The sequence below is a fragment of the Acinetobacter sp. YH12072 genome (genome assembly GCF_013419565.1).
Taxonomy (GTDB): domain Bacteria; phylum Pseudomonadota; class Gammaproteobacteria; order Pseudomonadales; family Moraxellaceae; genus Acinetobacter.
In genome coordinates this window covers 1-57,671 of record NZ_VOZV01000007.1, presented here as the reverse complement: position 1 = coordinate 57,671, position 57,671 = coordinate 1, and the positions used below count along the sequence as shown (strand labels likewise).

Genomic DNA, 57,671 nt, shown 5'->3' with positions numbered 1-57,671 from the left:
TATTAAAGGCAGCTGCTGTCCAGCAGGCCTTAGCTCCTTATTTTCTGATCAAGCTTGATCTTAGTCAGTATGATGCTACGCATCAGGCTTTACTTAACCGATGGGAAATTCTGGGACCACCGACCTATTTATTTCTTGATAATAAGCAGCAGGAGATTCGCAGCTTACGTTTGACTGGCGCATTTAGTAAAGCAGAATTATTGGCACAGCTACAGCGTTTAGAACAGCTCTAGCATTCACTTTAAGGCTTTTCTGGTACACGCTTTAAAGTGAATAAAGCTGGTGAAAAGATTAGGCTGGTTGAACTTTTAGAAGTTCCAGATAAGATTTCACCTGATTCCGTCCACCGGCTTTGGCCTGATAAAGGGCCTGATCGGCTTGGCTTAAAAGTTGCTGTGGGCGTAATTCTGGTTTTGAAATAGCAATGCCAAAGCTGGCCGTCACCGGGATCAATTGTCCTTCATCACTAAAAATTTGTAGTTGCTGGATCGCACTTCGGCAACGTTCTGCTACCTGCTGAGCTTTTTCCAGGCTAGAATTATTCAAAACCAGAATAAATTCCTCACCGCCGAACCGTCCCACCACATCACTCTCACGCAATTGCTGGTTCAGTACCGCACTAACTTGTACCAGTGTTTCATCGCCCTTGTGATGTCCATAGTAATCATTGATCTTTTTGAAATGATCCAGATCTAGCAGCACCAGGGCATAGTTAAAAGTCGCAGTACTATTTAACTGATCCAGACATTGATTGATACTACGGCGATTAAACAGATTGGTCAGAGGATCAATCTGGCTGAGATGGTTAATCAACTGTTCGCGATAGCGCCATTGACTGAGTAAAATCTCAAATAAAATCATGCAGACAGCAAGAATCGGCAGGATAAAATACAGCATTGATAACAGCCAGAAGCTATTATGGAAAAACTGATCCTGAATATTAAAGAGTGGTGAATAAGGCAGTTGTTGGTTAAAGCTTAGATAGGCACAAGTTACCAGAAACAGTGAGGCCGGAATCAGCATGCTATAGACCAGTCTCCGGTGAAACAGGACTAGACCTACCGTCATCAGGCAAACATAGGCAATTGTGGCTACCGGGCTAATCACGCCTACGATATATGCATCCCGACACAGGGACACCACAAAGATGCCCACTGCCAGATAGGGAAAATATCGTTCTATCAGTGCATTGCCCTGAAATTTATAACAGGGATAAATCAGAAGAACCAGCGCCAGTAAAAATAGGCCATTCATGTGAATCTCTGAACGAACGACATCAATATGGACATGCTGCCAGTATTGCGGATGTGACAGGACAAACAGGTCCCAGCTTAGCCAGCTGATATGTATGCCACAGCCAAGTGCCAGCATCAGGATACACTTTTTCAAAATTCCCCAGTTCATCACCACTTCATCTTCGATCAGATATTTCTTGAGTCGATGATTCTGGAATTTTTGTAATACTGCTGACATTCGCTTCATACAACAGGTCTGACCTTTATTGTTATTGCTAAGTTTTTAAAAGATAGAAAAATATTGCTTTAATTATTTACAGAAATATAACATAAAATTAATTCATTGATAATCAGTAATATTTATCAAAAATTAAAAAAAAGGAGAAAAATTAAGCTGGAAATTTATTGTTCTAAATACGCAATGAAGTGTTTTATTTAAACCCATTATTTCATTATTTAAAGTTTATTAAGCTATGTCCATTCCCGAACAATGAACGGACCAGATTAAGCAATGAAAATTTTACAGATTGATTCCAGTATTTTAGGTGATGCCTCTATTTCCCGTCAGTTGACTCAAGCTATTGTGGGACAGCTTCAACAGAAACATGGTGAGGCAGTTGAGCTTGAATATCTGGACTTAGCTGCACAGCCGATTCCACATTTAACTGCCGAAATTTTGATGGGTCAGAATCTTGAGCAGGCGGCTTTAGGAGAACAGATTTTACAGCAGTACTTACAGGCGGATATCGTGGTGGTAGGGGCTGCTATGTATAACTTCGGCCTACCTTCTACTTTAAAAGCCTGGATTGACCGCATTAGTGTGGCGGGACGTACCTTTAAATATACAGAAAATGGCCCAGTGGGTCTGGCAGGTGAAAAGAAAGTCTATATTGCCAGTAGCCGTGGGGGTATTTATGGAGAACAAAGCCCAGTCGATTTCCAGGAAGCTTTCCTGAAAACTGTATTTAACTTTACTGGCGTAACTGATGTGCACGTGATTCGTGCTGAAGGCGTCAATATGGGCGATGCTGCGAAACAGCAGGCAATTGAAACTGCGATGACGCAAGTAAGCCTGATCTAAAAAGCGATAGATAATCACTAAACAGAAAAGGTCAGCAATCGCTGACCTTTTTTATGGCTTCTTTTAAATTTCTAGTCTTGATCCAGACGATGAGCAAATTCTGAAAGATCCGCTAGCGCTTGTCGGGCCTCTTCAAACCAGGCACTAAACATCTGAAAATTATGCCACATCCCGGTATATAACTTGAATTCAACCTCGACACCAGCCTGTTCCGCTTTTTCCTTGAAGCGTGTGGCATCATCCAGCAGAATTTCTTTAGATCCCACCTGTATATGCATCGGTGGCAAACCACTGAGATCGGCAAAAAATGGGGAAATTTCCGGATCGCCACGATCCATTGCACTCGGTACATAATACTGAATCCCGGTCTTTAGGGTTTCAATCGACAGTAGGGCATCATGTTTCTGATTATAGCGTAGTGATTCACTGGTCAGGGTCAGATCAAGGAAAGGGGAAAGTAGAATCAGTCCACTCACCTGTGGCAGGCCTTCCTGCTGTAATTTGAGTGCCAACGCCAACGCCAGATTAGCGCCACACGAATCTCCGGACAGAACAATGTCCTTAGCCTGAATGCCCTGATCTAATAACAGGTTATAGACATCAAGCACAGCTTCCAAAGGTTCAGGATAAGCAGATTCAGGAGCCAGAGGATAATCAATATGCAGTACCTGCATCTGGGTGCGAGCGGCAATCTGGGTCATAAAGGCACGATGGGTATTTAAGGAACCGAGATAAAAAGCACCACCATGAATATGGAAAATCAGCTGGCTGGATTCCTGCTGTGGTTTGATTTCCTCGGCATGTACACCTGCCAGCCGGAGCGAACGGATTTGTACGGACTTATCTTGCGGAAAAATCTTGCACATCTGCTCCAGTGCGACCCGTAAGGAGCTTGGAGGAAGATTGAACCGACTAGGCGCGCGGATGGTCGCTTTTAAAAGACTTTCTGTAATTAATTGTTTCGTCACGGGGCTCATCTTCATCTTCTTTCCATCTTTTTCTGCTTTTATTGATTATGTAGATTATTTACCAACAATATTTACAAGGTTACACTAAATAGTCACAGGTAAAAATTGCAAAAATGTTGTGACTTTTTAATACTACATCGGTCTATCTCAGACTAGGGAAATGAAGAAAAATGAAAAAAATTACGCTAATGTTAGGACTACTCGGCTTATCTGCGCTGGCCAATGCTGCAGATCCTTTAAATGGTACCGTTTGGAAAACGATTGACGACGAAACCAAACAACCAAAGGCTATAGTAAAATTTACTGAGCAAAAAAATGGGACATTATCTGCAAGCATCCAATCGGTATTAACACCGGGTGAAGAAAATGCTTGTACAAAATGTGAAGGTCCGTATCACAATAAATCGCTGAAAGGTTTAACGATTGTGAAAGGCCTGAAAAATACAGGCGGAACCAGCTATGACAGTGGTTCGATCCTGGATCCAAAATCTGGTAAAACTTATAAGCTGAAAGGCAACCTGACAGATGGTGGCAAGAAGCTTGAGCTGCGCGGTTATATCGGCGTGTCTGCTTTAGGTCGTAACCAAACCTGGATTCGTGCCAAATAATAGATCATGACCGTTCTCTAAAAACTACCATAAAAAAGCCTGACAGAGGTCAGGCTTTTTTTATTCTTCCAGCTCATCTGGGATGATTAGTCTTTTAGCTTTTGATAAGCGGCTTCATCAAAACCAGCGATAAAACCAGTTGCAGTCTGTAATACCGGACGTTTAATTAAGCTGGTATGAGTAGTTAAGGCGGTAATCAGATTATCTTCACTGGCAAGCGCATTTTCCTGTTCTTCTGCAGTGAGTTTACGCCAGGTAGTGCCTTTCTTGTTCAGTACCACATCTTGGCCTAAAGCATCCAGCCAGGTTTTAACCGTATCCGCGTCGATCCCCTGTTTTTTATAATCATGAAATTCGTAAGCCAGTCCCAATTCATTAAGTAAATCAAAAGCTTTTTTCATTGAATTGCAGTTTTTAATGCCATAAATCTTGAGCATGCTCGCTGTATCCCAAACAGTTTATTTATTGATGGCTTAGCTTAGCTGAATTTATGCTGATCGCCTATGTGCTTCCAAGAAGCTTGTTTTTAAGCAATATTTAAAAGACATGTCATTCGATTGACATCGTTTAAGAGCAGAATGGGTATTAAAAAGTAAATGGTAAAGTTTAAGAATAAGAAAAAAATGAAGGTACTGAAATGAGAAAACCCGCATCTAATCATCCTGATTATGCGGGTCTCAATACAACGTCCGTTGTCACATCCATGAAAAACAAGCTAAATCTGATAGTTTGTTTTATTTTCTTCCTACGGCGTCCTGTCCTTATAGTGTCATCCTGACATATCCCTGTGCCGTGTGAGTATCATGCGCTGTTAGGGTCTGAAGATAAACCTGAAAATACGTCATGTAGTGTAGGTAATAAACCTTAATTGAGTGAACGAATGTTCACTCAATCTTTCGGTCAGTTTTAGATTTTATAGTCAATAATCACGGGTGCATGGTCACTAAACCATTCATCTTTATAGACCCAGGCATTTACAGTACGGTCTTTCCAGTCCGGTGAGCAGGCCTGATAGTCAATCCGCCAGCCCACGTTCTTGGCGCGGGCTTGACCACGATTCGACCACCAGGAATATAGCTCGGCTTCTTTACGGACTTCGCGGAACGTATCGACATAACCCAGTTCATCATAGATATGATCCAACCATGCACGTTCATGCGGCAAGCAGCCCGATGCTTTCTGGTTACCGGACCAGTTTTTAATATCGATACGTTTATGCACGATATTGTAATCACCACAGACAATGATGGATTTGTCTTCATCGCGCCATTGTTTCAGGATCTTTTTATACTCTTCCAGAAAGTGATCTTTACGTGCCTGCGCTTCATCGCCCGAAGAACCTGAAGGTAAATACAGCGAACAGATATGTGCTGTTTTTTCTAGACCCAAGTCAAATTCTGCCGAGATAAAGCGACCTTGAGAATCGGCCAGTTCAAAACCCAAACCATCGGTAATCGAAACGAAAGGCAGACGGCTGTAAATCGCTGTACCCGCGTAACCTGGACGCTCGGCAGGGAACAGGTGGGTATACCAGCCTTCAGGCTTAAATTTATCAGTCCACTGCGCATGGGTGATCCGGCTTTCCTGCATGCAGATCACATCGGCATCAGACTGTTCGATCCACTCTAGCAAGCCCTTGCTGACAGAGGAACGTAAACCGTTGACATTAATTGAAACGACACGAAGAATTTTTTGATCACCTGGATAGCTACTCTTTGGTATCATGCGCAAGTCTTACCCTTAATTAATGGATTTAGGAGCACCTCATGTCAACGCCAGCTCAGTTTAACCCGCAAGCTTTTATCGAACTCGCATTATCACGTGGTGTGCTTAAATTTGGTGAGTTTACTTTAAAATCAGGACGTGTGAGTCCTTATTTTTTTAATGCTGGCTTGCTCAATGATGGTGAAGCCTTGTCACTACTGGCTTCTGGCTATGCTGCAAAATTAACTGAATGTGACAATGTTGAAGTGATTTTTGGACCAGCATACAAAGGCATTCCTTTTGTAGCAGCTACAGCAGTGGCACTATCGCAAAATCATGGCGTCAGCGTGCCATGGGGCTTTAACCGTAAAGAAGCCAAAGATCACGGTGAAGGTGGTGTGCTGGTAGGTGCTTCAGTGGAAGGGAAAAAAGTCTGGATTATTGATGATGTGATTACAGCCGGTACTGCCATTCGTGAAGTAGTCACCATCCTGAAAAATGCCGGTGCGCAAATTGCAGGTGTACTGGTTGCTCTTGATCGTCAGGAAAAAGGCCAAGGTGAATTATCTGCTATTCAGGAAGTACAAAAAGAACTGGAAATTCCAGTACATGCACTAATTACCATGAAAGATTTAATGAATTACCTAGATGCAAAAGGCGATAGCGAAGCATTGGCGAAAATGGAAGCTTATCGTGTGAAATACGGAATCTAAAACCTGATTCACCAGATAAAAAGTAAAGCCTTAGTAATCTAAGGCTTTACTTTTTATGGGAAGAAAGATTCTGTTCAGGCGACTGTATTTAAAAGAAATATAAATAATAAGATAGAAATTCTGATCTGGATAAACTTTAAATTTGATAAGTTATATTATCTTCTTCAAAATTAAATTTTATATAAATATTCTTCTCAATATATAAATCTTGATCAAAATTATTTTATCTAAAAAGAAAAATATTTTTAAAAGAAACTCATTAAAGAATGAATTACCCCCCATAAAGTCCCTTTACAAATAAAATGAATAAGGTAGTTATGGTCATTGTTTACAAATTGTAATCCGCCTATATTGAAATAAACATTACGTAATTAATTATAAGAATTTCATAATTTTAATTGATTTAAAATAAGAGTACTAGGAATGGATTACTGGAACAGTGTTTTATTTATATCGATTATAACGGTGGTAGGTTTGGCCATTATTGTCATGCTGGTGGGCTACAAGATGTGGAAAAACCTGGTGGTGACTTTACTGATCTCTACAACGATTGGCTTTCTGATTATATGTACTATTAACTTTATCTTTGGGGAAAATCTGAATTTGCCCTGGATTCCTGATCAGAGCTGGCATCATAAGATCACTTTGGAAATTGCTCTGATGAGCTTACTGATTGGCGGGGTCAGTACCTTTATTATTATGCTGGGAACCATGATTTCGAAAAATAATCGTTAAATCATAAAATTAGATGTATTTAGTTGAAAGATAATGCATTTATAAGCAAGGTATTATTATTTTTATTCAGGTTTTAATCAATTTTCTAAACGAGATAAAATACTCAGGGTGAGTATATATACTGATTTGATTTAGAAGATATTAATCCTCGTGTATTTCACATTTTTTGCAGTCCAATAAGACGCCCAGTTTTTCTTTACGGCCTTGTTCGGTCATGACCCAAGGACGGTTTTGCCAAGGTGGATCATGCCGCACATGCTGACCATGACCACAGGCCAGTTCAGCGACCCAATGATTTTCTTCATCCAGATGAAAGCCGACAATTGCCTGCTGCATGATAAATGCTCTTGTTGATTAAAGTATTTAAGCATTTATACAAAATTAGTCATGCAAAATCACCATAAACAAAAGAAACTGCACAGGCTATACTCCTTGCTAATGTATTTTTAAGAAAGAGCACAGAGACATGCGCGTACTTGTTGTGATGGATCCCATCGAAAATGTAAACCTGAAAAAAGATTCAACCATGGCCATGTTATGGGCAGCTGCACGCCGTGGACATGAACTGGGTTATGCATTACAGCAAGATTTATATATCGACCAAGGTAAGGCCTTTGGTCTGATCTCGCCTTTGCAGGTATTTGAAGACTATAACCATTACTACGAACTGGGTGAAAAGAAAAAAGAATCGATTGCGGCTTATGATGTGGTGCTGATGCGTAAAGATCCGCCATTCGACATGAACTTTGTCTATACCACTTATATTCTGGAACAGGCAGAACGTGAAGGAGCATGGATTATCAACAAACCGCAAAGCCTGCGTGACTGCAATGAAAAGCTGTTTGCTACTCAGTTCCCGCACCTGCAAGTTCCGACTTTGGTAACGTCGCAACAAAGCCTGATCCGTGAATTTTTAAAAGAGCATGTTGATGTGATTGTAAAACCATTGGATGGTATGGGCGGCACCGGAATTTTCCGTCTCTATCAGGATGGTATCAATATTGGCTCAACCATTGAGATTCTGACCAACAATGGTAACCAGCCGATTATGGCACAGCGTTATATTCCTGAAATTGTAGAAGGGGATAAGCGTATCCTGATGATCAATGGCGAACCAGTACCGTATTGTCTGGCCCGTATTCCGCAAAATGGTGAAGTGCGTGGCAATCTGGCAGCAGGTGGTTTAGGTCAAGCACGTCCATTAACTGAGAATGATAGAGCCATTGCAGCGCAAGTGGGACCTTATCTCAGAGAAAAAGGTTTGGTATTTGTCGGTCTGGATGTGATTGGCAATTATGTCACTGAAATTAACGTCACCAGTCCAACCTGTATCCGTGAAATTGATACTCAGTTTGGTACCTCCATTGCAGATGACCTGTTTGATGTACTGGAAGCCAGTCTGGGTCAAGCCTAAGCTTTCAATAATAAAAAAGAGCCTCGTCTGAGGCTCTTTTTTATTGGCCATAATGCTTGAATAAAAGCAGGGTCATTAAGATTCCTAATATAGAGAGGCTGGCGGTAACTGCCGCGATATAAGCCCAATTCTGTGTAGTCGAAACTAGTGCTGCGCTCAAAGGCGGCACAAAAAATTGAGCACAGGCTGAAAGCTGTAAAACCAGACCCACACTGGCTGCTGCGGCATTGGCACGCGGGGCATGCTGCAAAGTAATGGCAAAAACAGTGGTCGGGATAATTCCACCAATCAGTGAAAACAGTACAGCACTTATAAACTGTAAGTCGAACATGAGCCATGAACTGGCTGCAAAAGCCAGAAAGCTGCTGCACAGCATGGCTGTAAATCCGGTACTGAATAGCGTCTTGGGTTTCCAGCCACGTTGTAACAACATACCTGCACCAAAAGTGCCGCCCAGATTGGCAAGTACCACGATTGAAACCAGAACGCCTGCAACTTTTAAATCAATACCATGTTCGACGTACATGCTGGGCAGGAACCCGGTCACGGTAATCCACTGACTGGTATAACAGGCAAAAATAATAGCTAAACACAGAATGGGTGGATGGGTAAGGGTAACTTTGACAATCTGCCAGAATGAAGTATTTGACGGTACTGGTTGAGGAATTGTGTTAGATGCAAATGCCATTGGATCTATTCGCAGGTATCGTTTAATGATGCCTGCAATAATCAAGCATAGACTGCCGAGAATAGCCCAAATATTCTGCCAGTTCAGGTATTCGAGTAAAACAGGAATACTAAAAACAGCAAGACTGACACCGACACCCATATAGGAACTCCAGAGTCCCATTTTAAAATTCAGTGTTTCAGGCCGACTGATCCGTTTTAAAATTGCAGGCGCGCACAAGGAAATAGTTAAAAATCCAATCCCTTCGGTAAAGCGGAAGAAATATAAGGCTGTGGCATGCTGAATCCAGAGGCCAGCGATACTGCTCAGTCCTAAAATGATTAACGCCAAAATCAGGCAGCGCTTTAAACCCACTTTTTCCGAAAAAGCACCAATACAAAGGGCAAACAGCATTCCGGCCCCTTGTACTAAAGACAGAGAAAACCCGGCTTGTGTAAAACTTAAGCCTAAATCCTGTTGCAGAATGGGAATAACAGCAGACAGTTTGCCGACATGCATGGCCGCCAGATAACCGGCTAAAATAATCCATAGATCACGTATTGATATTTTTGACATCTATAATGCTTGAGTCCATTTAAGGAATATGCAGATCAATTTGAAAAAAATTATATAGATATAGGGATAACATAAAATTTTATTCAGATTTATATGATTTAGGCATAAGTTAATAGGATGAATTAAATGGAAAAATAGCCAGTAATTAGTGAAAAATGTATAGATTTAGGAAGTAGGTATAAAAAGATTAAATGAAAAATATTCAAAAATTATGCTTATATTTCACTTAAGTCTAAGGAAAAATGCAGACCTTATAATAAAACTAGTTTAAACTTCAAATTAGTATGAAAAAAACAATGAAACGCTTGTTGAAATAAGGTAAATAAACTTTCAAGGGCAAGCGTTTGTGATTACAATTGATGACTTAAATTAGACCTCCTGTTTCATTTTTTAATTGAAGAATTAGACCGTGACCGACGCTCAGCAAAAACAGCCTAAACATGTCATGATGATGGCCGCAGGTACGGGTGGACATGTGTTTCCAGCGTTAGCCGTTGCAAAAGATCTACAACAACAAGGAATTGAAGTGTCCTGGTTGGCAACACCAGCGGGCATGGAAAACCGATTATTAAAAAACCATAATATTCCAATTTATCAAATCGATATTCAAGGTGTGCGTGGCAATGGTTTTGTGCGTAAAGCCTTGGCACCGTTTAAAATTTTAAAAGCCACTCTTAGTGCCATGAAGCATATGAAACAGCTCAAAGTCGAAGCTGTTGCAGGCTTTGGCGGTTATGTGGCAGGACCGGGTGGTCTGGCAGCACGGATCCTGGGTATTCCTGTGATTATTCACGAGCAAAATGCAGTCGCGGGTTTTACCAATACCCAGTTGTCACGGGTCGCTAAAACGGTATGTCAGGCTTTTCCTGATACTTTCCCGGCACAAGACAAAGTAGTAACCACCGGTAATCCGGTACGTAAAGAAATTACAGAAATTTTAAATCCGTCCTGGCGTTATCAGGAGCGGGAAAAAGCTGGCCAGCCGCTACGAATTCTGATTGTTGGTGGTTCACTTGGGGCACAAGCCTTAAATGAACGTGTGCCGGAAGCCTTGAAACAGTTGAATGTGCCGTTAAATGTCTATCATCAGTGTGGTCAAAATCATGCTGAAGCAACGCGCGCACGTTATGCAGACAAACCCGCCTCCTTGCAGGTTGAAGTTCAGCCGTTTATTGAAGATATGGCCCAAGCTTATAGCGACGCCGATCTGGTCATTTGCCGTGCCGGTGCACTGACAGTTACTGAAATTGCAACTGCTGGTGTAGCTGCGATTTTTGTACCGCTACCAAGTGCGGTTGATGATCACCAAACTGCGAATGCCAAATTCCTGGCCAATCAGCAGGCAGCCAAAATCTGCCCGCAGGCTACTTTGACGCCAGACAGTTTAAAAACCTTATTAGAGCCGATGCTTGACCGTCAGGTATTGATGGAAATGGCGATCAAAGCACGCCGTCAGGCTCAACCCGATGCGACCCAGCATGTGGTCCGTTTAATTCAAGAATTGTAATCCGAGTAAATTATGTCTCCAGTAACCCCAGCAGACCAAGCAAAGAAATTAATTAAAGTCCCGGAAATGCGCCGGATCAAGCATATCCATTTTGTAGGGATTGGTGGTGCAGGGATGTGCGGGATCGCGGAAGTACTGAAAAACCAGGGGTATAAAGTTTCTGGTTCAGACATCAAGGCCTCTAAAACTACGGCTCAATTAGAAGAAAATGGTATCAAGGTCTATATCGGCCATGCAGCCAGCAATATTAAGGGTGCCAATGTCATCGTGGTATCTACCGCGATTGATAAGGAAAATCCGGAAATCAAGGCGGCTCTTGAAACCCGTACACCGGTAGTCCGCCGTGCAGAAATGCTGGGTGAGCTGATGCGTTACCGTCACGGGATCGCGGTTGCAGGCACTCACGGTAAAACCACAACCACCAGCCTGATCACCTGTATGCTGGCAGAAGAAAATCTGGATCCAACTTATGTGATCGGCGGTTTGCTAAACCGTACCGGTGTGAATGCCGCTTTGGGTGCAAGTCGTTATATCGTGGCAGAAGCCGATGAATCAGATGCCTCATTCCTGTATCTAGAACCAATGGCTGCCGTGGTAACCAATATTGATGCTGACCATATGGATACTTATGGCGGTAGCTTCGATGTTTTAAAAGATACCTTTATCCAGTTTCTGCAAAAACTGCCATTCTATGGTTTAGCGGTTGTGTGTGGTGACGATGCCAATATCCGTGAAATCATGCCACGTATTGGTCGTCCATTACTGACTTATGGTTTTAATGAAGATAATGACATTCGTGCCGTCGATGTCGTACAGGAAGGTATGCGCAGCCACTTTACCGTATTACGTAAAGATCGTGAGCCGCTACGCGTGACTGTGAATCAGCCGGGTCTGCATAATGTACTCAATGCCTTGGCTGCGATTGGTATTGCGACGGATGAAGGCGTATCTGATGCAGCCATTTGCCGTGCACTGGAAGGCTTTAGTGGTGTGGGTCGTCGTTTCCAGGTACAAGGTCAATTCGAACTTGAAGGCGGCGATGTGAAGCTGGTCGATGACTATGGCCACCATCCAAAAGAAGTAGAAGCCACTATTAAAGCCGCTCGTGCCAGCCATCCAGATCGCCGTCTGGTGATGATGTTCCAGCCGCACCGTTTCAGCCGTACCCGTGACTGTTTTGATGACTTCGTAGAAGTGCTTTCACAAGTTGATCAGCTGCTCTTACTTGAAGTGTATCCGGCAGGGGAAAAGCCAATTGTAGGTGCAGATAGCCGCGCATTGGCACGTAGTATCCGTTTACGTGGGGAAGTTGAACCAATCCTGATTGATCCGGTTGAGGGGAACCTGAGCCAGGTGATGAAAAAGGTATTGCAAGCAAATGACTTGTTATTAACCCAAGGCGCAGGTAATGTTGGAGCAATCTCAATCGAACTTGCTCAAAATCATTTATATGTAAAGTAAAATAGTCATGTTATGACTGATTGAACAGATTCAAAAAGTTTAAGGATATAAACGTGTCAAATGCTTCAAAATTCGGAAAAGTTGCCGTATTGCTGGGTGGTAAATCTGCAGAGCGTGAGGTTTCGCTAGATAGTGGAACCGCCGTACTTGAGGCATTAGTGCGTTCTGGGGTCAATGCAGAAGCGTTTGATCCACAAGAGCGTAGTGTTACCGAGCTAGTAAATTATGATCGTGCGTTTGTGGTATTGCATGGTCGTGGCGGTGAAGACGGCCAGATTCAGGGTGCGCTGGAATGGTTGAATATTCCATATACCGGTACAGGCGTACAGGGTTCTGCCATTGGTATGGATAAAGTCAAAACCAAACAGGTTTGGCAGGGTTCAGAATTACCTACTGCGCCATACCGTATCGTGACCAAGAACTCGAATGCGCAAGAAATTGTATCTGCTTTAGATTTGCCGCTGATCATTAAGCCTGTACATGAAGGTTCGAGTATTGGCATGAGTAAAGTTGAAAAAGTAGAAGACTTTGCCGATGCGATTGCCAAAGCCACTGAACATGATGCCGTGGTTATGGCAGAGAAATGGATCACAGGCCGTGAATTTACCATTGTGATTCTGAATGGTCAGGCTCTACCCGTCATTCGTCTGCAACCGCCAGAAGATGTGGCTTTCTATGACTATGAAGCTAAATATCAGCGTAATGATGTGGAATATGGCATTCCATGTGGCTTAAGCGAGTCTGAAGAGAAAGAATTGCAAGCCTTGGCTCTACGTGCCTTCCAGGCAGTGGGTGCAAGTGGCTGGGGCCGTATTGATGCAATGCAGGATGAACAGGGTAATTTCTGGTTGCTGGAAGTGAATACAGTTCCGGGGATGACCAGTCACTCTCTGGTACCAAAAGCGGCAGCAGCCGTCGGCTATAGTTTTGATGCGCTCTGTGTAGCGATTCTGGAACAAACATTAAACGGTGCGGCACACTAAGTTATGGCTCAACTCCCAGCAACCATGCGCCGTAAACGTGCTGCGATTACCTCAATTCACGACAAGCCGCCGACACGCAAAGAGAAACTAACCAACCTGGGTGGTTGGGCCTTGTTGTGTGTCGCGCTGGTGGTGCTGGCTTTTGGGATTTTTGGCCTATACAAGGTGATGACGGATGCTCAGGTAGCAGAGCTGAAAGTGGCAGGAACGCGTACAGCAGCTGAAGAGCGTCAGGTCATGCAGTACGTTTCACCGATTGTGACTGAAAACTATTTTACTTCGGACCTGGAATCGATTCGTGACCGCGCACTGGAATTGTCTTGGGTGGATCGTGTCGTAGTGTCTCGTGCCTGGCCAGACAAAATTCATGTGCGGGTAATGCCGCATCATGCCATTGCACGATGGGGTACAGGACGACTGCTGAGTGATAGTGGCATTATTTTCACTGAAGTCAGTCCTAAAGATTATTCAGCTTTACCGTTGCTGCATGGACCATCTACTCATGCAAATACCATGATGCGACGTTATAATGAAATCAACCAGTTATTTTTACCACAAGGTATTCGTTTAAAAGAATTATATTTAACTGAACGAATGACGTGGTTTATGCAGTTTGATTCAGGTTTGCGTGTGATTGTCGATAAAGACCAGACCATGAGCAAGTTGCAACGTTTGAGTCATCTGTCCTATAGCGAACTAAAACCGGTATGGTCAAAAATTTCAGCGATCGACCTGCGTTATCGCAATGGATTGGCGATTCAATGGAAAAATTCAATTCCGCCTAAAATTGTAAATGGTCAATTTATTGTAACCATTAATGACACGGGCGTTGAGAATAATGTAACAGTAAAGCCATAATGACCGGCTTTAAAAACTAGAGGCCTTATAAAGCCATAAATCTAACAAACACGTAATGGTAGTAGTTAATAATGAGTGAAGCTGTTCCCTCGGTTGTGGCGATTGACATTGGGACACACAAAGTTTCAGTTTTGATTGGTAAGGTACACGCGCCAGACAATATCCAAGTGATTGGAATGGCGACCGCTCGTAACCGAGGCATGAATAAAGGAAAAATTGTCAGTCTCGATAAAGTCATTACCGCCATTAAAAACGCCGTACAAGAAGCGGAAGATATGGCTGAATGTCGTGTGCATTCTGCGTGGATTTCGATCCCAAGTGCTGAACTAAAAAGCTTTTATGCCTCGGGTCGTACCACCATTGATAATAGTGAACATTCAATTACGACCAGTGAAGTGGTGCGGGCACTTGAGCTGGCCAAAGCCAGTCATGTCACCTCAGATCATTATCTGGTGAGTGCGGTGCCTTTAGGCTTCGAGCTGGATGATGCACCTGAGTGGGTACTCAACCCGATCCGTATGTCGGCACATAGCATGACGGGACATTATCATTTGATGATGTTACCGATCAGCACCATGCAGAATATTGACCGCGCTTTAAAAGGGGCCAATATCGGTGTGGAGAAAATGGTGGTGTCCTGTCTGGCTACTGCTGAAGCCAGCCTGCTGAAAGATGAAAAAGAATATGGCGTGTGTCTGGTAGATATCGGTGCGGGAACCACCAATATTGCTGTTTATTTGGATGGCCGTTTGGCGTTAACCCATACTATTCAGCGTGGCGGTGAACATGTGACCCGTGATATTGCAGCAGTTTTACAGACCACGACAGAAGAAGCAGAACGTCTGAAATTGCTCTATGGCTGTGTGGATCTAAAAGTGGTTAAACCAGAGCATATGATTCAGTTCCAGGGCATTGATGGACCACAAACCATTAGCAGGATTGAACTGACTGAAATTATCATGGCGCGTTATGAAGAAATCATGGGTCTGGTGCGTGATGAACTGGTGAACCATGGCGCGATGCAGGGACTGTATCATGGTGTGGTGCTGACTGGTGATGCCAGTCAGATTGAAGGTATGGTCAGCTTTGTACGCCGTACCTTGGGTGTATCTGCACATCTGGGCAATCCGCCGGTACAGGTCTATGCGGATGAACAGCACCAGGCGGCTTTACGTCGTTCCCAGTACGCAACAGTGGCTGGTTTGCTGATGTTTAGCCAGAGTGATACCCAGGAAACCCTCGTTGAGACCGAAGACGGGGACAAGTTATCAGTAACACAGCGCATTAAACGGGCATGGTCAGGTTTTAACGAAACGTTAAAAGCGATCTTTTAAGCGATTTTTATTGTGAATATTGTTGGGAAGTTGTAGTTAATCGGGCTTGTACTTGACAAGTGCTTGCTTGAGCAGCATTCTTAAAAACAATTTTTATCAAGATTAAGGCAGTATACGGGCTTAGTGACTGCCAATTATGAATTAGGAATTTTATAGGTCATGGCCTCATTTGAATTTTTCGAAGAAGATCATAGCGATAGCAATGGTCAAGCCCGTTTCACTGTATTTGGTGTAGGTGGTGCGGGTGGTAATGCTGTACAGCATATGTTGCAGTCCGATATCCAGGGCGTAAAGTTCGTCTGTGCCAATACAGACAAACAGGCACTGGATCGCATGGAAGCCGAATTTAAAATTCAGCTGGGTGAGCAAAGTACACGTGGTCTGGGTGCTGGAGCAAATCCACAGGTCGGTCAAGCGGCAGCAGAAGAAAGCCGTGAACTGATCCGCCAGCAGCTTGAAGGTACCGATATGGTATTTGTCACCGCCGGTATGGGTGGTGGTACAGGTACCGGTGCTGCGCCAGTCGTTGCTGAAATTGCTAAAGAAATGGGTATCCTCACTGTTGGTGTCGTAACTACACCATTCAACTTTGAAGGTAAACGCCGTCTGCAATCTGCCGAGAAGGGGATTGAAGCGTTAGAACAGCACGTAGATTCTCTGATCATCATTCCAAACCAGCGTCTATTGAAAGTCTTCCGTGATATTTCAATGAAGGATGCATATAAAAAAGCGGATGATGTACTGTTGAATGCGGTACGTAGTATCTTTGACCTGGTGGTACGTCCTGGTCACATTAACCTTGACTTCGCCGATCTGAAAACTGCAATGAGTACACGTGGTTATGCCATGATGGGGGTAGGCTTGGGTCGTGGTGAAAACCGTGCACGTCAGGCAGCAGAACAGGCGATTCGCAGCCCATTACTGGATAACGTCACCATCATGAATGCCAAAGGTATTCTGATTAACGTGACGGGTGGTGATGACGTAACCTTCGGTGAAATCGAAGAAATTACTGATGTTGTAAACCAGATCGTGGATCTGGACGAAGGTCAGGTCTTCTACGGCACAGTATTTGACCCTGATGCTCGTGATGAAATCAGTGTAACGGTGATTGCGACTGGTTTGACTCGCCATGCTGCAGATTCGGTTGAGCCGACTAAACGCGCGAATGTACAGGCAGTACGTCCATCATCATCACAGGCAGTAGTTGAAGATGATGATGTACCGGCAATTCAGCGTCAGCAAAATGAAGCAGGTGCAGCAGCTAATCCTGCCGCTTCAGTTTCTAGTCCGCGTCCAACGCCAATGAGCATCCAAGATTATCTTAAAAATCAACAGCGCAAATAATATGTAACAGCATGTGTTTACGATGATTGCACAGAAAAGGTGGCTTTAGAGCCACCTTTTGTTTTTTATCAATGGCCAAATATGCTAACGTATAGCGGTTTTATTGGTGAACAGATGATAAAAAGCATGTTGAAACAACGTACCCTGCAACGTATCGTGAAAGCGAGCGGAATCGGTCTTCATAGTGGGCAGAAGGTTATGATTAACTTTGTGCCACACCACGCCGATGGGGGCATTGTGTTTCGTCGTATTGATCTGGATCCACCTGTCGATATTCCTGCAGATGCCTTATTGATCCAGGAAGCCTTCATGTGTTCGAACCTGGTTCAGTCAAATGCCAAAGTGGGTACGATTGAGCATGTGATGAGCGCCATTGCAGGGTTAGGTATTGATAACCTGATTATTGAAGTGTCAGCTTCAGAAGTTCCCATTATGGATGGCAGTGCCGGACCTTTCATTTATCTGCTCATGCAGGGCGGCTTGCAAGAACTAGATGCACCAAAGAAATTTATTAAAATTATTAAACCTGTTGAAGCCCTGATCGATGACAAACGGGCGATTTTCAGCCCACATGACGGCTTTCAGCTAAATTTCACTATTGATTTTGATCATCCTGCCTTTAAAAAAGAACATCAATCTGCCAGCATCGATTTTTCTACAGAAACCTTTGTTTATGAAGTCAGTGAAGCGCGTACATTCGGCTTTATGAAAGACCTTGACTACTTGAAAGCCAATAATCTGGCTTTGGGTGCAAGCTTGGAAAATGCGATCGGTGTAGATGAAACCGGTGTAGTCAATGAAGAAGGTTTGCGTTTCTCGGATGAGTTTGTACGTCACAAAATTCTAGATGCAGTTGGTGATTTATACCTGCTAGGCCACCAGATTATTGCCAAATTTGATGGTTACAAATCAGGGCATGCTTTGAATAATCAACTATTGCGTAACGTGAAAAGTGACCCAAGCAGCTATGAAATTGTAACATTTGATGACGTAACTCAATGTCCAATTAGTTATGTAACTGTGGCATAAGTCCTTGTCTTTGTATCTTTGTGTTATAACTTAGCTGCATCTAATGTGACACCTGTCACATAAAAACAACATTGGAATTTATTACATCTCATTGCAATGTTACTTTTTATTGCTTGCCAAACGTAGTAAAGCTTGGCTAAGCTTAGGGTCGCTTATAAAGTCAGCAGCACCGCGAAGTAATTCCTGTGTTTCTGGACTCAAGGCTCTTTCAGATTTTTCTGGAACCGGTTGAACAGGGGATGGATTCCTTAAGCAAACCTGGATTTTAGTGAGATCTTTTAATTCGTTTATTTGAGAGAGTTGTGAGATGTATTGCTTTTGAAGATAGGCCAATTGAGAAATCATGGCTTGGTTTTCACCAGTAATCGTTAACACACCATTTTGATAGCAGGCAACTTGCCATTGTTCGGGTTGAGGCAATAGCGGTTGTACGAGTTTCGTAAGCTTCTGCCATGCAGAAACTTGTGATGAGAGAAACGAAAAGTTTCCTGTTTTTATCTGTTTTCTTGTTTTTTGAAAGACGTTGACAGGTTCCGACATACATAATTCCTACATGTTTATGTCTTAATCTTATGCGCTTCTTAAAGTGGATATCAAGGAAGAGATCTTCAAGAAACTCGATTAGCAGTTTAGAGAGGTTTTTTATGCATATGCCTATGCGACGTATCCTATTGGCATTTTCTATTTCGGTTTCAGCTGCTTCAGTAGCTTTTGCAGATTTAGTGGATCTGAATCAACAAGATGCTACACCTGACCGTCTTGAGCAGTTAACACGTACTTTATCGCAGGGTTCTTATACCCATCCTGAAGATATTGATATTCCCGCACAAACTAAATTAAATGTTCAGCTACGTGAAAAACCGGTTGAACTGAATAATCAGACCATTGCTCAAAAATATGGCAATTCTTCATCCAGTAAAGTTGCATCTTCAAATAATCCTTATTCGTGGTTAGTGGCTCATCCATTACCCGACATGAAACGTGTCAGCTCAAATTTTGGCGGCCGTACCATGGGTGGTCGTGCTGAAAATCACTCAGGTCTAGATCTGGCTGCTGCAAGCGGTACACCGATCTATGCAACTGGTCCTGGTATCGTAACCAAATCGGGTTGGGGTACAGGTTATGGTCAGTATGTCGAAATTAACCATGGTAATGGATACCTTACTCGTTATGCCCATGCTTCACGCTTGATTGCACGTGTGGGAGATCAGGTGCAAGCCGGTGATCATATTGCGAATGTAGGTTGTACAGGTCGTTGTACTGGTCCTCATCTACACTATGAAGTAGTAAAAGACGGTCAACGTAAAAATCCTTCAACTTATTTAGCAATGTTGCCTTAAGCGTAGCTTTGCTCAAAATAACTGAAATACTTTAATACGTCTGATACTTGATACTCATAAAAAATCAATCAAACCGCTTTTAAGGCAATTAGACTGAACATTTCTTCCAGGGAGTAGAGAAGGAGTTCGGTCTAATTGCTTTTAGATATTATATTATCACCGAGAATTATAACTGTCGTATAAAAAATCGCCATTATTGACTTCTTTTTGTTACTTTGTGTAAGAAAGTGTCAATGGATATTTAGATAATAAATAGTACTCCAGAACCGCATTCAGCCAGAGCCATATCTGCATAAGCCGTAAATATGATACATATAAGTGATCAATTTGGCTTTCAGGAACTGTAGATTATGGCGTTTTATGGAGATACCGACGCTCAAGAAACCCAAGAATGGCAAGACGCTTTTGACTCCGTTTTGCAACACATGGGAACCGAGCGCGCCGCCTTTTTACTTGAAAAACTTTATCAACGCGCAATTGCCAAACATGTTCCTATTCAGCGTTTAAATACTCCCTACTTAAACACTATTTCTGTAGAAGAACAACCTGCGATGCCGGGCGACCAGGACATGGAGCGCCGTATTCGCGCGCTGATCCGCTGGAATGCTTTGGCAATGGTGCTTCGCGCAAATAAAACCGGTGATGACCTGGGTGGTCACTTGGCCAGCTTTGCTTCATCTGCCACTTTATACGATGTGGGTTTTAACCATTTCTTCCGTGCCAATAACGACAGCTTCGGTGGCGACCTGATTTACTATCAAGGTCACTGTGCCCCGGGGATTTATGCCCGCTCATTTCTAGAAGGCCGCTTAACTGAAGAGCATCTGAATAATTTCCGTCGTGAAGTCGGCGGCAAAGGTCTGCCTTCTTATCCTCATCCTTACTTGATGCCAGACTACTGGCAGTTCCCGACGGTATCGATGGGCCTGGGTCCAATCATGTCGATCTATCAGGCGCATATTCAAAAGTATCTGATGAACCGTGGCCTGATTAAGGAAGAAGACCGTAAAGTCTGGGCTTATCTGGGCGATGGCGAAATGGATGAGCCGGAAAGCTTAGGCGCGATTTCACTGGCGGGTCGTGAGAAGCTGGACAACCTGATCTGGGTGGTGAACTGTAACTTGCAGCGTCTGGATGGCCCGGTACGTGGTAATGGCAAGATCATTCAGGAACTTGAATCATTGTTCCGTGGTGCTGGCTGGCGCGTGATTAAAGTTGTCTGGGGTCGTCATTGGGATCCGCTACTGGATAAAGACAAATCTGGTGCACTCAAAGCGATTATGGAAGAAGCAGTAGATGGTGATTATCAGCGCTATCAGGTGAAAGGTGGTGCTTATGCACGCGCACATTTCTTTGGTAAATATCCAGAAGCAGAAGCTTTGGTCAAAGACCTGAGCGATGAAGATATCGATAATCTGAACCGTGGTGGTCATGACCCGTACAAAGTCTTTGCTGCCTATGCAGAAGCGACCAAGGCCAAAGGTCAACCAACGGTCATTCTGGCGAAAACCGTAAAAGGTTATGGTCTGTCTGATGAAATTGAAGCGGTGAACAAGACGCACCAAATCAAGAAAATGCAGCTGGAATCATTGAAATATGTACGTAACCGTTTCAACTTGCCATTTACTGATGAACAACTGGAAGAAATTCCATTCTACCGTCCAAGTGAAAATTCGCCTGAAATTAAATATATGAAGGCACGCCGTGAGGCACTGGGTGGTTATCTGCCAGCACGTCGCAAAGAAAGCGAATCTTTACCGATTCCTGAACTTTCTGTATTTGATGCTGTGCTTAAAGGTTCAAACGGTAAAGAACAGTCCACCACCATGGTCATGGTTCGCCTCATCTCTGCATTATTAAAAGAGAAAGCAATCAAGGACCGTGTGGTACCGATCGTGCCAGATGAAGCGCGTACCTTTGGTCTGGAAGGGATGTTCCGTCAATTGGGGATCTATGCAGCGCATGGTCAACAATATACCCCTGAAGATCAGGAACAGTTGATGCATTACCGTGAAGCCAAAGACGGTCATATGTTACAGGAAGGGATTAACGAAGCCGGTGCGATGAGCGCATGGGCAGCCTTGGCGACCAGTTATTCAACCAATAACCTGCCAATGATTCCGATGTACATGTACTACTCGATGTTCGGCTTCCAGCGTATTGGCGATATTGCCTGGGCCGCAGGTGATGCACAGGCGCAAGGTTTCTTGCTGGGTGCAACCGCTGGCCGTACTACCTTAAATGGTGAGGGCTTGCAGCATCAGGATGGTCATTCGCATATTCTGGCCAACACCATTCCAAACTGTGTCTCTTATGACCCGTGCTTTGGCTATGAGCTTGCTGTGATCGTGCATGATGGTCTGCAACGTATGTATGTGAATCAGGAGCGTGTGTTCTATTATCTGACCCTGATGAATGAAAACTACGAACATCCGCCAATGCCGCAAGGTGCAGAAGAAGGCATCAAGCGTGGTATGTATCTGCTGGAAGAAGACGAAAAAGCGACGGTTCAGTTGATGGGTTCAGGCGTGATTCTGCGTGAAGTGATCAAGGCCGCAAAAATCCTGCGTGAGGAATATCAGATTCATGCCAATGTCTGGAGCGTGACCAGCTTTAACGAACTCGCTCGCGATGGTATGGCATGTGAAGAATATAACCGCCTGCATCCACTGGCTGAAGAAGCGAAAGAACCATGGGTATCTCAGCAGTTACGTGACAAGGACGGTATTGTGGTATCGGCCACTGATCACATGCGTGCCTATAGCGAACAGATCCGTGCCTATCTTCCAGATAGCCGTCCATTCGTAGCCTTGGGTACCGATGGTTATGGCCGTTCAGATACCCGTGGCAACCTGCGTAGCTACTTTGGTGTCGATGCTGCACATATTGTCGTAGCAACCTTGAAGAAGCTGGCAGATGAAGGTGAAGTCGATGCACGTTTAGTGAAAGATGCGATCTCTAGCTTTGAGTTAGATACTGATCGTCCGGTGGCTTGGGCGCCACAGGCGACCCCGGAACTGCATGCTGTTGCTGACTACAAAGAGGAGAACTAATCATGCAAATTACGACTCCAGATATTGGTGTAGATAAGGCAACTGTGGCAGAAATCCTGGTGAAGGTGGGCGATACCATTGCTGTAGATGAGAGTATTGTGCTGCTGGAATCGGATAAAGCCTCTGTTGAAGTGCCAAGCACTTCAGCAGGTGTGGTCAAAAATATTCTGATTAATCAGGGTGATGAAGTATCTGAAGGTACTGTCCTGATTGAACTGCAGGCTGAAGATGATGCCAGTACGGTAGAAAGTCAGGAAGCTGATGCTGCTGACAAAACTTCGGAAAATACTCCAACTGAATTGCCTGATGAGGAAATCCTGCAGGAAGTGGCGGCACATCAGCCTAAAGCCTCTAGCCAAAGTGAACAGGCCTCTCAATCGGCTTCTACATCTACTGTAGAAGTGAAATTGCCGGATATTGGCGTAGAAAAGGCCCTGGTGGGTGAAATTCTGGTTCAGGTTGGCGATGAAGTTGAGGTGGATCAAAGCCTGGTCGTGGTTGAATCGGATAAAGCAACAGTTGAAGTACCAAGTACAGTTGCAGGTACTGTAGAAGCGATTCATATTCAGGAAGGTGATTCAGTCAAAGAGGGGGTGCTGATTCTGACAGTGAAAACTGCAGATTCAGCACCAGCTGCTGAGCAAGCAGCGCCTCAAGCAGAAGAAAAGCCAAAAGCTCAAGCAACACCTGAAGCCAAAACTGAAACAGCACCACAACAGGCGGCATCCCCTGCAGGCGATATTGAAGTAAAAGTACCTGACTTGGGTGTCGACAAGGCTGCTGTAGCAGAAATTCTGGTACAGGTCGGTGATACGGTGGAGAAAGACCAGAGCATCATCGTGGTCGAATCGGATAAAGCGACAGTAGAAGTGCCAAGCACGACTGCCGGAGTGATTAAGGCGATTCATGTTGAGCTGGGCCAGAGTGTTTCTGAAGGTGTGGCACTGATTACGATTAAAGCTGAAGGACAAGCATCACCTGCTGCAGCTCCAGCGGAAAAATCAGAAGCACCTGCAGTCAAAGCTACGCCTGCACCAGCCACAGCTCCAAAAGCTGAACCTGCTGCGACACCTGAAACGCATAGTGCAGACAAGCTCACCAAAGAGCAGAACGCTGCCAATGCCAAAGTTTATGCTGGTCCTGCTGTGCGTAAACTGGCTCGTGAACTGGGTGTGGTATTGGCAGAAGTGAAAGCTTCTGGTCCGCATGAGCGTCTAATGAAAGAAGACCTGTTTGCGTATGTGAAAGATCGTCTGACTGCACCGCAAACAACAACCGCACCTGCGGCAGCTACAGCTCCTGCTGGCTTACCAAAACTGCCTGATTTCAGTGCTTTTGGTGGGGTAGAAGAGAAAGCCTTGACGCGTCTGCAACAGGTTTCGATTCCGCAGTTATCTTTAAATAACTACATCCCACAAGTGACCCAGTTTGATGCAGCCGATATCACTGAGCTGGAAGCTTGGCGTAATGAGCTGAAAGGCAACTTCAAAAAAGAAAGTATTGGCCTGACCATCATGGCTTTCATTATCAAGGCTGTAGCTTATCTGCTCAAAGAAGAGCGTGAGTTTGCCGGTCACCTGTCTGATGACGGTAAATCGGTATTGCTACGGAATGAGATCCATATGGGCATTGCGGTTGCGACGCCAGATGGTCTGACTGTTCCTGTATTACGTAACCCGGACCAGAAGTCGATCAAGAAGATCGCTATTGAGCTCGGTGAGTTAAGCCAGAAAGCGCGTGATAAGAAATTATCACCTAAAGATCTGCAAGGTGCGAACTTCACCATCACCAGCTTGGGCTCAATTGGCGGTACAGCATTTACGCCGTTGGTGAACTGGCCGCAAGTGGCGATCTTGGGTATTTCTCCTGCGACCATGCAACCGGTATGGAATGGGGAGGGCTTTGATCCACGTTTGATGCTGCCACTGTCACTGTCTTATGACCATCGCGTAATTAATGGTGCCGATGCTGCACGCTTTACCAATAAGCTGACCAAGCTGTTAAAGGATATTCGTACACTCTTGATCTGATTCATGAATGTATGAAAATAAAAACCCTGCTCCGGCAGGGTTTTTTTATATGACAATTTGTAAATATAAACACGGTTGGCTATAATGGGCGCACTTCATTGGGGAGTAGCCGCCTTTTGCGCAAAGCAGAAGGGTGATGGTCAACATATTTGCTCAACAGGGCATGGTCATCATAGCAAAGAACCAAATAAGCTTCTCGAAGCTTTCTTTTGTTGGCAAGACCTTTGATTTACCATTCTGCAGATTTTGGCTGGCGGGAAGGGTGAATCATCGGTAGAAAATGCCAGCCAGAGAAAGACCGCATGTACGAATTCCTGCTTTCCACGGCCATCGTTGCACTTGCCGAAATGGGTGATAAAACCCAGTTACTGGCTTTGCTTCTTGCAGCACGTTTCCGCAAACCGACACCGATTTTAATTGCAATTTTACTGGCAACCCTGATTAACCATGGTCTTTCAGCAGCCCTGGGGCAATGGGTCACTACCGTTATTGGGCCAGAAATTTTGCTGTGGATCGTGTCAGTCGGTTTTATTGGGATGGCAATCTGGATGCTGATTCCGGATGAATTAGGGGATGAGAACGACAGTATCAATAAATGGCAAAAGTACGGCGTGTTTGGTGCGACTTTTGTGCTGTTCTTCCTGGCTGAAATTGGCGATAAAACCCAGATTGCGACAGTGGCACTGGCAGCACGTTTTGACAGTGTGCTTTGGGTGATGATGGGTACTACCGTCGGAATGATGATTGCCAACGCACCTGCGGTATTTATCGGTGATAAACTGGCGAATAAACTTCCAATCGGCCTGATTCATAAAATTGGCGCCAGTATTTTCTTGATCATCGGTGTCGGCACCTTGGCACAACATTATTTATTTTAAAAATAAAAATCAATTTCGTATAAATCCTGAGCTAAAAACTCGGGATTTTTTATTGTGAAATTGTGCTCAATTTGCTGATAAATAAAGTTATATATCCAGTTTTATTGATTGTAAGTTCATTTAATTCCCTATATGTTATATGCCTATAGAAAAACCATCCTAAACGAAAAAAATTGGGGATTACTGATGGCCTTCGAGCGCACCACATCGCAAGTCTTGTTTGATAATGGGACACATAAATGTATTAGTTTTACCAGTCTCGTTAAAGGTGAAGGTGTCCAGGCAAACCAATTTCTGATTTTAGACAATGAGCGTGCTGCAGTACTTGATCCGGGCGGTGATTTAACTTATGTACCGTTGACCATGGAACTGAACCGCTATACCCGGTTAAGCAATCTGGATTATGTGATGGCATCGCATCAGGATCCGGACATTATTACGTCCATGCCGCGCTGGCTGGTCTATACCGAAGCCAAAGTCGTAGCTTCCAAGCTCTGGGCGCGTTTCTTGCCGCATCTGAATTCAGCCTTTATGAGTGACCGTATGAAAGGTAACTGGCTGGATCGTCTGGTTGAATTGCCGGATCATGGTCAGATCATTCCACTCGGTCAATCCAGCATTATTGCTATTCCAGCGCACTTTTTACATTCAGTCGGTAATTTCCAGTTTTATGACCCGATTGCCAAGATCCTGTTTTCTGGTGATATGGGGGCGTCAATGGTCGAGGATGCTTCAAAGCCACTGGAAAATTTTGCAGCGCACATTCCGAAAATGAAAGGATTTCACCAGCGCTATATGTGCAATAACAAGGTGATTCGTTTATGGGTACAGATGGTACGTACCATGGATGTAGACATGATTGTGCCACAACATGGAACACCATTTGTGGGTAAAGAACAGATTAACCAGTTTCTGGACTGGATTGAAACACTGGAATGTGGCACTGATTTAATGGATGAAACTGTTTTTACTTGTCCTGAATAGTTCAAGAAAATTTTAAATTTTTTCTTGAGTAGAAAAACAACATTTTTTATATTTTCCGCCGGCAAAAAAACTGTTTTTGATGACGAGAATTTATAAGAAATGTTGTCTCAAGTTCCTACACAAGATGCATGTTTAAGTTGTGGCGCATGTTGCGCCTATTTCAGGGTTTCATTTTATTGGGCAGAGGGGATTCCCATGCCTGAGCACTATACTGAGCCTGTCACCTCGGTCTATTCATGCATGGCGGGAACCAATCAGAAAAATCCGCGCTGTGTTGCGCTAGAAGGCAAGATTGGCGAGCAGGTGAGTTGCGGCATGTACGAGCTACGTAGCTCATCCTGTAAAGAAGTGCAGATCGCTGATGCCCAGTGCAATAAAGCACGGATGGCACACAATATGATTCCATTCATCCAGATTGAGCCGGATGAAGCCGAAAATGATGATAATTTCGAACGGGTGAGCTAAATTCAAACTCAAGATTTAAAAAGCAGGGTATGGACTCTGCTTTTTTTATGGGAGAAAAAATTAGTAAGGGATTTTGTAAAGCAAATAAATATGATGACTACTCTGGCATATTTAAATTGTTGATTGAATAGTCAAATTTACAGGTTTAGATATTCGGATTAAATCTAAGTCCAGATTTAGACAAAATAAATTTTGCAATTGCAATGAAATTTAGAGCTAAATTTGTTTATAATAGCGCACGGAAATTACCAGTGAGACTGTTATGTTGACCATCGTTCAAGACGCGTTAACCTTCGATGATGTCCTATTACTCCCTGCCTACTCTACTGTTCTCCCAAAAGATGTCTCTCTAAAGACACGCCTGACTCGCGGCATTAACCTGAATATCCCACTTGTTTCAGCAGCTATGGATACTGTGACTGAGTCACGTATGGCAATTGCGATGGCACAAAATGGCGGTATCGGTATTCTGCACAAGAACATGGATATTGCTGCCCAGGCCGCAGAAGTACGCCGTGTGAAAAAATTTGAAGCCGGTATGGTGAAAGATCCGATCACAGTTACCCCAGAAACTACAGTACGTGAACTGATCGCTGTAACTCAAGCGAATAACATCAGTGGCGTACCCGTGGTTAAAGACGGTAAAGTGGTTGGTATCGTGACAGGTCGTGATACACGTTTTGAAACCAATCTGGAACAGCCGGTTAGCAATATCATGACTGGCCAAGACCGTCTGGTGACTGTGCGTGAAGGCGAATCGAAAGAAAACATTCAGGCCTTATTGCAAAAAAACCGTATTGAAAAAGTGATCGTTGTTGGCGAAAACAATGAATTAAAAGGCTTGATCACGGTAACTGATTTCCGTAAAGCGGAACTTTATCCAAATAGCTGTAAAGATGATCTAGGTCGTCTACGTGTAGGTGCAGCAGTCGGTACGGGTGCTGAAACACCAAGCCGTGTAGAAGCACTGGTTGATGCTGGTGTAGATGTGATCGTTGTGGACACTGCACATGGTCACTCTGCGGGTGTGATCGAGCGTGTACGCTGGGTCAAACAGAACTACCCGCAAGTTCAAGTGATTGGCGGTAACATCGCCACTGGTGATGCTGCGCTTGCCTTGCTTGATGCGGGTGCGGACGCCGTAAAAGTGGGGATCGGTCCTGGCTCAATCTGTACAACTCGTATTGTGGCTGGTATTGGTATGCCACAAATCTCTGCAATTGATTCTGTTGCACGTGCATTGAAAGAACAGATTCCATTGATTGCTGATGGTGGTATCCGTTTCTCTGGAGATATGGCAAAAGCGATTGGCGCTGGTGCAAGTACCATCATGGTGGGTTCACTGATGGCCGGTACTGAAGAAGCACCGGGCGAAGTTGAATTCTTCCAGGGCCGTTACTACAAGGCTTACCGTGGTATGGGTTCTTTGGGTGCGATGGCCGGTGCAACTGGTTCTGCTGACCGTTACTTCCAGGATTCTAAAGCCGGTGCTGAAAAACTGGTTCCTGAAGGTATTGAAGGTCGCGTACCGTACAAAGGCCCAATGGGCAATATCGTGCATCAGATGATGGGCGGTCTGCGTTCTTCTATGGGCTATACCGGTTCTGCAACGATTGATGATCTTCGTCAAAATGCCAAGTTTGTGAAAATCACATCTGCCGGTATGTCTGAGTCTCACGTGCATGATGTAACCATCACCAAAGAAGCGCCAAACTACCGTATGGGCTAACTTTCGCTGATTGTTTACTCTAAAAAAGCCGTCATCCTCATGACGGCTTTTTTGTTTTGGTGTACAGTGTTGCACAATGAAAAAGGATGATGTAAATCACCCGCTAAGAAGTGAGACAAAGCATGAGTTATTTTGGTACCGATGGTATTCGTGGAAAATTTGGTGAGTTACCAATTACACCTGAATTTGCCCTGAAATTAGGTTTTGCGGCAGGAAAAGTATTAAAACGAAATAGCAAAAAAAACAAACCATTGGTAGTACTGGGTAAAGATACCCGTTTATCGGGTTATATTCTGGAATCTGCGCTACAGGCAGGACTCAATGCGGCAGGTGTTTATGTGCATCTGCTTGGACCGTTGCCAACGCCGGCTATTGCCCATTTAACCCGTGCTTTGCATGCCAGTCTCGGTATTGTCATTTCTGCATCACACAATCCGTATTTCGATAACGGGATTAAATTTTTTTCGAGTGAAGGCAAAAAACTGCCTGATGCTTTGCAGGATGAGATCAACCAGGAACTGGAAAAAGAACTGGTGATCGAAGATAACGCGAACTTGGGTAAAAGTTTCCGTGTGAAAGATGCCAATGGCCGTTATATTGAATTCTGTAAGTCGACTTTCCCATACCATTTAGACCTGAATGATTTAACCATTGTCGTTGACTGTGCCAATGGTGCAGCCTATAGCGTAGGTCCTGCGGTTTTCCGTGAGCTGGGTGCTAAAGTCATTTCCATCTATGATGAACCGACCGGTCTGAATATCAATGAGAACTGTGGTTCGACTCATCCGGAAAATCTGCAAAAAGCAGTGGTTGAGCATGGTGCTGATTTAGGCATAGCCTTTGATGGTGATGCTGACCGCGTGATTATGGTCGATAAAAACGGTGAGCAAATTACTGGTGATCATATTCTGTATATCCTCGCGACTCAGGCAAAAAATAAGCCAGCTGGGATTGTTGGTACCTTGATGAGCAATATGGCACTAGAACTGGCCCTCGAAAAAGCCGGAGTAGAATTGTTGCGCGCTAAAGTCGGTGATCGTTATGTACTGCAAGGTCTGGAAGAAAAAGGCTGGTCGATTGGTGGCGAGCCATCAGGTCATATCCTGACTTTAGACAAGAGCACTACAGGCGATGCGATTATTGCTGCGCTGCAAGTCTTAACCGTGATGGTCGAGCAGAAGAAAGCACTGCACGAGTTAGTGGCTGACTTTAAATTATTGCCGAATGTGTTGGTGAATGTACGTCTGAATACCATGTTTGACCCGTACTCAGTGCCTGCTTTGACTGCAGAATTTAACAAAGCTGAAGAGCAGCTCAAAGGTCGTGGCCGTTTACTGATCCGTAAATCAGGGACTGAACCGGTGATCCGTGTCATGGTGGAAGGCGAGGATCTTGCTGAAGTGACCACACTGGCAAATTCATTGGCTGATGCGGTACGTGCCAACGCCGCTTAAATGGGGGAAGAGTGAATGAGCGATCTGATTAAGGATCTGAGTGAACTGCGTCTGAACTACCAAAAAGGCGAGCTACATGAAGATCAGGTCAATCCCAATCCGCATATGCAGTTTTTGCAGTGGTTTAACCATGCACTTGCTGCACAGCTGCATGAACCTTATGCCATGTCATTGGCAACCGCAAATGCACAAGGTCGTCCGCATGTGCGCACAGTGTTGCTGCGTGGTGCGACTGAAGCAGGGTATGATTTCTATACCAATTATGATAGTCAAAAAGGTCTGGATCTGGCCGAAAACCCGTATGCTGAACTGCTGTTTTACTGGCAGGAACAGGAACGTCAGATCCGGATTAGCGGTAAGGTAGTTAAAATTTCGGAAGAAGAATCGACTGATTATTATCATAAACGTCCACGTGAAAGTCAGATCGCTGCTCATATCAGTACTCCGCAAAGTGGTGTGGTTGCGAGTCGTGAAGAACTACAGCAACGTTTCTGGGATCTGCATCAGCAGGTCGCTAATCAGGAAGAGCTGGATAAGCCGGGATTCTGGGGCGGCTATCGTTTGCAGCCAGATTATTATGAATTCTGGCAGGGCCGTCCAAACCGTTTACATGACCGCCTGAGTTATGAAAAAATCGATGGGGCGTGGAAACTACAACGATTGATGCCATAACAATGCCTAAACTTGAAATCAAGCAAAGACCTTTACTGACACGCCCTGAATCTTTTCAGGGCGTGCCTTCATTTGTAGCTAACATTCTGGCACGCCGTGGCGTGGAATCTGAACAGGAGCTGGAGCTGAAACTCAAGCATCTGCTGGCTCCGACCATGAAAGGTTTAACGGAAGCGGTCCAGCTGATTGATCAGGCTATAGATGCCGGCCAGAAAATCGTAATTGTCGGTGACTATGATGCTGATGGGGCGACCAGTACCACACTGATGGTACTTGCTCTGCGTGATATGGGTGCTCATGTCGACTATCTGGTTCCTGACCGGTTTAAGTATGGTTATGGCCTGACACCTGCGATTGCGGATCTGGCTTTTGCCAATTTTACGCCGGATCTCTTAATCACGGTGGATAACGGGATTTCCAGTCATGAAGGCGTGAAACAGGCGCAAGATCATGGTATGCAGGTGATTATTACCGATCACCACTTAACTACCAAGCCTACACCTGCAGCAGAGGCTGTGGTCAATCCCAATCAGCTGGGTTGTGATTTTCCAAGTAAGGCTTTGGCAGGTGTAGGGGTAGCTTTTTATGTTCTGGCAAATCTATCGACTCATCGTAAAAAGTTGGGTAAATCTTCAACGGTTATTACCAATTATCTGGATCTGGTCGCTTTAGGTACTTATGCAGATGTCGCAAGTCTGGACTATAACAACCGTATTCTGGTGGATGCCGGCTTAAAACGGATTCAACATCATCTTTGCCGACCTGGCATCAGTGCCTTGCTAGAGATTGCTGGTCGTGATGCAGCTACGCTCAAAGCGCAGGATCTGGGTTTTGTGCTTGGCCCACGCATTAATGCAGCGGGTCGTATGGAAACCATGGATATCGGGATCGAGTGTTTGCTTGCTCCGGATCTGGCAACCGCTTATCCACTCGCAGAACAGCTGAATAAACTCAATGTCGAACGTCGTCAGGTAGAAGGCAAAATCAAGCAAGAAGCTTTGACTGAACTGGAAAAAATCCAGCTGGATGAGAATACTTTGCCAGCCGCGCTGATCATGTTTGAACAGCACTGGCATCAGGGTGTGATCGGGATTGTGGCGGGGCGTTTAAAAGAACAGTTCCATCGTCCAAGTATTGTGTTCGCAGCAGATGAAGATGGGATTCATATCAAAGGTTCAGCACGTTCCATTGAAGGGATTCATATCCGGGATAGTATTGAACGGATAGCAGAGCAGTATCCGCATCTGGTCAGCCATTTTGGTGGGCACGCGGCCGCAGCGGGACTAACCATTAAAAAGCAGCATTTTGTTGAATTTAAACAGGTCTTTGAACAGCTGATTGCACAGATGGATGAAAGCCTATTTACCGCTACGCTGTGGACTGATGGGGAACTACCGGCATCAGCTTTCCAAATTGAAACGGTCGATTTACTGCAAAACTTAAGTCCATGGGGACAAAAGTTTCCTCAACCGATTTTTGAAGGCATCTTTAAGATTCTGGATTACCGCTGGCTCAAGGATGTACATCTGAAATTACGTGTTGCCTTAGAGAATGGACAGGTTGTTGATGCGATTGCCTTTAGTGCCATCGATAAATACAAGTTTGATCCGATGAAGCAGCATGTACGTCTGGTCTATGAACTGGATAAAAATGTCTTTAATGGCAATGTCAGCCTGCAAATGCGAATTGCTCATCTGGAACAATAAATTATTCAAATAAAAAAACCGCCCAATTGAGCGGTTTTTTTGACTTCTAATCGGAGAGATTAGAAGCGGAAAGTACCATTGATACCAAACGAGTCAATACCGTCAGTTGTGTGGTAATTTACACCTGCTGCAATAGTTGGCGTAAAGAATTTTTGAGCTTTAATACCGAACAGTGTATCTGAACCATCTGCAGTAGAATCAGCAATAGATAGACCTACACTGAGAGTTGGATCGATATAAAGATCAGCAGCTAAGCGATAGGTTGTTTCATCACCAATATAAGTTAAACCTTCAAAATTGGTGAAATGATTGCCAATTTGAGTCACGTATTTGGCACGTAAAGATAATGCAGTGTCATCACCTACAGTAAGTGCATTTGAAAGATTTGCGGTGAAACCATAGTTTGCCACTTGAACTGGGTCTACGCTTTCATTTGCGGCACCTACTGCTAGCAACAAGCCAGTAACTGGTAGGTAACCTACTTCAAGCGCATAACCGGTATTATCGTCACCTGCAAAATCAACTTGGTTAATAGTACCGCTTACATAAAATTGAGTATTTGGAATATAAAACTCACCACTTACACCAAACACATCAATATCTTCATCGCCATCACCGCTTGCATTTGCATAACCTAAGCCAATATTGCTTGCTTTATTTAGGAAAGCCGCTTCTGCAAGTGGAGAGTTCTTAACTTGAACATCATTTAAATAATATTTTCCATTGATGAAAAATGTATCTAGATCCCCAAGGTTATCGATATCAGTGTTTTCATACCCTACATTAAGTTCAGCTTGGTAAGCATGTGCAGTTCCTAGGCTAGCAAGAAGTGCTGTAGCAAGAGCAAGTTTCTTAAACATTTAGATTTTCTCTCTTTGTTATAAAATATGGCTGTTTTATTAACAGTTGTAACAAATTGTACAGATAATAATCGCCCCGTCAATGTGCAAAAACTACCTAAATGCTTGTTTAAAGTGCAATAAAAAACCCATCCGAAGATGGGTTTTTTATAATGAAATTTCTTAGTTTGGATTAGAAGCGGTATTTCGCAGCTAGACCAAATTTGTTGTAGTCTTGGTTACCAATTTCACCAAAACCTACACGGCCTTCCAAGCTCACTTGTTCATTAAAGAATTTACGTGCACTTACACCAAATTCATTTGAGTCATATGGGCCATTATCTTTGCTTTGATAATCAGCACCAACACTTAAAGTTTTGTCGATGAAGTAGTCAGCTTTTAAGTTGTACTCATCCAGGTCGCCAAAGGCAGCGCCAGCTTCAAGGTTAATATCTTTACCATTGCTTAAGGTAGTCACATATTTAGCACGTAAAGTTGGATCTACACCGTCATCATAGTCATTGTCATAACCTTTCACACCTGCTGCAATTAACAGACCTGGTGCAGGTAAATAACCGACTTCAGCACTATAAACGGTTTCGTCAAAATCAGGTGCATAGTCGTATTTAGAATCATCACGACCTACGCTACCACTCAAATAAAAATCTGAGTTTGGTACGAAGTATTCAGCACCTACACCATAACGGTGACGTTCTGAAGAGTCGTAATCATCATATTGATATTGAGCTTTCACATTACTTGCACGATCAAGGAAAGCTGCTTCGGCCAATGGCGCATTACGTGTTTGAACTGGATTAAAGTAGTATGTGCCATCAACACCAAAAGAGCCGCTTGAGCTACCATTATCCGGGTCTGTTAGGCCTGCAGATGCACCCACTTCTACTTGATAAGCATGAGCTGCTGTACCTGTAAGAGCTACGGCTGAAAGTAATGCTGAAGCGATTGCTAGTTTTTTCATGCGGATACTCCCCTCTGAAAAATATGGCTAAAATTAATACACTTTTTGTTACAACTTTAAGTCTAGACCAATTCCAATAATCGTCAATCAAAGGAAAGTTACTACATTGTGAGTAAGGTAATATTATGTAATTTTCATTTAATAACTAATTGAATTCAAAAACTAAAAATGAAATGTTTTGTTTTATTAAAAGTGTGTAGATATTGTGGAATGTATTGAAAATGCTATTTTTTATCTTATTTTGTAGGGTTTTTAGGGTTTTAAAATGAATCAAAAACTGAGTATAAAAATACAGCGAAATATATTTAAGAATAGAATGAGAAAGTATTAAAAATAATATTTAGCTATTTTATCGGGCTGACAAATTTTGTAATTAAAAAATGTGCTAGTGACATTTTCTTGCTTAGCTTTAAAGATGGATTTATCGCTATAAATTGGCGAAATAGACTGTGATATAATATTGACCTAAGAATTTATACCTAATTTTGATTGAGAGTAATTCACGTGGAAATTAATCCGTATCTAAACCAATTAAAAGACTTAAACGAACGTGGTCAAACACTACGGGGGTATCTTTGACTACGATCTGAAAAAAGAGCGTTTAGAAGAAGTCCTGCGTGAATTAGAAGACCCGGCGATCTGGAATGACCAGAGTCGTGCTCAGGCCATGGCCAAAGAAAAAGGTGAGCTTGAAAATGTACTTAATGTACTGGACGGCTTAACGACCCAGCTTGAAGATGCCCAAGCAATGCTTGACCTTGCGGTTGAAGCAGATGAAGAGACCATGCTGGAAGATGTGCAGGCTGAGCTGAATGCGGCTGAAGAAGGACTGGCGAAGCTTGAGTTCCGTCGTATGTTCAGCAATCCGATGGATCCAAACCCTTGCTATGTGGAAATTCAGGCAGGTTCCGGCGGTACCGAAGCACAGGACTGGGCATCTATGCTGCTACGTATGTACATGCGCTGGATCGAACGTCATGGTTTTAAAGCTGAACTGATGGAAGAATCTGATGGGGATGTTGCCGGGATTAAATCTGCGACGATTCGTGTCGAAGGTGAGTATGCTTATGGCTGGTTGCGTACCGAATCTGGTGTACACCGTTTAGTGCGTAAATCACCATTTGACTCGGGCAACCGTCGTCATACGTCATTTTCTGCCGTGTTTGTCTCACCTGAAGTAGATGACAATATCGAAATTGAAATCAATCCTTCAGATGTCCGTACCGATACCTACCGTGCGTCAGGCGCGGGTGGTCAGCACATTAACAAAACTGACTCTGCCGTGCGTTTAACCCACATTCCAACTGGTATCGTGGTGGCGTGTCAGAACCAGCGTTCACAACATGCCAACCGTGACCATGCTTGGAAGCAGTTGCGTGCCAAGCTGTATGAGCTGGAAATGAATAAACGTAATGAAGCTGCACAGGCATTGGAAGATTCTAAGTCCGATATTGGCTGGGGTAGCCAGATCCGTTCTTATGTTCTCGATGATTCACGTATTAAGGATTTGCGTACAGGAGTGGAAAATTCCAATACTGGCGCAGTTCTGGACGGTGATCTGGACAAATTTATCGAAGCAAGCCTGAAACAGGGCCTGTAAGAAATCGTTTAAAAGCTGGCGTAACAAAGCTTTAACAGACTGTGACTCTTATATCTAAATTATTCGATATATAAATCGAAAAAATACGATATAATGATCACAGACGCTGAATGAAGTTTCGTTGCGCCACTGATTGTGATGTGCCTATGGACCTTGATCTAATTTTTAAAGCCTTAGCCAATCCGACCCGTCGACAAATTCTGGAGTGGTTAAAATCTCCGGAGCAATATCTGTCTGCGGAAGAGTGTGGTGGCTTTCAACGTGGGGTCTGTGCAGGTCAAATTGAACGTTTGGGCCAGGTTTCACAGTCCACCATGTCCAATCACCTGTCGGTATTACAGCAGGCTGGCCTGATTACTGCGACCAAGCATGGACAGTGGTCATATTTCTCCCGCAATGAAACTTTGATTCAGCAATTTATCGAACACCTACAACAACACCTTTAACAGGTGGGAGTAACGATGGCTGAATTAAATTCTCCTTTAACGCTCGGTGCGTTAGAGCTTAAAAACCGTGTCATCATGGCGCCGCTGACCCGTAGCCGCGCAACTGCTGATCGTGTTCCAACCCCCATGATGGTTGAGTACTATGCGCAACGTGCAAGTGCTGGTCTGATCATTTCTGAAGCTACAGTGATTTCCGAAGAAGCCAACGGTTATTTAAATACTCCAGGACTGTTTACCGATGCTCAGGTCGAAGGCTGGAAAAAGGTCACTCAAGCGGTTCATGAGAAGGGCGGTTTAATCGTTGCCCAGCTTTGGCATGTTGGTCGTGTATCACATCCGGATCTGTTAAATGGTGAAACACCAGTGTCTGCAAGTGCAGTACAACAGGCGGGTCATGTCAGCTTATTACGTCCAAAACGTCCATACGTTACGCCACGTCCCTTGGAAGTTTCTGAAATTCACGCGATTACCGAGCAATACAAACAAGCCGCGATTCGTGCTAAAGAAGCCGGTTTTGATGGTGTTGAATTACATGCTGCCAATGGTTATTTGATTGACCAGTTCTTGCAAAGCAAAACCAATCAGCGTGAAGATGAATACGGCGGTTCAGTCGAAAACCGTACACGGTTCCTGCTAGAAGCAACTGATGCACTGATTGAAGTATGGGGTGCGGATCGTGTAGGGGTGCATTTTGCTCCGCGTGGTGATGACCATGACATGGGTGATAATGATCCACGTGAAACATTTGGCTATGCCATGGAGCAGCTGGGCAAGCGCAAGATTGCCTTCTTCTTTACCCGTGAATATCTGGCTGAAGACAGTATTTCCGAATATATGAAAGAGCGTTCAGGTGGAGTACCTTATATTGCCAATATGCAACTGAGTCGTGAAGATGCGATTGAGCTGTTGGCAGCTGAAAAGGCAGATGCAGTCGCATTTGGTAAAGCCTACATTGCAAATCCTGATCTATACGAACGTCTGCTTGATAATGCACCGCTTAATGAGCTGAAAATGGAAAATATGATCGGCAGTCAGGTGGCTGAAGGTTATATTGATTATCCAACTTTGGCAGAAGTTAGAGTATTAAGCACCATAGAATAATTCGAAATAAGAGCCACATCGATTAACATGTCGATGTGGCTCTGTTATATTTTGCCGATTGAATCTGTTTTGGGGCGCAATGTGGCTACTCCATTCTGGTATAACGCAGCCTTGGCGCTAGCGAAACCGCTTTATCAATCCCGTATACGTAAACGTGCGACCAGTCCGGAACAATTAGAACAAGAACTGTTGGAACGTTTTGGTCCTTTCCAGTCCCCTAAAAATCTGCAGGCGATCTGGTTTCATGTGGTATCCGTAGGGGAAACCAATGCCGCTCAACCTTTAATTGAACATTACTTAAAACTTGGGCATCCGGTTCTAGTGACTAATACCACCAAGACTGGGCAGGCACGTGCTAAATCACTTTTCTTGAAAGAACCTTATTTAGACTTATTCCAGGCTGTATATTTGCCAGCTGACCAGAAAACCCTGATTCGTGATTTTTATCAAAAATATCAGCCTAAATTGCTGTTATTGATGGAGACTGAGCTCTGGCCAAATCTGATTGACCAGGCACCGAATTTTAATGTGCCATGTCTGTTACTGAATGCCCGTCTTTCTGAAAAATCCGCCAAAGGCTATGGCAAAGTCAAAGGCCTAACCCGTGGCATGCTTAAGAATTTAACAGGTCTTTTGGCTCAGGATACAGCAACCCAGCAGCGTTATATTGATCTAGGTATAGTTTTAGAAAAAACTCAGGTCTTGGGCAATATCAAGTTTGATATCACGGCACCGCAGCAATTTATTAATCATGCTGCCCAATTGAAACAGGAATGGTCTCTGCAAGGCCGGAAGATCATTACTCTCGCCAGTACGCATGCGCCTGAAGAACAGCAATTAATGGCTGAACTTAAATCTGCGCTGGATGCAGATTCGACATTAGTTTGTATCGTGGTGCCACGCCATCCGGAACGTTTCGATGAGGTGTTCCAAGCTGCACAGTCCTTAGGTTTAAGGACCCAGCGCCGTAGCTTGGGACAGCGCATTGAAGCTGATACTCAGATTTATCTTGCAGATTCCATGGGCGAGATGTGGCTCTGGTATGCCTTGAGCCAAGCCTGTTATGTTGGTGGTTCTCTAAATGAACCAGGTGGTGGGCATAATATTCTGGAGCCGATTGCGCTAAATGTTCCAACGATTCTGGGTAAAAACTATTTTAACTTTCAGACGATTGTCGATGAGTTTGTCCAGGCGCATGCCGTAGAAGTGATGCAGGATGCTAAGCAGGCTGCTGAGACTTTGCTAGAAATTCTGAATAATTCAGCTAAAGCTGAAAGCTTGAATACTGCTGCACAAAAGATTATGCAGCAAAATCAGGGTTCACTTGAAAGGCATATTCAGGTGATTGATCAATATCTTTGATTATATTCTGATTTGTGAAGAAGCTGATTTTCATGGATTGATTGTATAAGGTTAAAACTAAGCCTTATCTTTATAGATTTAATGCTAGCGCTCTTCTTTCTTTTACTTTTGTTTCGGCAAAAGTAACAAAACCATTTGTCATCCACAAAACTCGTCATATACCATCTTTTTGCAAAGATATCGCAGAACCTATATCAGGCAAAAAGAGTCCTGCCTCGGACAGTTGTGGATGACGTTTCCGCGTATCCAGTGATGGATTTGTTGAGTTAATTTTTTATGAATATCGTCCTGCTTAATCCCCACCAAACCGAATCTGAACTGTGGTCAATTACGTCAAAGCGGCAGCTGGAACATTTACAACAGCACCTGGAGGTTCAGGTGGGCGATACGTTGAAAGTCGGGATTCGGGAAGGGAAACGGTATTTAACTGAAGTTGTCGAAATTTCTGAAAAAGCGATTTTATTGAAACCCATTCAAGAAGAATCAGTTCCTGCAAAGCTGCCTGTTACTCTAATTGTAGCTTTACCACGTCCTAAAGTTTTGCGTCGTCTGATCATGGATGCTGTGACCATGGGGGTAGAAAAGATCATTTTACTGCATAGCTACCGGGTGGATAAAAGCTATTGGCAGACCCCATTTTTGCAGCAACTGAATCATTATATCGATCTCGGGCTAGAACAGGCAGGAGATACGGTTGCTCCGAAAATTGAGCTGTATAAACGCTTTAAACCTTTTGTCGAAGATATCTTGCCGGGACTCATTACAGCAGACCGTCCAGCCTTTATTGCACATCCTTATGCCGAACAGCCGATGCCATATGCACTTCAGCATCCTTGCACGATTGTCATTGGCCCCGAAGGTGGCTTTATTCCGTATGAAGTTGATTTGCTCATAAAAAACGGCTGCCAGGCAGTGAGCCTTGGCAACCGTATTCTCCGTACTGAAACGGCGATTTCATATGTTTTAGGTCGACTGTTTAGCGCGAGCTGAGGCATCTTCATGGCCATCGCCACGATAGACTTTCACTTCCTGCACCGGATATGGAATCGAAATATTATGTTCAGCAAAGGCTTGTATCACCCGTTCCTGAACTGCACTGATTGAGGTGCCTATGCCTGTTTCAGTGGTATTGACCCACCATAAGGCTTTGAGAGTAATCGAGAAGTCTGCCAGTGCAATCACATTGACGCTAAATGCAGGTTGACTCAGGATGGTCGGATCTTTATCCAGAATTGCAGTAATAATATCCTTGGCTTTCTGGATATCATCTTCATAACCGATCCCGACCGAAAATTCACAGCGGCGACGGGTATAAGCAGTATTCACCGTGACTGCACTGGTATAGACCGTAGCATTTGGAATTACGATACGACGACCATCTGGCGAGCGTAAAAAAGTTGCACGAATCTGGATATCTTCCACGGTACCCTCCAGACCATTCACGATAATGTCATCGCCAATCTTGAAAGGTTCACCCAGCAAAATCAGTACACCTGAGAGCAGATTCTGGAAAATATCCTTAAATGCGAAACCGATCGCCACCGAACCAATCCCAAGCGCACTCATCAGCTGACCTGGGGTGAAACCTGGAATCGCAATCACCAGCCCGATTAATACGCCAAAGAAAACAATCACGGTACTACCGACACGGTTCAGCACCAGTACCAGATTCTGTCGGGTATAAGTACGGTTTTCTAAAGTCTTACGGACAAAAAACTTAAACAGTTTTGACAGTAACCAGAAAATGACAATGACTGTCAGTGCGATGCAGAAATAAGGCACACGCTCCCAGAAACCCTCCATGATCTTGTCAATGGTGCTATAGGCATCATTGTACTTGGAGGTATGTTCGATCACGGTTTGGGCAGTTTTTTCAGTCGCCTGATGCAGGAGCTCAGTCGTCCCTTCAGTTACCTGGCTTAAAGTATTCTCTTGCTCAGCCACAAAAACTCCACAATTTAAATTTCGCTTATTTTGCCTCAACTACAGCAAAAAATTAACAACAGCGAAATTTATACACAATATATTTATGCAAAACAGACACAACTGTCTTAAAAGAACTCAGTCGTTTTTTGTTTCACTTCACTTGGGATTCTTGAAGGTTCACCTTCACTCATATAAGAGAATAACGCAGTCGTCGCCAACAGGCTGAGTACGGTAAAAATGATTACCAGCCAGGCCACAATTTTTTCCCAGACGGGGCTTGTACGTATCGGGCCATACTGATTGCTGCCTCTTGTTCCTGGAAAAAGCAGGATATAAATCCAGACAAACAGATTGATCAAAGGCACGAAGAATAGCAGCATCCACCAGCCACTGCGGTCCAGATCGTGTAAGCGTCGTACCGTAATCACAATACCGAAATACAGATAGACCAGCATGATCGCTAAGGCAAACAGGCTGGACAGGCCGTGCAGGGAGATTTGCCAGTTTGAATCTACTGATAGGCTGGCAATGTTCACAATATCAATACTTAAACCTAGCGCAATACTGCTGCATAAGAAAATAAACTGTAAAAATGCAGACCAGGCAATAAAACTCAAACGTCCAAATCGGCCCCTGATCGATAAGGGATGATCTGCTGCAGGAAAAGGAGGAGGGAAATAGGAAGGTTCAGTTGAATTCATGGGCAAGATCCTAAGCCTGTATAAAATACAGCGAGAGTGGGCGACTCATTTTATTTGACGATAGCAATATCTAGCTGACTTTGGCCATAGCTGAGCATTATCCGAAGTTATTCTGATTGAATTTGAATAAATAATCTACGACGAAAGCATGATTGTCGGATTTGAAATATGCAGTACATACTGCCATTATGCATAAAAAACAATCAACAAAATGCCATCAAGCTCTTGTGATGAGATAGAACAAGATCAAGGAAGCGAACAATGAAAGAAATCTATCCAGTACCAGCAGAATTTAAGAAAACCGCACGTACCACTGATACAGAGTATTTTGAGCGTTATCAGCAATCCATTGAACAACCGGATCAGTTCTGGGCTGAACAGGCACAGCGCCTGGACTGGATCAAACCTTTTACCCAGGTTAAAAGTACCAGTTTTGATAAAGACAATTTTAAAATTGAATGGTTTGCAGATGGCCAGCTCAATGTCAGTGCCAACTGTCTGGATCGCCATCTTAAGGAACATCCTTATAAACCGGCGATTATCTGGGAAGGGGATCATCCATCCCGTCACAAGATTATTTCTTTTCATGAGCTTTATGATGAAACCTGCCGTTTCGCCAATGTCCTGAAAAAGAACGGAATTAAAAAGGGCGACCGGGTGGTGCTGTATATGCCAATGGTCTCGGAAGCCGCAATTGCCATGCTGGCCTGTGCCCGAATTGGTGCAGTGCATTGTGTGGTGTTTGGTGGTTTCTCACCTGATTCTCTGGCCAGCCGGATTGAAGACAGTCAGGCCAAAATGGTGATTACCGCAGATTCGGGCATGCGTGGGGGCAAAGCCATTCCACTGAAAGCCAATGTGGATGAAGCCCTGAAAATTGCCGGTACCGAATCGATTGAACATGTCATCGTTGTACATCGCACCGGCAATCCGGTAGAAATGCAACAGGGACGTGATCTCTGGTATCACATGGAAATCATGACCGTCAATGAGATCTGTCCCCCTGAACCGATGAATGCGGAAGATCCGCTGTTTATCCTGTATACCTCGGGTTCAACCGGAAAACCTAAGGGCGTACTGCATACCACAGGCGGCTATCTGACTTATGTGAACTGTACTTTCCGAGAAGTTTTTGACATCAAACAGGATGATGTGTTCTGGTGTACTGCCGATGTCGGCTGGATTACCGGGCATTCCTATGTACTGTATGGTCCGCTCTCTAATGGTACGACTACGGTCATGTTCGAGGGAGTGCCGCAATATCCGAGCTGGGCACGTACCGGACATATCGTCGACAAGCACAATGTGACCATTCTCTATACTGCACCGACAGCCATTCGTGCCATGATGCGTGAGGGGGATGCCTATGTACGGGAAAGTGATCGTAGCAGCCTGAGAATTTTAGGTTCGGTCGGTGAGCCGATTAACCCGGAAGCCTGGAACTGGTATTACTCGGTAGTCGGTGAAAGCCGCTGTCCGGTGATTGATACCTGGTGGCAAACCGAAACTGGTGGCTTCATGATTACGCCTTTACCAGGTGCGACCGACCTGAAACCGGGTTCTGCAACCCGGCCATTCTTTGGTGTGCAACCCGCCATTGTCGATGCAGAAGGCAAGGAAATTGAAGGGGTGGCAGAAGGGAATCTAGTAATTAAGGATTCCTGGCCAGGTCAGATGCGCACCATCTGGGGTGACCCAGACCGCTTTATTGACGCCTATTTCTCGACCTATCCGGGTACCTATTTTACTGGTGACGGCGCACGTCGTGATGAAGATGGCTATTACTGGATTACCGGTCGTGTCGATGACGTACTCAATGTTTCAGGCCATCGTCTGGGTACGGCAGAAATTGAAAGTGCATTGGTTGCACATGAGGCAGTTGCCGAAGCTGCCGTAGTGGGTATGCCGCATGACATCAAAGGTCAGGGGATTTGTGCCTTTGTCACCTTGCAGGCAGGGACTGAAAGTACTGAACAGCTGCGCGGTGAACTGGTAGCTTGGGTACGTAAAATTTTAGGGCCAGTGGCAACGCCAGATGCCTTGCACTGGGCACCCGCTTTACCTAAAACCCGTTCAGGAAAAATTATGCGCCGGATTTTAAGAAAGATTGCTGCCAATGAACTGGACAGTCTGGGCGATACCTCGACTCTGGCTGAGCCACAAGTCGTGGATCAGTTAATTGCTGAAGTGCAGCGTAATCAGGCATAAGTTTAGGACGTTCAAATACCGGCATTATTTGCCGGTATTTTTGTCTCAGGAATAAGCTCTGCATGCTTTCGAATATAGTGCCAAGCTGCAATCTGCTAAGCTAAAACTATGCTGAACTTAGGTCAAAAGAATGAATGTACGACAACAATATCTAGATCAATCTCCCCTGCAAATTGCCCAGCAACTGACAGAAACTTTTGCCCAAACAGCCGCAGCTCGTGACAAGCAGGGCGGTAATCCTAAAGCCGAGCGTGATCTGATTCGTCAGAGCGGTTTACTGGGCCTGTCTATTCCAAAACAGTACGGCGGTCAGGAAGCAGACTGGCAGACAATTTTTAAAACCATTCAAATTATTGCCCGAGTTGATAGTTCATTAGCACATGTTTATGGGTTTCATCATTTGCTGATTGCAACGGTTCAATTATTTTCCCAACCAGAACAATATGGCCCATGGTTTGAACAGACCGCTCGGGAAAACCTGTTCTGGGGCAATACCTTAAATCCACTGGACCGTCGTACTACCGCAACAAAAGTTGCTGAAAAAGAATATATTTTTGATGGAAATAAAAGTTTCTGTTCTGGCTCCATTGATTCCGATATTTTACTGTGCTCAGGCTATAACGACGCTGGAAAATTACTGATCGGGGTAATTCCAACAGCACGTAAGGGCGTAAGTTTTCTCGGTGACTGGAATAATATGGGTCAACGCCAGACCGATAGCGGCACCAGCCATTTTGAGCAGGTCAAAATTCATGAAGATGAATTACTGTTAAATCCGGGTCCACTCAGTACACCATATTCAAGCTTACGTCCTTTGATTGCCCAGCTGATCTTTGTACACATGTTCCTCGGGGTAGCAGAAGGTGCGTTTGAAGTGGCCAAACAAACCGTACAGACTCAAAAAGCCTGGTCAAAATCATTGGTAGAAGATGCAGTGAATGACCCCTTTACCCAGAAGCATTTTGCCGAGTTCTACGTGCAACTGGAAAGTGTACGTCTGCTAGCTGATAAAGCGATTCAAACCTTACAGGCTGCTTGGGATCTGGGAAGTGATCTCACTGCTGAGCAGCGTGGTGAAGTTTCAGTGGCGATTGCCACAGCCAAAATCGCGGCCACCAACACATCTCTTTATATCACCCAGAATATTTTTCAGGTGATGGGCGCGCGTGCGACCACGGCCAAACTGAATCTGGACCGTTTCTGGCGTAATGTTCGCACCCAGACCTTACATGATCCGGTAGATTATAAATATCAGGAAGTTGGGGAATGGGTATTGACCGGGAAAGTGCCTGATCCAAGTTTTTATTCTTAATATGAAAAGCCTCCAATATTGGAGGCTTTTCATATTAGATGAAGTGATAGTTTCTTCTAAATCTGCTTAAAGGCTTCTATGGCTCGTACACGAGAGGCTTTTAAATCGACAATCGGTTTTGGATAATCCAGTTCCAGATCAGGATTTTTGGCATAAGGTTCATGAATGGATTTGGCATCCAGATGCGCCAGTTCAGGCACCCACTCGCGGATATAGTCTCCATTGGGATCAAACTTCAGGGACTGGCTGACCGGATTAAAAATCCGGAAGTAGGGCACAGCATCCATGCCGGTTGATGCGCACCATTGCCAGCCGCCATTATTCGCAGCCAGATCGCCGTCAATCAGGTGCTGCATAAACCAGCTTTCACCCAGTCGCCAGTCGATCAGCAAGTTCTTACACAGGAACATCGCAGTAATCATCCTGACCCGGTTATGCATCCAGCCAGTTGCCAGCATTTGCCGCATGCCAGCATCGACAATTGGAATTCCGGTCTGGCCTTGCTGCCAGGCAGCTAGATCTTCGGGGGCATTGCGCCACTGGATCTTATTGGTATTTTGCTTAAATGGTTGGTGTTTGGAGACACGTGGAAAATCAAACAGGGTCTGTAGATAGAATTCCCGCCACAAGAGTTCATCTAACCAGGTCTGCTGACCCACATCCTCAATCTGGAAATAGCCATCCTGAAAAAGAGCTTGCATACATTGGCGAACTGAAATAACACCGATATTCAGATAAGGGGAGAGGCGGCTGGTACCATCAACTGCTGGCAGATCACGGTCGGTTTTATAATGAGCCATTTTGTCCTCGATAAAATCATCGAGCAGATCCAAGGCAGTTCGATCCTCCGCAGGCCAAAGTTGGGCAGCATGCTCTACCACATAATCCGCTGAGAATTTTTCAAGATCAACATTGGGGAGCTTAGTTGATAATTGGATTGGATCTTGAGTTTCAATCTCAGGATAGCAGGTGGGTACATCCAGAATTAGCCGTTCATAGCACTTTTTCTTAAAGGCACTATAGACCTGATAGGGTTGATTGGACTGGTTCCGGATACTGCTGAGGGGAAACAGGGTGCGGTCATGATAGAGCTCGATCCTGATTTGCTGCTGTTCTAGTAATTGCTGCACCTGAGCATCACGTTCCAGTTCATTGACGCCAACTTCGATATTGGCATGCAAGCTTTCAATTTTCAGGGTTTGACACAGATTCAATATTTCTGGCGCTAAATTTTCCCACAAAGGAATATTCAATATGATCAGCGGGATATTCAGTTGCTGTAGCTGCTGTTTTAAATATTTGAGCCGACGCAGATAAAAATCAGTTTTGATCCGGGCATCCTGATGCAGTTGCCATTGTTCGGGAGAGAGGACTGCTAGCGCAATGCAAGGTCCTTGCTGAGTAGCATGCCAGAGTGCGGCATGGTCATGTATACGGAGGTCTTGGCGGAACCAGATCAACTGCATGGGAATAACGTTCTGAATCGGAATCAGATTATTTTATTCATTCCACCTGAAAATTCTGTATAGAAACGTAGATATGGGCAGAATGATCAGTTAAAAAACCGCCTATGGTATAAGCGGCTCTTTCATTTAACGCTGGTGAATATTTTCTAAGGTATCCACCAAGGTACGCGTGGTCTGGTCAATTTCATAATTGACTTCATCACCTACTTTGGCATTTTTCCAGGTGGTCAGACGCAAAGTTTCGGGAATCAGATCAATCGAAATTTCACTATTGGCGCGATCGACGCGATTGATGGTCAGGCTGCAGCCGTTCAGACCAATAAACCCTTTCAGGAAAAAGTATTTGATATTGCCATCCGGGATCTGAATATCGATATGGTAGGTTTCACCCCGATGTTCCAGATTTTTAATGATTGCTGTGCCTTCGATGTGCCCATACAGATTATGCCCGCCATTTTCTGCACCGACTTTGGCAGAGCGTTCGACATTCACTTCATCACCCACTTGAAGAGATTTTAAGGTGGTGAGGGCAAGGGTTACATCGGAGATATCGAAGTGAATCTGGTTTAGCTTCTGATCAATAGTCGTTACGGTGAGGCAGACGCCGTTGATCGCAACACTGGCGCCAATAAAGACATCCTGAAAAAACTGATTTTCGTTGCTCACGATAATGGTAATGAAGCCATTGCCCTGGCGAATATCCACGACTTTTTCCAAGCCTTGTACGATACCGGTATACATAATTTAAATTTCTATCTCATCGAGTTTGGCTTCATTCTAGTCAAGAATGAAGCAGGCGGCTATCTCTATGCCGAGAACACTGTGTTGCACAAAAAAAATCCCTCAAGCCGAGCCTTGAGGGAATGAATCGTTATGCTGAGCATTATTATAGTTTAAACGAGCTCAGCTTCTTGTTCTTCTTGTTGCTGTTCAGCTTGCTGCGTTTCGAGTTCACGCACGAGTGGCAAGACTTTTTCACCGAAGTATTCCACTTCTTCAATAAAGTGCAGGAAGCCTGAAAGAACCAGATCAACACCGACTTTTTTCAGTTCGATGATACGTTCCGCAATCTGCTGAGGTGTACCGATCAGGTTGGTACGGAAGCCATCGTTATATTGCACCAGATCTTCAAACGTAGATTTGGCCCAGTTACCTTCACCTTCTTTACTGGCTGCGCCCGCTTCACGCGTTGCCTCACCGAAAGATTTTACCGCCTGAACATTGGCCTTGGCCACGATTTCTCGCAGTACTGCTTGCGCTTCCTCTTCAGTATCACGTGCAATCACAAATGCATTTACGCCAATTTTCACAGAGTGGTTGTTCGCTTTGGCTTTTTCACGAATATCATCGATCTGTTTTTTCAGCTCTTTAGGTGTATTGCCATTGGTGAAGTACCAGTCAGACACGCGAGATGCCATATCGCGTGCTGCTCGGGAACTTCCCCCCTGGAAGATTTCAATATACGGTTTTTGTACCGGTTTTGGACTCAAGGTATAGTCTTGGAACTGGTAGTATTTACCATCAAAACTAAAATTGTTTTGGGTCCAGACCCCTTTCAGGCTGCGAATAAATTCTTCTGAACGTGCATAACGTTCGTCATGTTCCGGCCATTCTTCACCAATTGCATCAAACTCGCCACGGAACCAGCCACTTACGACATTAATCGCAATCCGGCCATTGGTGAGATGGTCAATGGTGGCCAGCTGCTTCGCTGCCAGCGCAGGCTTCCATGGGCCCGGCAAGATCGCGGCAATCACTTTTAAACGTTCAGTTTTTGCCAGGATGCCATGACTGAAACTCACTGATTCATGCTGGTTTTCAGCGTTATAGCCCGCAGTAAAACGGATCTGGGTCAGGGCATAATCAAAACCTGCTTTCTCAGCAGTTTGCGCCAGACGGACATTATAGTCATAGCTCCAGTCAGTACGCTGTTCAATGTCGCTGACCACCAGACCGCCACTGACATTTGGAACCCAGTAAGCAAATACAATATTTTTATCTTGAGACATTATTCTTACCCTCTGAATGAAGCGGCTATTAAGCCACTTGAGTCTTTGGCACTTTCTTGCTGTGCAAACGGGATTCTGCGGCATCCAGGCTTGGCACTGCAGCTGAAGGTAAAACTTCTTCCTGTTCGATTTGCTTGTTGATGCCTAGGCTCTGGTTGGCTTGCTGAGATTTTTCTTTAATGACCTCAGCACGCTGCCCCTTTGCTGGCGCCCATTCAAGGATCGGTAGGGCACGAGCCACTGCCAGGGTAATACGGGCACGGAGTAATTCGCTGTGAATGGTGTATTCAGGCGTAAAGTCACGATCTGTGGCATATACCCCGATTGGTAAGGTTTGTGCCTGGAAGAAGCTGAATAATGGGCGTAATTGGTGCTCAAGAACCAGCGCATGACGGTCACTACCACCAGAAGCTGCTAAAAGAACCGGTACATCTACCAGCGCCGTTTGTTCTACGAAGTCAAAGAAATGCTTGAACAGGCCCGTAAATGAAGCGCGGTAAACAGGCGTACCAACAATCAGGGCATCTGCTGCTTCAACGGCTGCTAGATCATCCTGCACGCGTTGCGGTAACTGGTTACGGTAAATTGCACCACCTAAAAGCTGGCCGATTTCGCTAAATTTAATGAAATGTACATTGATTGGCGTCGCTTCACCCAGTTCATCCAGAATGGCTTGAACCAATGCTTCGGTTTTAGAGGGGTGATTCAGGCCGCCAGAAACAGCCACGATATTTAAAGGTTTTTGCTCGGAAAAATGGGACATGTGAAGTACCTAAAAATGGTTAAGCTCGGAATGACCCTATTAATCCCGATTGCCGCAGTAGGTGTAAAATAACGAAATGCTGAAAAGTTATCTGATTTTTCTATATAAGCGGAAAATGTGCTTCTGAAACGGATAGAGCTGGATAAATGGCTGATAACTATATTTATATTGAATAAAGATAAGCTATGCAGAATAGGAATAAATCATATATAAAAAAGTGATGAGAATTAAAGAATTATTGAAATAAGCCAAAATTTAAAAAAATTAAAGAAAAACTCCACATTATTTAAAAAATTGGCGATCTTGCATATCCATAAACTGGCTTGTGTGGTTAGAATAGGAGCTACTGTGCACAAGATCTCTCTCACGTCCTATGAATATTTTAATCGTTGATGATCATCCACTGTTTCGTCATGCTCTGATCCAAGCTGTTCGTTATAGTCTGCCACAAGCGCAGATTCATGAAACTGCAGCAGTCAATGAATTTTATGAACGTCTAGAAAATGGTCCTGAGCCTGATCTTGTCCTTCTGGATTTAAACCTGCCAGGTGCATCGGGCTTTTCTGCTCTGGTCCACGTTCGCGCCCAATATCCTTCGATTCCAATTATTGTCGTTTCTGCTCACGAAGAAGCCAGCATTATCCAGCGTGCGATTGCACATGGTGCAATGGGCTATATTCCAAAATCTGCACATCCAAGCCATATTGGTGAAGCGATTCGTGAAGTCCTCGAAGGTGAAATCTGGTTACCACCCAATCTGCCAGCCAACATGAACTTCGATCCGCGTGCTGCAGACGAAACTGCATTGGCAGAACGGATTCAGTCACTGACACCGCAACAATTCCGTGTCTTGATGATGGTAGCCGAAGGCTTACTGAATAAACAGATTGCCTATGAACTGGATGTTTCAGAAGCTACGATTAAAGCGCACGTAACAGCGATCTTCCGTAAGCTGGGTGTACAAAACCGTACCCAGGCGGTGCTTGCCATCAATGCCTTGAATATTGAAGAAAAGAAAATGTAAGTGATGCTGCTTACAAAATAAAAAAGACCTCAGATGAGGTCTTTTTTATTGCGAGAATGTTGCCAGATTAAGCAATATAATCCTGTTTTTGGGTAACATCGGTACAGAACATGGGATTCAGTGCGGATTGCAGTTCATCAATCTGTTCTTGGGTGACATAGCCTTTAGAGATGAGGTATTCTGCTACGCGATCATCCCGTAGACTCAGGAAAGTCGCATCATACACACCTAAGTCTACAAACAGGGCAGCAGTTTCCAGACTGTTAAAACGGTCCAGATAAACTTCATCTTCATACATCAGGAATACATGCTCGTCTGTGCTATTCGGATCGACCTGTAGGTGCTCTGCCAGTTCATGCGGGCAGGTTTTGATAAAGAGCAAGTCAGAGAGTTCATCAAACTGGGTGGTATCCAGGCAATCTTCTTCATTTTTCACTTTGCCGAGCCACGCTTTAAAGACCAGTACGGCACCACCACGCAGCAGCATACTCCAGATCTGATGACGGGTTTTTGCTGGTAAATCTTCGGCTTCCGCTTCCAGAGATTCAATCAACTTGTTTTCCTGTTCAGCCAGACGTTCAAATAAACCTAAACCTTGCGGTTTATAGGCATAGGGTTCAAAGACATCAAAATGCAGTTCATCGAAAACTTGCAGGGCTAAAGGAACTGCATGCTGATACAGGGTTTCAAGTGCCTGAATCTGGGTATCGTCGAGTTTGCTGTATTTAAACATTTGCGTCCAGTCGATGCTGGGTAATAAGGCATTAGCACCATATTGGCGATGGAATTGCTGAGTCTGTGCGGGAAGCTGAGCAATTGATTCATCGAGTTTCATTTTTATAACTCCTATCTAGCAGTGCAAATAGACCAGCTGCCAAAAGGATTTAGGCATTGTCAGATGGAAACTGATCGTTTCTTATATTGTCTATTTTTAGAGCTAAGCCTGTTGTATTAAAAATACGACCAAAGTTCTATCTGCCATAAAATAGGATTAAAAATTAATTTAAAACAACAACTTAAATAATTGTAACTAGGTGTACACATGTATATTAATAGAATTGGTGGCTTTTGCCATAGAGAATGCTGAAATGATAATTTTGAGCAATTTATCAGCAGGAATTATGTGAAATTTGGTGCTTTTAGCACATTGGCCTGATTTTTTTGCCAGTCAGGTAAAGAAAGGTATTTATTCAGTATAAAAAATGCCCATTTTTAAATCATTAAAATGGGCATTGAGATGGAAATAAAAAGTTCTAGTTACCGGAGATTTTCAGACCGGATAACCAGGAACGGAGTGAAGCAGGCTTTAACGGTTTTTTCAGCAGGACAATATTTAAATCCTTCAGGCGCTGTGGCAGTTCCGGATCAGAATCTGCGGTAATCAATGCCACCGGAATATCACTACTACGATGTTCCAGAATAAAGTCCAGACCGATTTTATCCTGATTTAAATGCTGATCGACCAGCCAGACCTGAATATTTTCCTGCTGGATCATTTCGGCTGCCTGTTCTGGTTCAGTGGCTTTAAAGACCTGATAGCCCCATTTGGTCAATAAGGTCGACATGCCTTCCAGAATGGTTTCATCATTGTCCAAACATAGAATCTTAAAGGCCTTGGACTTCAATGGCACAGCCTGAACAGGGGCGGCAATGACTTTCGGCGCTGCGGTCAACGGTACTTCAATCATGAAGCAGGAACCTTTGCCCAGCTCGGAAGAAACATGAACTGGATAATCCAGTAGTCCGGTCATACGCTGCACGATGGCGAGACCAAGCCCCAGACCCTGTTCACCCCAAGGCGAAGTATGGCCACATCGCTCGAATTCCTGGAACAGCTTGATCCGCTGTTCTTCAGCAATACCGGGACCGGTATCCCAAACCCCGATCCGGATATGATTTGGCCGGTTGCTAGAACGCAGTACACCGACCACGACCTTACCTTTGGCGGTATAACGTAGGGCATTGCTGACAAAGTTCTGGATAATCCGGCGAATCCATTGTGGATCGGTGTCAATCCAGAACTGGGCATCATGCACTCGCAGTTTGATGCCACGTTGTGCCGCAATGGATTTGAATTGCAGTTCCAGATCACTTAATAAATCATGCAGTGGATAAGCCTGGCGTTTCGGCTGAATCGTACCGCCCTCCAGTCGGGCAATATCCAGCAGAGCTGAGAGCATGCTTTCTGCCCCATGCAGGGCACGATCCAGTTGCTGCAGGGTCTTGCGATCTTCTTCGCTTTGTACACTTTGCTCCAGCGCCGTACTGAACAGACGTGCAGCATGCATGGGCTGTAACAGGTCATGACTGGCGGCAGCAATAAAGCGGCTCTTGGACATATTGGCTTTGTCGGCTTGTTCACGCGCCAGTTGCTGTTCAGACAGGGCATCAGCGAGCTGCTGGGTACGATCCTGAACCCGGGCTTCCAGTAATGCTTCATTTTCACGGAAGGCAGTAATATCGGCAAAGGTCGTCACGAAACCACCGCCTTCAATTGGGTTACCCCGCATCTGAATCACGCGGCCATCTTTACGGATCCGTTCAAATTCATGCGCACTGCCGACCTGCATCCAGTGAATCCGTTTACGCACATGTTCTTCGACCGAGCCCGGACCACATTCACCGCGTTCAGCGTTATAACGGATTAGGTCAGCGATTGGACAGCCGACATAAACAATATCTTTTGGATAGTCGAACAGTTTCAGGTATTGGTTGTTCCAGGCGACCAGACACATATTTTCATCAACCACACTCACCCCTTGGGTCATATGGTCGATCATGGTCATGATCAGGTTCTGGTTAAAACGCTGCCATTGTGAGGCCTGATCCAGAATATTCGCCACCTGACCGAGGGCCAGGCCATTATTCACCATCGCGGTAGTCAGCAGGGTACGTGCCGAGGCTGCACCAATGGTACCGGCCAGATACTGCTCAGTAAAACGCCACCACATGCCATTGGCACTGCTATTTTCATTCAGTTCCACACTATTTTGAGCACAGAACTGCTGGAAGGCCTGCATGGTTGGACCTTCACCGGTAATGCGCTTGGCCAGCGTAATCAGGTCACCAACTTTTAAACGGGCCACATCCTGATGCGAGTAGCTGACATCAGTAGATGGACTTTGAGAAGGAAGCGGCTTGGTTTCATAGTAGAAGAAACTTTCCGCCTGAATCTGTTCAGCCACACTTGGACGGAACATCCGGGAAACCCAGATATATAGGAATGTGTTCAGACCTAGTGCCCAGACCACACCATGCGTTAAAGGATCAAAAGATTCGAAACCGATCAGGGCTTCAGGACGTAACCAGTTCCAGCCCAAAGGACCCTGTTCCAGAAAACTCTGGCTGAACTGCTGATAGGCTTCTGGCAGGCTGCGCAAAATCGTTGGTAATAGCAGGGTATACGACCATAAAGCGAAACCGGTCAGCAGGCCAGCATATACACCTTGCTTACTCCCACCACGCCAATACAGACCACCAATCAGGGCAGGGGCGAATTGTGCCACGGCACTAAAGGCCAGCAGACCAAAGACTGAGAGCTGGTCAATATCATTAAAAAAGTTGAAGAACAGAAAGCCCATCAACATCACGGCCAGAATACAGATCCGGCGGGTAAATTTCAGTACCAGTGGTAAACGCTTGTCATGCCGTGAAATCAGGTTTAAGCGCCAGAGCGCTGGCATGATCAGGTCATTACTCAGCATGATCGACAGGGCGACTGAAGACACCAGTAACATACCAGTCGAAGCCGAGAAACCGCCTAAGAAGGCCAATAAGGTCAGCCAGTCCTGATTATAGCTAAGCGGTAAAGACAGTACCGCGACATCTGGAATCGCTAAATATTGGGGAGCCGCATGCAGTGCCCAGCTGGCAATCGGGATAATTGCCAGTGTGGTCAGAATCAGATAAATGGCAAACCAGCGACGTGCACCACGGATATGTTTTTCATCCCGTAATTCAACCACTGCTACGTGGAATTGACGTGGCAAGCAGATAATCGCCAGTGCAGCCAACAGGGTCTGTACCCAGAAACTTTCCGGTACGCCAAACAGCTGTACATCATGGAAGGTTGACTGAATATCGCTACTGATCTGAGGCAGATTTTCTGGTGCTTCAAAAATAAAGAAACAGGCTACGGCCAGCAAGGCAAATAACTTAACAAAAGACTCAAAGGCGACAGCCAGCATCAGACCGCCATGCTGTTCGGTGTTGGCAATCTGCCGGGTACCGAAAATCATCGCCAGAATCGCCAGGACGCCAGTCAGGAACAGTACGCTATTGGTGGTACTGGCAATCCCGGCTGAAGGTTCCAGAATGACCGCCGCACTCAAGGCAATTGCACGTAACTGCAAAGCCAGATAGGGAATGATGGCAATCACCGCCAGAATGGTGACCAGCGAAGCCAGAGGCCCACTCTTACCATAACGTGCAGCGACGAAGTCGGCGATAGAGGAAATCGCATGATGCTGGCGTACCCGTCCCAGACGGCGCCAGATATCGTAACCAATCGCGACAAAGAGCAGGGGACCAAGATAGATCGGCAGGAAAATAATTCCTTCACGAACCGCAGCACCGGTCGCGCCATAAAATGTCCAGGAAGAACAGTAGACGCCTAAAGTTAAACTAAACAATAGCATGCGGCCACGGGTACTCAGCCGGCTGGCATGTTTTTCCCCATAGAAAGCGCAAGTAAAGAGTAAAGTGATATAGAGGGCGAGCACCCCTATGATGAGCCAACTGTTCATATAGCCTGATGTGTACTGTGCATGACGCTATGATACCGCATCATGCACTCAGCAGTTTAAATTGATCATTTTTTAACGACCAAAGTCTAAATTACAAGTCATTCTAAATGTTGTTATTTTGCAACAGTGATAATTCGAATTAAAAAATAGTAAGCCCATGGTGGGGCTACAGGAGTGTAACTATGGATGAGGCCCAAGTAGAAAGAATTCTACAGAATCCCAAATTCAAAGAAATGGTACGTAGAAAAAGTACGCTGAGCTGGACCTTAACCGGCATCATGCTATTTGTCTATGTCGGTTTCATGTTGCTTGTTGGCTACAACAAAGAATTTCTATTGTCTTCAATTTCTGGCGGTGTAACGACCTGGGGTGTACCTCTAGGTATCGGTATCATTATTTTGTCTTTTATATTGTGCTGGGTGTATTCCTACATTGCCAATAACAAACTTGATCAGCTGAACAGAGAAGCAATTCAGGAAGTGGAAGCGATTACAAAAGAAAAGGGGCAACACTAAGATGAAAGGGATTTCATATCAAGCGCTTGCTGCTGCAGCGCTGACCTTGCTCAGCTCGGCAATGGCATTTGCTGGACCAGATCTGGGTGCTGCGGAGCAGCAAGCGACCAACTGGCACGCGATTATCATGTTTGTGATTTTCGTTGGAGCAACCTTATTTATTACCAAATGGGCTGCCAAACAAACCACAAATACTAATGATTTCTATACTGCCGGCGGCGGGATTTCTGGCTTCCAGAACGGTCTGGCCATTGCTGGTGACTTCATGTCTGCAGCATCTTTCCTCGGTATTTCCGCGATGGTATTCCTGTCCGGTTTTGACGGATTGCTGTACTCACTAGGCTTTATGGTGGGTTGGCCAATCGTTTTATTCCTGGTGGCAGAACGTTTGCGTAACCTGGGTAAATTTAACCTGTCTGATGTAGTGTCGTTCCGTCTGGAAGAAAAACCAGTGCGTACTCTAGCTGCATTAAGTTCACTGGTTGTGGTTGCGTTTTACCTGATCGCACAGATGGTAGGTGCAGGTCAGTTGATCAAGTTACTCTTCGGTCTGAACTACAATATTGCTGTGGTGATTGTTGGCCTGTTGATGATGGCTTACGTAATCTTCGGTGGCATGCTAGCGACCACTTGGGTACAGATCATTAAAGCAGTAATGCTGTTGTCTGGTGCGACATTTATGGCTTTCATGGTAATGAAGGGCGTAGGTTTCAGCTTTACCAATATGTTTGAACAATCGATTCAGGTTTACTCTAAAGTACATGACTTGAGCCTTGCAGATGCAACCAAGATTATGGGTCCGGGTAATCTCGCTTCGAATCCGGTCGATGCGATTTCTCTTGGTCTGGCGCTGATGTTTGGTACAGCAGGTCTGCCACATATCCTGATGCGTTTCTTTACAGTAAAAGATGCCAAAGAAGCACGTAAATCAGTGGTGGTTGCAACAGGCTTTATCGGTTACTTCTACCTGTTAACCTTCATTATCGGTTTCGGTGCGATTCTATACGTAGCGAACAACCCGCAGTTCCTGGACATTGCAAAAATGGCAATCACAGGCAAGCTAGAGCTGGTGGGCGGTAACAACATGGCCGCGGTTCACCTGGCAGATGCTGTGGGTGGTGACCTGTTCATGGGCTTCATTTCTGCAGTGGCATTCGCAACCATTCTTGCGGTAGTTGCAGGTTTGACCTTGTCAGGTGCTTCAGCAATTTCACATGACTTGTATGCAAACGTATTCAAGAAAGGCCGTACTACACCTGAATCTGAACTGCGCATGTCTAAAATTGCAACTCTTGGTCTTGCTATCTTTGCGATGATCTTGGGAATTCTGTTCGAGAAGCAAAACGTTGCCTTCATGGTAGGTCTGGCATTCTCGGTAGCAGCATGTGCCAACTTCCCGGTACTAGTACTGTCTATGTTCTGGAAAGGCCTGACCACACGTGGTGCTGTCATTGGTGGCGTGGTTGGTCTGGTGACTGCGGTAGTGCTGATTGTACTGTCTAAAGCCGTTTGGGTAGATACTTTCGCGATTTCAGATACACCAGTCGTTCCATTTAATGGTCCTGCATTATTTGCAATGCCATTGTCTTTCTTCTGCTGCTGGTTCTTCTCCATCACAGACCGCTCAGTGAAAGCACAGGCAGAACGCAAAGCTTTCGATGCACAGTTTGTTCGCTCACAAACAGGTATTGGAATCTCAGGTGCATCTGATCATTAAGATCTGATGTCCTAAAAAAGCCTCCTGATGGGTAATGCCAGTCAGTTAAGCAGACATTAGAAAAATGTAGTAAAAATGAGTGTATGCCAATACGCTCATTTTTTTATGACTTTATCTGAAAATTTAGATTGTACTCTTCAACATTCTCTACCTTCACTTAGCCATTTCAGTGAATTCATTGATTTAAATTGGATTGAAGAGAGCCTGCGTCAAACAGGTAAGGCTTCTATCAGGAGAAGAAAATTACCTGCCGAACATGTGGTATGGCTGGTGATTGGGCTTGCCCTGTTTCGAGATCAACCGATCGGGTATGTGGTAGAGCAACTAAAACTTGTGTTTGGTACCACAGAATATTGCGTTCCCAGTGCAGCAGTACAAGCACGACAACGCTTAGGGCGAGAGCCCTTGAATGCCTTGTTTTCTCTAC

At 44.6% G+C, this 57,671-nt stretch carries 51 protein-coding genes and 1 riboswitch (1 of these 52 running past the window's edge); of the genes, 34 read left to right on the top strand and 17 right to left on the bottom strand.

Annotation, left to right across the window (positions count from 1 at the left end; genetic code table 11):
* On the top strand, window positions 1-233 hold the 3' end of the coding sequence (gene dsbD, locus FTU19_RS04250; protein ID WP_180130177.1) for a protein-disulfide reductase DsbD. It extends 1,612 nt beyond the left edge of the window; 233 of the gene's 1,845 nt are visible here — the last part of the coding sequence; its start codon lies beyond the left edge, outside the window; the stop codon is at window positions 231-233.
* Between the two features lie 58 nt (window positions 234-291).
* On the opposite strand, the gene FTU19_RS04245 is transcribed toward dsbD, so the two are convergent.
* Complete coding sequence (locus FTU19_RS04245; protein WP_180130175.1) at window positions 292-1,482, bottom strand: GGDEF domain-containing protein; 1,191 nt, start codon at window positions 1,480-1,482, stop codon at window positions 292-294.
* 264 nt (window positions 1,483-1,746) lie between these two features.
* On the opposite strand from FTU19_RS04245, the gene FTU19_RS04240 reads away from it, so the two are divergent.
* On the top strand, window positions 1,747-2,316 hold the full coding sequence (locus tag FTU19_RS04240; protein ID WP_180052509.1) for an FMN-dependent NADH-azoreductase: 570 nt from the start codon (window positions 1,747-1,749) through the stop codon (window positions 2,314-2,316).
* 71 nt (window positions 2,317-2,387) lie between these two features.
* Here the strand turns inward: FTU19_RS04240 and FTU19_RS04235 are convergent, their stop codons facing one another.
* A complete protein-coding gene (locus tag FTU19_RS04235) occupies window positions 2,388-3,299 on the bottom strand; it encodes an alpha/beta hydrolase (protein ID WP_180130172.1) in 912 nt (303 codons plus the stop codon).
* Window positions 3,300-3,454: 155 nt separating this feature from the next.
* Between FTU19_RS04235 and FTU19_RS04230 the strand changes: the two genes are divergently transcribed.
* Complete coding sequence (locus FTU19_RS04230) at window positions 3,455-3,892, top strand: DUF2147 domain-containing protein (protein WP_004781465.1); 438 nt, start codon at window positions 3,455-3,457, stop codon at window positions 3,890-3,892.
* A gap of 86 nt (window positions 3,893-3,978) precedes the next feature.
* Here the strand turns inward: FTU19_RS04230 and FTU19_RS04225 are convergent, their stop codons facing one another.
* The gene (locus FTU19_RS04225) at window positions 3,979-4,329 is read right to left on the bottom strand and encodes a Spx/MgsR family RNA polymerase-binding regulatory protein (protein WP_159124193.1); all 351 of its coding nucleotides are present in this window, start codon (window positions 4,327-4,329) and stop codon (window positions 3,979-3,981) included.
* Between the two features lie 469 nt (window positions 4,330-4,798).
* Window positions 4,799-5,617, bottom strand: a complete 819-nt coding sequence (locus FTU19_RS04220; protein ID WP_159124217.1) for an exodeoxyribonuclease III — start codon at window positions 5,615-5,617, stop codon at window positions 4,799-4,801.
* A gap of 41 nt (window positions 5,618-5,658) precedes the next feature.
* Here FTU19_RS04220 and pyrE point away from each other — a divergent pair, with 41 nt between their 5' ends.
* Both pyrE and FTU19_RS04210 read left to right on the top strand, forming a co-directional pair.
* Window positions 5,659-6,309 (top strand): orotate phosphoribosyltransferase, encoded by a 651-nt coding sequence (gene pyrE, locus FTU19_RS04215; RefSeq protein ID WP_125279724.1) that lies wholly within the window; start codon window positions 5,659-5,661, stop codon window positions 6,307-6,309.
* Between the two features lie 423 nt (window positions 6,310-6,732).
* Window positions 6,733-7,044 (top strand): hypothetical protein, encoded by a 312-nt coding sequence (locus FTU19_RS04210; RefSeq protein ID WP_159124191.1) that lies wholly within the window; start codon window positions 6,733-6,735, stop codon window positions 7,042-7,044.
* A 141-nt stretch (window positions 7,045-7,185) separates the two neighbouring features.
* Here FTU19_RS04210 and FTU19_RS04205 read toward each other — a convergent pair whose 3' ends face one another.
* The gene (locus FTU19_RS04205; protein ID WP_004781474.1) at window positions 7,186-7,380 is read right to left on the bottom strand and encodes a DUF3565 domain-containing protein; all 195 of its coding nucleotides are present in this window, start codon (window positions 7,378-7,380) and stop codon (window positions 7,186-7,188) included.
* 130 nt (window positions 7,381-7,510) lie between these two features.
* Between FTU19_RS04205 and gshB the strand changes: the two genes are divergently transcribed.
* On the top strand, window positions 7,511-8,458 hold the full coding sequence (gene gshB / locus FTU19_RS04200; RefSeq protein WP_180025278.1) for a glutathione synthase: 948 nt from the start codon (window positions 7,511-7,513) through the stop codon (window positions 8,456-8,458).
* Between the two features lie 40 nt (window positions 8,459-8,498).
* Here the strand turns inward: gshB and FTU19_RS04195 are convergent, their stop codons facing one another.
* Entirely contained in the window at window positions 8,499-9,701 is a 1,203-nt protein-coding gene (locus FTU19_RS04195) for a CynX/NimT family MFS transporter (protein WP_180130169.1), read from the bottom strand.
* 409 nt (window positions 9,702-10,110) lie between these two features.
* On the opposite strand from FTU19_RS04195, the gene murG reads away from it, so the two are divergent.
* From murG to lpxC, 7 genes are all read left to right on the top strand, one after another.
* Window positions 10,111-11,208, top strand: coding sequence for an undecaprenyldiphospho-muramoylpentapeptide beta-N-acetylglucosaminyltransferase (murG, locus tag FTU19_RS04190; RefSeq protein ID WP_180130167.1), 1,098 nt, complete (start codon window positions 10,111-10,113; stop codon window positions 11,206-11,208).
* A 12-nt stretch (window positions 11,209-11,220) separates the two neighbouring features.
* Window positions 11,221-12,669, top strand: a complete 1,449-nt coding sequence (murC, locus tag FTU19_RS04185) for a UDP-N-acetylmuramate--L-alanine ligase (protein ID WP_005232692.1) — start codon at window positions 11,221-11,223, stop codon at window positions 12,667-12,669.
* Window positions 12,670-12,722: 53 nt separating this feature from the next.
* Window positions 12,723-13,652, top strand: coding sequence for a D-alanine--D-alanine ligase (locus FTU19_RS04180; protein WP_179991918.1), 930 nt, complete (start codon window positions 12,723-12,725; stop codon window positions 13,650-13,652).
* A 3-nt stretch (window positions 13,653-13,655) separates the two neighbouring features.
* Entirely contained in the window at window positions 13,656-14,510 is an 855-nt protein-coding gene (locus FTU19_RS04175; RefSeq protein ID WP_159123789.1) for a cell division protein FtsQ/DivIB, read from the top strand.
* A 71-nt stretch (window positions 14,511-14,581) separates the two neighbouring features.
* Window positions 14,582-15,844 carry a cell division protein FtsA gene (gene ftsA / locus FTU19_RS04170; protein WP_159123790.1) on the top strand — a complete coding sequence of 421 codons (1,263 nt, stop codon included), beginning with the start codon at window positions 14,582-14,584 and terminating at the stop codon, window positions 15,842-15,844.
* Window positions 15,845-16,003: 159 nt separating this feature from the next.
* On the top strand, window positions 16,004-17,191 hold the full coding sequence (gene ftsZ / locus FTU19_RS04165) for a cell division protein FtsZ (RefSeq protein ID WP_179991920.1): 1,188 nt from the start codon (window positions 16,004-16,006) through the stop codon (window positions 17,189-17,191).
* A 126-nt stretch (window positions 17,192-17,317) separates the two neighbouring features.
* On the top strand, window positions 17,318-18,220 hold the full coding sequence (gene lpxC / locus FTU19_RS04160) for a UDP-3-O-acyl-N-acetylglucosamine deacetylase (RefSeq protein ID WP_180052514.1): 903 nt from the start codon (window positions 17,318-17,320) through the stop codon (window positions 18,218-18,220).
* A gap of 99 nt (window positions 18,221-18,319) precedes the next feature.
* On the opposite strand, the gene FTU19_RS04155 is transcribed toward lpxC, so the two are convergent.
* The gene (locus FTU19_RS04155; protein WP_004781492.1) at window positions 18,320-18,760 is read right to left on the bottom strand and encodes a DciA family protein; all 441 of its coding nucleotides are present in this window, start codon (window positions 18,758-18,760) and stop codon (window positions 18,320-18,322) included.
* 110 nt (window positions 18,761-18,870) lie between these two features.
* On the opposite strand from FTU19_RS04155, the gene FTU19_RS04150 reads away from it, so the two are divergent.
* From FTU19_RS04150 to recJ, 10 genes are all read left to right on the top strand, one after another.
* A complete protein-coding gene (locus tag FTU19_RS04150; RefSeq protein WP_034170247.1) occupies window positions 18,871-19,560 on the top strand; it encodes a M23 family metallopeptidase in 690 nt (229 codons plus the stop codon).
* Between the two features lie 350 nt (window positions 19,561-19,910).
* Window positions 19,911-22,613 carry a pyruvate dehydrogenase (acetyl-transferring), homodimeric type gene (gene aceE / locus FTU19_RS04145; RefSeq protein WP_180011097.1) on the top strand — a complete coding sequence of 901 codons (2,703 nt, stop codon included), beginning with the start codon at window positions 19,911-19,913 and terminating at the stop codon, window positions 22,611-22,613.
* Window positions 22,614-22,615: 2 nt separating this feature from the next.
* Window positions 22,616-24,643, top strand: a complete 2,028-nt coding sequence (locus FTU19_RS04140) for a 2-oxo acid dehydrogenase subunit E2 (protein WP_180052515.1) — start codon at window positions 22,616-22,618, stop codon at window positions 24,641-24,643.
* A gap of 88 nt (window positions 24,644-24,731) precedes the next feature.
* Window positions 24,732-24,872, top strand: a riboswitch (yybP-ykoY riboswitch).
* A gap of 73 nt (window positions 24,873-24,945) precedes the next feature.
* On the top strand, window positions 24,946-25,521 hold the full coding sequence (locus tag FTU19_RS04135; RefSeq protein ID WP_159123792.1) for a TMEM165/GDT1 family protein: 576 nt from the start codon (window positions 24,946-24,948) through the stop codon (window positions 25,519-25,521).
* 186 nt (window positions 25,522-25,707) lie between these two features.
* Entirely contained in the window at window positions 25,708-26,505 is a 798-nt protein-coding gene (locus FTU19_RS04130) for an MBL fold metallo-hydrolase (protein WP_159123793.1), read from the top strand.
* A gap of 99 nt (window positions 26,506-26,604) precedes the next feature.
* Entirely contained in the window at window positions 26,605-26,970 is a 366-nt protein-coding gene (locus FTU19_RS04125) for a YkgJ family cysteine cluster protein (RefSeq protein WP_166137458.1), read from the top strand.
* Between the two features lie 262 nt (window positions 26,971-27,232).
* Window positions 27,233-28,699, top strand: a complete 1,467-nt coding sequence (gene guaB / locus FTU19_RS04120) for an IMP dehydrogenase (protein ID WP_034170242.1) — start codon at window positions 27,233-27,235, stop codon at window positions 28,697-28,699.
* Window positions 28,700-28,821: 122 nt separating this feature from the next.
* Window positions 28,822-30,153 carry a phosphoglucosamine mutase gene (gene glmM, locus FTU19_RS04115; RefSeq protein ID WP_004781506.1) on the top strand — a complete coding sequence of 444 codons (1,332 nt, stop codon included), beginning with the start codon at window positions 28,822-28,824 and terminating at the stop codon, window positions 30,151-30,153.
* A 15-nt stretch (window positions 30,154-30,168) separates the two neighbouring features.
* Window positions 30,169-30,825, top strand: coding sequence for a pyridoxamine 5'-phosphate oxidase (gene pdxH, locus FTU19_RS04110; RefSeq protein ID WP_180025271.1), 657 nt, complete (start codon window positions 30,169-30,171; stop codon window positions 30,823-30,825).
* A gap of 2 nt (window positions 30,826-30,827) precedes the next feature.
* Window positions 30,828-32,531 carry a single-stranded-DNA-specific exonuclease RecJ gene (gene recJ / locus FTU19_RS04105; RefSeq protein WP_180052516.1) on the top strand — a complete coding sequence of 568 codons (1,704 nt, stop codon included), beginning with the start codon at window positions 30,828-30,830 and terminating at the stop codon, window positions 32,529-32,531.
* Between the two features lie 59 nt (window positions 32,532-32,590).
* Here recJ and FTU19_RS04100 read toward each other — a convergent pair whose 3' ends face one another.
* Both FTU19_RS04100 and FTU19_RS04095 read right to left on the bottom strand, forming a co-directional pair.
* Window positions 32,591-33,391, bottom strand: coding sequence for a putative porin (locus FTU19_RS04100; RefSeq protein ID WP_179991927.1), 801 nt, complete (start codon window positions 33,389-33,391; stop codon window positions 32,591-32,593).
* A gap of 172 nt (window positions 33,392-33,563) precedes the next feature.
* A complete protein-coding gene (locus tag FTU19_RS04095; RefSeq protein WP_180052517.1) occupies window positions 33,564-34,349 on the bottom strand; it encodes a putative porin in 786 nt (261 codons plus the stop codon).
* Between the two features lie 504 nt (window positions 34,350-34,853).
* Here FTU19_RS04095 and prfB point away from each other — a divergent pair.
* The 5 genes from prfB to FTU19_RS04070 all read left to right on the top strand — a co-directional run bounded on the left by prfB (window position 34,854) and on the right by FTU19_RS04070 (window position 39,848).
* Window positions 34,854-35,949 (top strand): peptide chain release factor 2 gene (gene prfB, locus FTU19_RS04090; RefSeq protein ID WP_166139482.1). Its coding sequence is split into 2 segments (ribosomal slippage): window positions 34,854-34,925 and window positions 34,927-35,949, totalling 1,095 coding nucleotides; the frame shifts between segments, so codons are not numbered across the junction.
* A 146-nt stretch (window positions 35,950-36,095) separates the two neighbouring features.
* Entirely contained in the window at window positions 36,096-36,395 is a 300-nt protein-coding gene (locus tag FTU19_RS04085; protein WP_121979733.1) for a helix-turn-helix transcriptional regulator, read from the top strand.
* 15 nt (window positions 36,396-36,410) lie between these two features.
* Window positions 36,411-37,496, top strand: a complete 1,086-nt coding sequence (locus FTU19_RS04080) for an alkene reductase (protein WP_166139484.1) — start codon at window positions 36,411-36,413, stop codon at window positions 37,494-37,496.
* 81 nt (window positions 37,497-37,577) lie between these two features.
* Window positions 37,578-38,858 carry a 3-deoxy-D-manno-octulosonic acid transferase gene (locus FTU19_RS04075; protein ID WP_180052526.1) on the top strand — a complete coding sequence of 427 codons (1,281 nt, stop codon included), beginning with the start codon at window positions 37,578-37,580 and terminating at the stop codon, window positions 38,856-38,858.
* 276 nt (window positions 38,859-39,134) lie between these two features.
* Window positions 39,135-39,848 carry a 16S rRNA (uracil(1498)-N(3))-methyltransferase gene (locus FTU19_RS04070; protein ID WP_180052518.1) on the top strand — a complete coding sequence of 238 codons (714 nt, stop codon included), beginning with the start codon at window positions 39,135-39,137 and terminating at the stop codon, window positions 39,846-39,848.
* Here the strand turns inward: FTU19_RS04070 and FTU19_RS04065 are convergent.
* Window positions 39,822-40,802: a mechanosensitive ion channel family protein gene (locus FTU19_RS04065; RefSeq protein ID WP_159123798.1), complete on the bottom strand. Its 981-nt coding sequence runs from the start codon at window positions 40,800-40,802 to the stop codon at window positions 39,822-39,824. The genes FTU19_RS04070 and FTU19_RS04065 overlap by 27 nt on opposite strands.
* 107 nt (window positions 40,803-40,909) lie before the next feature.
* Window positions 40,910-41,485 carry a DUF805 domain-containing protein gene (locus FTU19_RS04060; RefSeq protein ID WP_034170236.1) on the bottom strand — a complete coding sequence of 192 codons (576 nt, stop codon included), beginning with the start codon at window positions 41,483-41,485 and terminating at the stop codon, window positions 40,910-40,912.
* Window positions 41,486-41,746: 261 nt separating this feature from the next.
* On the opposite strand from FTU19_RS04060, the gene acs reads away from it, so the two are divergent.
* A complete protein-coding gene (acs, locus tag FTU19_RS04055; RefSeq protein WP_180052519.1) occupies window positions 41,747-43,693 on the top strand; it encodes an acetate--CoA ligase in 1,947 nt (648 codons plus the stop codon).
* A 130-nt stretch (window positions 43,694-43,823) separates the two neighbouring features.
* On the top strand, window positions 43,824-45,005 hold the full coding sequence (locus FTU19_RS04050; RefSeq protein ID WP_180052520.1) for an acyl-CoA dehydrogenase family protein: 1,182 nt from the start codon (window positions 43,824-43,826) through the stop codon (window positions 45,003-45,005).
* A gap of 56 nt (window positions 45,006-45,061) precedes the next feature.
* On the opposite strand, the gene FTU19_RS04045 is transcribed toward FTU19_RS04050, so the two are convergent.
* The 4 genes from FTU19_RS04045 to msuE all read right to left on the bottom strand — a co-directional run bounded on the left by FTU19_RS04045 (window position 45,062) and on the right by msuE (window position 49,243).
* On the bottom strand, window positions 45,062-46,471 hold the full coding sequence (locus FTU19_RS04045) for a deoxyribodipyrimidine photo-lyase (RefSeq protein ID WP_180052521.1): 1,410 nt from the start codon (window positions 46,469-46,471) through the stop codon (window positions 45,062-45,064).
* Between the two features lie 126 nt (window positions 46,472-46,597).
* Entirely contained in the window at window positions 46,598-47,212 is a 615-nt protein-coding gene (locus FTU19_RS04040) for a riboflavin synthase subunit alpha (protein WP_125279183.1), read from the bottom strand.
* A gap of 152 nt (window positions 47,213-47,364) precedes the next feature.
* Window positions 47,365-48,480: a dimethylsulfone monooxygenase SfnG gene (sfnG, locus tag FTU19_RS04035; RefSeq protein ID WP_180052522.1), complete on the bottom strand. Its 1,116-nt coding sequence runs from the start codon at window positions 48,478-48,480 to the stop codon at window positions 47,365-47,367.
* Between the two features lie 28 nt (window positions 48,481-48,508).
* Complete coding sequence (gene msuE, locus FTU19_RS04030; protein WP_166139499.1) at window positions 48,509-49,243, bottom strand: FMN reductase; 735 nt, start codon at window positions 49,241-49,243, stop codon at window positions 48,509-48,511.
* A gap of 373 nt (window positions 49,244-49,616) precedes the next feature.
* Here msuE and FTU19_RS04025 point away from each other — a divergent pair, with 373 nt between their 5' ends.
* Window positions 49,617-50,267 carry a response regulator transcription factor gene (locus tag FTU19_RS04025; RefSeq protein WP_004781530.1) on the top strand — a complete coding sequence of 217 codons (651 nt, stop codon included), beginning with the start codon at window positions 49,617-49,619 and terminating at the stop codon, window positions 50,265-50,267.
* 67 nt (window positions 50,268-50,334) lie between these two features.
* On the opposite strand, the gene FTU19_RS04020 is transcribed toward FTU19_RS04025, so the two are convergent.
* Both FTU19_RS04020 and FTU19_RS04015 read right to left on the bottom strand, forming a co-directional pair.
* Entirely contained in the window at window positions 50,335-51,102 is a 768-nt protein-coding gene (locus FTU19_RS04020; protein ID WP_179991934.1) for a hypothetical protein, read from the bottom strand.
* Between the two features lie 418 nt (window positions 51,103-51,520).
* The gene (locus tag FTU19_RS04015; protein ID WP_180052524.1) at window positions 51,521-55,012 is read right to left on the bottom strand and encodes a PAS domain-containing hybrid sensor histidine kinase/response regulator; all 3,492 of its coding nucleotides are present in this window, start codon (window positions 55,010-55,012) and stop codon (window positions 51,521-51,523) included.
* A 182-nt stretch (window positions 55,013-55,194) separates the two neighbouring features.
* On the opposite strand from FTU19_RS04015, the gene FTU19_RS04010 reads away from it, so the two are divergent.
* From FTU19_RS04010 to FTU19_RS04000, 3 genes are all read left to right on the top strand, one after another.
* On the top strand, window positions 55,195-55,527 hold the full coding sequence (locus FTU19_RS04010; RefSeq protein WP_004781535.1) for a DUF485 domain-containing protein: 333 nt from the start codon (window positions 55,195-55,197) through the stop codon (window positions 55,525-55,527).
* Window position 55,528: 1 nt separating this feature from the next.
* Window positions 55,529-57,244, top strand: a complete 1,716-nt coding sequence (locus FTU19_RS04005; RefSeq protein WP_180011055.1) for a cation acetate symporter — start codon at window positions 55,529-55,531, stop codon at window positions 57,242-57,244.
* A 105-nt stretch (window positions 57,245-57,349) separates the two neighbouring features.
* Window positions 57,350-57,671 (top strand): transposase domain-containing protein (locus FTU19_RS04000; RefSeq protein ID WP_180052525.1); only part of this gene is annotated, 322 nt, incomplete at its 3' end.

Excerpts from the sequence above, each read along its gene's own strand:
- FTU19_RS04245 (WP_180130175.1), bottom strand. The coding sequence starts at position 1,482 with ATGAAGCGAATGTCAGCAGTATTACAAAAATTCCAGAATCATCGACTC.
- FTU19_RS04240 (WP_180052509.1), top strand. The coding sequence starts at position 1,747 with ATGAAAATTTTACAGATTGATTCCAGTATTTTAGGTGATGCCTCTATT.
- FTU19_RS04235 (WP_180130172.1), bottom strand. The coding sequence starts at position 3,299 with ATGAAGATGAGCCCCGTGACGAAACAATTAATTACAGAAAGTCTTTTA.
- FTU19_RS04230 (WP_004781465.1), top strand. The coding sequence starts at position 3,455 with ATGAAAAAAATTACGCTAATGTTAGGACTACTCGGCTTATCTGCGCTG.
- FTU19_RS04225 (WP_159124193.1), bottom strand. The coding sequence starts at position 4,329 with ATGCTCAAGATTTATGGCATTAAAAACTGCAATTCAATGAAAAAAGCT.
- FTU19_RS04220 (WP_159124217.1), bottom strand. The coding sequence starts at position 5,617 with ATGATACCAAAGAGTAGCTATCCAGGTGATCAAAAAATTCTTCGTGTC.
- pyrE (WP_125279724.1), top strand. The coding sequence starts at position 5,659 with ATGTCAACGCCAGCTCAGTTTAACCCGCAAGCTTTTATCGAACTCGCA.
- FTU19_RS04210 (WP_159124191.1), top strand. The coding sequence starts at position 6,733 with ATGGATTACTGGAACAGTGTTTTATTTATATCGATTATAACGGTGGTA.
- FTU19_RS04205 (WP_004781474.1), bottom strand. The coding sequence starts at position 7,380 with ATGCAGCAGGCAATTGTCGGCTTTCATCTGGATGAAGAAAATCATTGG.
- gshB (WP_180025278.1), top strand. The coding sequence starts at position 7,511 with ATGCGCGTACTTGTTGTGATGGATCCCATCGAAAATGTAAACCTGAAA.
- FTU19_RS04195 (WP_180130169.1), bottom strand. The coding sequence starts at position 9,701 with ATGTCAAAAATATCAATACGTGATCTATGGATTATTTTAGCCGGTTAT.
- murC (WP_005232692.1), top strand. The coding sequence starts at position 11,221 with ATGTCTCCAGTAACCCCAGCAGACCAAGCAAAGAAATTAATTAAAGTC.
- FTU19_RS04175 (WP_159123789.1), top strand. The coding sequence starts at position 13,656 with ATGGCTCAACTCCCAGCAACCATGCGCCGTAAACGTGCTGCGATTACC.
- ftsA (WP_159123790.1), top strand. The coding sequence starts at position 14,582 with ATGAGTGAAGCTGTTCCCTCGGTTGTGGCGATTGACATTGGGACACAC.
- ftsZ (WP_179991920.1), top strand. The coding sequence starts at position 16,004 with ATGGCCTCATTTGAATTTTTCGAAGAAGATCATAGCGATAGCAATGGT.
- lpxC (WP_180052514.1), top strand. The coding sequence starts at position 17,318 with ATGTTGAAACAACGTACCCTGCAACGTATCGTGAAAGCGAGCGGAATC.
- FTU19_RS04155 (WP_004781492.1), bottom strand. The coding sequence starts at position 18,760 with ATGTCGGAACCTGTCAACGTCTTTCAAAAAACAAGAAAACAGATAAAA.
- FTU19_RS04150 (WP_034170247.1), top strand. The coding sequence starts at position 18,871 with ATGCCTATGCGACGTATCCTATTGGCATTTTCTATTTCGGTTTCAGCT.
- aceE (WP_180011097.1), top strand. The coding sequence starts at position 19,911 with ATGGCGTTTTATGGAGATACCGACGCTCAAGAAACCCAAGAATGGCAA.
- FTU19_RS04140 (WP_180052515.1), top strand. The coding sequence starts at position 22,616 with ATGCAAATTACGACTCCAGATATTGGTGTAGATAAGGCAACTGTGGCA.
- FTU19_RS04135 (WP_159123792.1), top strand. The coding sequence starts at position 24,946 with ATGTACGAATTCCTGCTTTCCACGGCCATCGTTGCACTTGCCGAAATG.
- FTU19_RS04130 (WP_159123793.1), top strand. The coding sequence starts at position 25,708 with ATGGCCTTCGAGCGCACCACATCGCAAGTCTTGTTTGATAATGGGACA.
- FTU19_RS04125 (WP_166137458.1), top strand. The coding sequence starts at position 26,605 with ATGTTGTCTCAAGTTCCTACACAAGATGCATGTTTAAGTTGTGGCGCA.
- guaB (WP_034170242.1), top strand. The coding sequence starts at position 27,233 with ATGTTGACCATCGTTCAAGACGCGTTAACCTTCGATGATGTCCTATTA.
- glmM (WP_004781506.1), top strand. The coding sequence starts at position 28,822 with ATGAGTTATTTTGGTACCGATGGTATTCGTGGAAAATTTGGTGAGTTA.
- pdxH (WP_180025271.1), top strand. The coding sequence starts at position 30,169 with ATGAGCGATCTGATTAAGGATCTGAGTGAACTGCGTCTGAACTACCAA.
- recJ (WP_180052516.1), top strand. The coding sequence starts at position 30,828 with ATGCCTAAACTTGAAATCAAGCAAAGACCTTTACTGACACGCCCTGAA.
- FTU19_RS04100 (WP_179991927.1), bottom strand. The coding sequence starts at position 33,391 with ATGTTTAAGAAACTTGCTCTTGCTACAGCACTTCTTGCTAGCCTAGGA.
- FTU19_RS04095 (WP_180052517.1), bottom strand. The coding sequence starts at position 34,349 with ATGAAAAAACTAGCAATCGCTTCAGCATTACTTTCAGCCGTAGCTCTT.
- FTU19_RS04085 (WP_121979733.1), top strand. The coding sequence starts at position 36,096 with ATGGACCTTGATCTAATTTTTAAAGCCTTAGCCAATCCGACCCGTCGA.
- FTU19_RS04080 (WP_166139484.1), top strand. The coding sequence starts at position 36,411 with ATGGCTGAATTAAATTCTCCTTTAACGCTCGGTGCGTTAGAGCTTAAA.
- FTU19_RS04070 (WP_180052518.1), top strand. The coding sequence starts at position 39,135 with ATGAATATCGTCCTGCTTAATCCCCACCAAACCGAATCTGAACTGTGG.
- FTU19_RS04060 (WP_034170236.1), bottom strand. The coding sequence starts at position 41,485 with ATGAATTCAACTGAACCTTCCTATTTCCCTCCTCCTTTTCCTGCAGCA.
- acs (WP_180052519.1), top strand. The coding sequence starts at position 41,747 with ATGAAAGAAATCTATCCAGTACCAGCAGAATTTAAGAAAACCGCACGT.
- FTU19_RS04050 (WP_180052520.1), top strand. The coding sequence starts at position 43,824 with ATGAATGTACGACAACAATATCTAGATCAATCTCCCCTGCAAATTGCC.
- FTU19_RS04045 (WP_180052521.1), bottom strand. The coding sequence starts at position 46,471 with ATGCAGTTGATCTGGTTCCGCCAAGACCTCCGTATACATGACCATGCC.
- FTU19_RS04040 (WP_125279183.1), bottom strand. The coding sequence starts at position 47,212 with ATGTATACCGGTATCGTACAAGGCTTGGAAAAAGTCGTGGATATTCGC.
- sfnG (WP_180052522.1), bottom strand. The coding sequence starts at position 48,480 with ATGTCTCAAGATAAAAATATTGTATTTGCTTACTGGGTTCCAAATGTC.
- msuE (WP_166139499.1), bottom strand. The coding sequence starts at position 49,243 with ATGTCCCATTTTTCCGAGCAAAAACCTTTAAATATCGTGGCTGTTTCT.
- FTU19_RS04025 (WP_004781530.1), top strand. The coding sequence starts at position 49,617 with ATGAATATTTTAATCGTTGATGATCATCCACTGTTTCGTCATGCTCTG.
- FTU19_RS04020 (WP_179991934.1), bottom strand. The coding sequence starts at position 51,102 with ATGAAACTCGATGAATCAATTGCTCAGCTTCCCGCACAGACTCAGCAA.
- FTU19_RS04015 (WP_180052524.1), bottom strand. The coding sequence starts at position 55,012 with ATGAACAGTTGGCTCATCATAGGGGTGCTCGCCCTCTATATCACTTTA.
- FTU19_RS04010 (WP_004781535.1), top strand. The coding sequence starts at position 55,195 with ATGGATGAGGCCCAAGTAGAAAGAATTCTACAGAATCCCAAATTCAAA.
- FTU19_RS04005 (WP_180011055.1), top strand. The coding sequence starts at position 55,529 with ATGAAAGGGATTTCATATCAAGCGCTTGCTGCTGCAGCGCTGACCTTG.